Source organism: Paenibacillus sp. BIHB 4019, assembly GCF_002741035.1.
Lineage (GTDB): Bacteria > Bacillota > Bacilli > Paenibacillales > Paenibacillaceae > Pristimantibacillus.
On the sequence record NZ_CP016808.1, the window covers coordinates 5713618 to 5771288 of the forward strand.

The 57671-nt window shown below is 45.3% G+C and carries 48 protein-coding genes and 1 pseudogene (1 of these 49 running past the window's edge); 13 read left to right on the forward strand and 36 right to left on the reverse strand.

Translation table 11 applies throughout. The features are described from left to right. Window positions 1-232 precede the first annotated feature (232 nt). The 3 genes from BBD42_RS24915 (at window position 233) to BBD42_RS24925 (ending at window position 3501) form a co-directional block, all read left to right on the forward strand. Window positions 233-904, forward strand: a complete 672-nt coding sequence (locus BBD42_RS24915) for a response regulator transcription factor (RefSeq protein ID WP_099520344.1) — start codon at window positions 233-235, stop codon at window positions 902-904. Beyond that, on the forward strand, window positions 901-1968 hold the full coding sequence (locus tag BBD42_RS24920; protein WP_099520345.1) for a HAMP domain-containing sensor histidine kinase: 1068 nt from the start codon (window positions 901-903) through the stop codon (window positions 1966-1968). The genes BBD42_RS24915 and BBD42_RS24920 overlap by 4 nt, the downstream gene beginning before the upstream one ends. Window positions 1969-2124: 156 nt before the next feature. After that, window positions 2125-3501 carry a cytochrome P450 family protein gene (locus BBD42_RS24925; protein WP_237163223.1) on the forward strand — a complete coding sequence of 459 codons (1377 nt, stop codon included), beginning with the start codon at window positions 2125-2127 and terminating at the stop codon, window positions 3499-3501. A gap of 112 nt (window positions 3502-3613) precedes the next feature. Here the strand turns inward: BBD42_RS24925 and BBD42_RS24930 are convergent, their stop codons facing one another. After that, complete coding sequence (locus BBD42_RS24930; RefSeq protein ID WP_099520346.1) at window positions 3614-4210, reverse strand: TetR/AcrR family transcriptional regulator; 597 nt, start codon at window positions 4208-4210, stop codon at window positions 3614-3616. Window positions 4211-4823: 613 nt separating this feature from the next. Here BBD42_RS24930 and BBD42_RS24935 point away from each other — a divergent pair. The 6 genes from BBD42_RS24935 to xerS all read left to right on the forward strand — a co-directional run bounded on the left by BBD42_RS24935 (window position 4824) and on the right by xerS (window position 16861). Beyond that, the gene (locus BBD42_RS24935; RefSeq protein WP_099520347.1) at window positions 4824-6689 is read left to right on the forward strand and encodes a non-ribosomal peptide synthetase; all 1866 of its coding nucleotides are present in this window, start codon (window positions 4824-4826) and stop codon (window positions 6687-6689) included. Window positions 6690-6720: 31 nt separating this feature from the next. Then, window positions 6721-8130 carry a glycosyltransferase gene (locus BBD42_RS24940; protein WP_172455616.1) on the forward strand — a complete coding sequence of 470 codons (1410 nt, stop codon included), beginning with the start codon at window positions 6721-6723 and terminating at the stop codon, window positions 8128-8130. Continuing rightward, the gene (locus BBD42_RS24945; RefSeq protein ID WP_099520349.1) at window positions 8123-13708 is read left to right on the forward strand and encodes a non-ribosomal peptide synthetase/MFS transporter; all 5586 of its coding nucleotides are present in this window, start codon (window positions 8123-8125) and stop codon (window positions 13706-13708) included. The genes BBD42_RS24940 and BBD42_RS24945 overlap by 8 nt, the downstream gene beginning before the upstream one ends. Before the next feature lie 26 nt (window positions 13709-13734). Continuing rightward, window positions 13735-13929: an MbtH family protein gene (locus BBD42_RS24950; protein ID WP_099520350.1), complete on the forward strand. Its 195-nt coding sequence runs from the start codon at window positions 13735-13737 to the stop codon at window positions 13927-13929. Window positions 13930-14422: 493 nt separating this feature from the next. Continuing rightward, window positions 14423-15556: a serine hydrolase domain-containing protein gene (locus BBD42_RS24955; protein ID WP_099520351.1), complete on the forward strand. Its 1134-nt coding sequence runs from the start codon at window positions 14423-14425 to the stop codon at window positions 15554-15556. Window positions 15557-15790: 234 nt separating this feature from the next. Beyond that, window positions 15791-16861 (forward strand): tyrosine recombinase XerS, encoded by a 1071-nt coding sequence (xerS, locus tag BBD42_RS24960; RefSeq protein ID WP_099520352.1) that lies wholly within the window; start codon window positions 15791-15793, stop codon window positions 16859-16861. 154 nt (window positions 16862-17015) lie between these two features. On the opposite strand, the gene BBD42_RS24965 is transcribed toward xerS, so the two are convergent. From BBD42_RS24965 to BBD42_RS25020, 13 genes and pseudogenes are all read right to left on the reverse strand, one after another. Beyond that, complete coding sequence (locus tag BBD42_RS24965) at window positions 17016-17600, reverse strand: O-methyltransferase (protein ID WP_099520353.1); 585 nt, start codon at window positions 17598-17600, stop codon at window positions 17016-17018. Window positions 17601-17667: 67 nt separating this feature from the next. Beyond that, the gene (locus BBD42_RS24970; RefSeq protein ID WP_099520354.1) at window positions 17668-18303 is read right to left on the reverse strand and encodes an HAD family hydrolase; all 636 of its coding nucleotides are present in this window, start codon (window positions 18301-18303) and stop codon (window positions 17668-17670) included. 125 nt (window positions 18304-18428) lie between these two features. Next, window positions 18429-19067: a DeoR/GlpR family DNA-binding transcription regulator gene (locus BBD42_RS24975; protein ID WP_237163224.1), complete on the reverse strand. Its 639-nt coding sequence runs from the start codon at window positions 19065-19067 to the stop codon at window positions 18429-18431. Then, window positions 19068-19196, reverse strand: a pseudogene (locus BBD42_RS32915) (DeoR family transcriptional regulator); the annotation flags it as partial. It lies immediately after the preceding gene. A 268-nt stretch (window positions 19197-19464) separates the two neighbouring features. Continuing rightward, entirely contained in the window at window positions 19465-20001 is a 537-nt protein-coding gene (locus BBD42_RS24980) for a hypothetical protein (RefSeq protein WP_099520355.1), read from the reverse strand. A 293-nt stretch (window positions 20002-20294) separates the two neighbouring features. Beyond that, window positions 20295-21191, reverse strand: coding sequence for a D-alanyl-D-alanine carboxypeptidase family protein (locus BBD42_RS32505; protein ID WP_099520356.1), 897 nt, complete (start codon window positions 21189-21191; stop codon window positions 20295-20297). Next, the gene (locus tag BBD42_RS32510; protein ID WP_099520357.1) at window positions 21169-21585 is read right to left on the reverse strand and encodes a serine hydrolase; all 417 of its coding nucleotides are present in this window, start codon (window positions 21583-21585) and stop codon (window positions 21169-21171) included. Before BBD42_RS32510 ends, BBD42_RS32505 begins: the two co-directional genes overlap by 23 nt. A gap of 532 nt (window positions 21586-22117) precedes the next feature. After that, complete coding sequence (locus tag BBD42_RS24995) at window positions 22118-23188, reverse strand: efflux RND transporter periplasmic adaptor subunit (protein WP_099520358.1); 1071 nt, start codon at window positions 23186-23188, stop codon at window positions 22118-22120. 29 nt (window positions 23189-23217) lie between these two features. After that, a complete protein-coding gene (locus BBD42_RS25000) occupies window positions 23218-24585 on the reverse strand; it encodes an ABC transporter permease (RefSeq protein WP_099520359.1) in 1368 nt (455 codons plus the stop codon). A gap of 12 nt (window positions 24586-24597) precedes the next feature. Then, window positions 24598-25287: an ABC transporter ATP-binding protein gene (locus BBD42_RS25005; protein WP_099521794.1), complete on the reverse strand. Its 690-nt coding sequence runs from the start codon at window positions 25285-25287 to the stop codon at window positions 24598-24600. A gap of 212 nt (window positions 25288-25499) precedes the next feature. After that, window positions 25500-26666: a hypothetical protein gene (locus BBD42_RS25010; protein WP_099520360.1), complete on the reverse strand. Its 1167-nt coding sequence runs from the start codon at window positions 26664-26666 to the stop codon at window positions 25500-25502. After that, window positions 26663-28114 carry a sensor histidine kinase gene (locus BBD42_RS25015; RefSeq protein ID WP_099520361.1) on the reverse strand — a complete coding sequence of 484 codons (1452 nt, stop codon included), beginning with the start codon at window positions 28112-28114 and terminating at the stop codon, window positions 26663-26665. The genes BBD42_RS25010 and BBD42_RS25015 overlap by 4 nt, the downstream gene beginning before the upstream one ends. Next, entirely contained in the window at window positions 28111-28821 is a 711-nt protein-coding gene (locus tag BBD42_RS25020) for a response regulator transcription factor (RefSeq protein ID WP_099520362.1), read from the reverse strand. Before BBD42_RS25020 ends, BBD42_RS25015 begins: the two co-directional genes overlap by 4 nt. 199 nt (window positions 28822-29020) lie before the next feature. On the opposite strand from BBD42_RS25020, the gene BBD42_RS25025 reads away from it, so the two are divergent. Then, window positions 29021-29566: an RNA polymerase sigma factor gene (locus BBD42_RS25025; RefSeq protein ID WP_099520363.1), complete on the forward strand. Its 546-nt coding sequence runs from the start codon at window positions 29021-29023 to the stop codon at window positions 29564-29566. Between the two features lie 459 nt (window positions 29567-30025). Here the strand turns inward: BBD42_RS25025 and BBD42_RS25030 are convergent, their stop codons facing one another. The 4 genes from BBD42_RS25030 to BBD42_RS25045 form a co-directional block, all read right to left on the reverse strand. Beyond that, entirely contained in the window at window positions 30026-30490 is a 465-nt protein-coding gene (locus BBD42_RS25030; protein ID WP_216364878.1) for an SDR family oxidoreductase, read from the reverse strand. 367 nt (window positions 30491-30857) lie between these two features. Continuing rightward, window positions 30858-31835, reverse strand: a complete 978-nt coding sequence (locus BBD42_RS25035) for an aldo/keto reductase (protein ID WP_099520364.1) — start codon at window positions 31833-31835, stop codon at window positions 30858-30860. 350 nt (window positions 31836-32185) lie between these two features. Continuing rightward, the gene (locus tag BBD42_RS25040) at window positions 32186-33268 is read right to left on the reverse strand and encodes an HD-GYP domain-containing protein (RefSeq protein WP_172455617.1); all 1083 of its coding nucleotides are present in this window, start codon (window positions 33266-33268) and stop codon (window positions 32186-32188) included. A gap of 317 nt (window positions 33269-33585) precedes the next feature. Then, on the reverse strand, window positions 33586-34368 hold the full coding sequence (locus tag BBD42_RS25045) for an alpha/beta fold hydrolase (RefSeq protein WP_099520366.1): 783 nt from the start codon (window positions 34366-34368) through the stop codon (window positions 33586-33588). Window positions 34369-34580: 212 nt separating this feature from the next. Between BBD42_RS25045 and BBD42_RS25050 the strand changes: the two genes are divergently transcribed. Next, entirely contained in the window at window positions 34581-36122 is a 1542-nt protein-coding gene (locus BBD42_RS25050) for an FAD-dependent oxidoreductase (protein WP_099520367.1), read from the forward strand. Between the two features lie 106 nt (window positions 36123-36228). Here BBD42_RS25050 and BBD42_RS25055 read toward each other — a convergent pair whose 3' ends face one another. Further along, window positions 36229-38532, reverse strand: a complete 2304-nt coding sequence (locus BBD42_RS25055) for a glycoside hydrolase family 2 TIM barrel-domain containing protein (protein WP_099520368.1) — start codon at window positions 38530-38532, stop codon at window positions 36229-36231. A gap of 139 nt (window positions 38533-38671) precedes the next feature. On the opposite strand from BBD42_RS25055, the gene BBD42_RS25060 reads away from it, so the two are divergent. Beyond that, on the forward strand, window positions 38672-39496 hold the full coding sequence (locus BBD42_RS25060; RefSeq protein WP_099520369.1) for an AraC family transcriptional regulator: 825 nt from the start codon (window positions 38672-38674) through the stop codon (window positions 39494-39496). Window positions 39497-39635: 139 nt separating this feature from the next. Here the strand turns inward: BBD42_RS25060 and BBD42_RS32695 are convergent, their stop codons facing one another. After that, on the reverse strand, window positions 39636-40232 hold the full coding sequence (locus BBD42_RS32695) for a sugar O-acetyltransferase (protein WP_172455618.1): 597 nt from the start codon (window positions 40230-40232) through the stop codon (window positions 39636-39638). Between the two features lie 123 nt (window positions 40233-40355). Here BBD42_RS32695 and BBD42_RS25070 point away from each other — a divergent pair, with 123 nt between their 5' ends. Next, window positions 40356-41327, forward strand: a complete 972-nt coding sequence (locus BBD42_RS25070) for an AraC family transcriptional regulator (protein WP_099520370.1) — start codon at window positions 40356-40358, stop codon at window positions 41325-41327. Between the two features lie 93 nt (window positions 41328-41420). Here the strand turns inward: BBD42_RS25070 and BBD42_RS25075 are convergent, their stop codons facing one another. From BBD42_RS25075 to BBD42_RS32920, 16 genes are all read right to left on the reverse strand, one after another. Then, window positions 41421-42002: a GNAT family N-acetyltransferase gene (locus tag BBD42_RS25075; protein WP_099520371.1), complete on the reverse strand. Its 582-nt coding sequence runs from the start codon at window positions 42000-42002 to the stop codon at window positions 41421-41423. Between the two features lie 172 nt (window positions 42003-42174). Beyond that, window positions 42175-42444 carry a CD3324 family protein gene (locus tag BBD42_RS25080; protein WP_099520372.1) on the reverse strand — a complete coding sequence of 90 codons (270 nt, stop codon included), beginning with the start codon at window positions 42442-42444 and terminating at the stop codon, window positions 42175-42177. 338 nt (window positions 42445-42782) lie between these two features. Then, entirely contained in the window at window positions 42783-44294 is a 1512-nt protein-coding gene (locus tag BBD42_RS25085) for a DUF5060 domain-containing protein (protein WP_099520373.1), read from the reverse strand. Between the two features lie 51 nt (window positions 44295-44345). Further along, window positions 44346-44663, reverse strand: coding sequence for a cupin domain-containing protein (locus tag BBD42_RS25090; RefSeq protein WP_099520374.1), 318 nt, complete (start codon window positions 44661-44663; stop codon window positions 44346-44348). 19 nt (window positions 44664-44682) lie between these two features. Beyond that, on the reverse strand, window positions 44683-46698 hold the full coding sequence (locus BBD42_RS25095) for a heparinase II/III domain-containing protein (RefSeq protein ID WP_099520375.1): 2016 nt from the start codon (window positions 46696-46698) through the stop codon (window positions 44683-44685). 314 nt (window positions 46699-47012) lie between these two features. Beyond that, the gene (locus tag BBD42_RS25100) at window positions 47013-47897 is read right to left on the reverse strand and encodes a carbohydrate ABC transporter permease (protein ID WP_099520376.1); all 885 of its coding nucleotides are present in this window, start codon (window positions 47895-47897) and stop codon (window positions 47013-47015) included. Window positions 47898-47912: 15 nt separating this feature from the next. Beyond that, window positions 47913-48809 carry a carbohydrate ABC transporter permease gene (locus tag BBD42_RS25105; protein ID WP_099520377.1) on the reverse strand — a complete coding sequence of 299 codons (897 nt, stop codon included), beginning with the start codon at window positions 48807-48809 and terminating at the stop codon, window positions 47913-47915. 93 nt (window positions 48810-48902) lie between these two features. Then, window positions 48903-50696: a sensor histidine kinase gene (locus tag BBD42_RS25110; protein WP_099520378.1), complete on the reverse strand. Its 1794-nt coding sequence runs from the start codon at window positions 50694-50696 to the stop codon at window positions 48903-48905. Beyond that, window positions 50693-52081 (reverse strand): helix-turn-helix domain-containing protein, encoded by a 1389-nt coding sequence (locus tag BBD42_RS25115; protein ID WP_172455619.1) that lies wholly within the window; start codon window positions 52079-52081, stop codon window positions 50693-50695. The genes BBD42_RS25110 and BBD42_RS25115 overlap by 4 nt, the downstream gene beginning before the upstream one ends. After that, window positions 52059-52346, reverse strand: coding sequence for a response regulator (locus BBD42_RS25120; RefSeq protein ID WP_099520380.1), 288 nt, complete (start codon window positions 52344-52346; stop codon window positions 52059-52061). The genes BBD42_RS25115 and BBD42_RS25120 overlap by 23 nt, the downstream gene beginning before the upstream one ends. 89 nt (window positions 52347-52435) lie before the next feature. Further along, entirely contained in the window at window positions 52436-53842 is a 1407-nt protein-coding gene (locus BBD42_RS25125; RefSeq protein ID WP_237163225.1) for an ABC transporter substrate-binding protein, read from the reverse strand. 694 nt (window positions 53843-54536) lie between these two features. Continuing rightward, window positions 54537-55025 (reverse strand): imm68 putative immunity domain-containing protein, encoded by a 489-nt coding sequence (locus tag BBD42_RS25135; RefSeq protein ID WP_099520382.1) that lies wholly within the window; start codon window positions 55023-55025, stop codon window positions 54537-54539. 137 nt (window positions 55026-55162) lie between these two features. Next, on the reverse strand, window positions 55163-55912 hold the full coding sequence (locus tag BBD42_RS25140; protein WP_099520383.1) for an Imm51 family immunity protein: 750 nt from the start codon (window positions 55910-55912) through the stop codon (window positions 55163-55165). 26 nt (window positions 55913-55938) lie between these two features. Further along, on the reverse strand, window positions 55939-56412 hold the full coding sequence (locus BBD42_RS25145) for a hypothetical protein (RefSeq protein ID WP_099520384.1): 474 nt from the start codon (window positions 56410-56412) through the stop codon (window positions 55939-55941). Next, the gene (locus BBD42_RS25150) at window positions 56409-56912 is read right to left on the reverse strand and encodes a hypothetical protein (protein WP_150131605.1); all 504 of its coding nucleotides are present in this window, start codon (window positions 56910-56912) and stop codon (window positions 56409-56411) included. The genes BBD42_RS25145 and BBD42_RS25150 overlap by 4 nt, the downstream gene beginning before the upstream one ends. Window positions 56913-57062: 150 nt before the next feature. Beyond that, window positions 57063-57671, reverse strand: the 3' portion of a protein-coding gene (locus BBD42_RS32920) for a DUF5713 family protein (protein ID WP_481855900.1). It continues 108 nt past the right edge of the window; only the last 609 of its 717 coding nucleotides appear in the window; its start codon lies off the right edge, out of view; it ends in the stop codon at window positions 57063-57065.

The window sequence follows — 57671 nt, forward strand, 5'->3', positions numbered from 1 at the left end:
GGATAAACTAAATCCTTTCAACAGATTCCAATAACAGATTCCAATGATCGATTGGATGGCCTAATCATGCAATAATAATGTTTCAAAGTTGTTAAAATAATGTTTATGAGATATTAATCATGCGTATAAGGACGATTCAAACCAAATGTTGCTTCGCATTAAGGCTTAGCTTAAACAATTTTTTAACAACTATTTATTATGATGATACTAATGCGTCAGAAAGGATGTTTTTATGATCAATATACTTGTAGTGGAGGACGATACAAAGCTTAACCAAATTTTTTGCGCTTATTTGTCCAAAAATGGTTACAATGCTAAAGGTTGTCTGAACCCGCGTGAAGCTTATGATTTAATGTATAACCATATCTATGACCTTCTCATTTCCGATGTGATGATGCCGGAGATCGACGGTTTTGAATTTGCAGAGACAATAAGGGGGATCAATAAGACCATCCCGATTCTTTTTGTGACTGCCCGTGATGATATATCCTCCAAACAAAAAGGTTTTTTTGCCGGCATTGACGATTACATGGTTAAACCGATTGATTTGGATGAACTGGTTTTGCGAGTGGGTGCCCTGCTTCGAAGGGCGAATATCGCCCATGAAAAAAAACTGAGGGTAGGAAGCCTGTTGATGGACGCAGACGACATGACCGCTGCAGTAGACGGCAAGGAAGTACCTGTGACGGTTCGAGAATTCAACATTCTGTACAAAATGCTTTCCTATCCCAAACATACCTTTTCGCGTGCCCAGCTTATGGACGAGTTCTGGGGCATTGAAAGTCAAACTAGCCTGCGCGCTGTGGACGTATATATTGTCAAGCTTCGGGACAAGTTTTCCTGCTGTGAAGGCTTCAAAATTATGACCGTGCATGGGCTAGGCTACAAGGCAGTGCTGCAATGAATAAGAAACAGAAACCAGATGCGAGAATGAAGTCACCGCTTTTTTCATGGAAAGAGTTTGTGGTCACTTATTTATTGTTGTCTACGCTGACTGCGGGACAAGCGCTAATCTATGATGCTTATCAGCCAATCGAACATGTGCCGTGGCCGTACATTTTCGGAATCTCGGGCTATTGGATTATCGTCAGCCTTATTTTTTGCCTCGTTACTGCAAGGCAGAAGTACAAATCCTTTGACAAGCCCATGCGAAAACTCAGCGAGGCGGCCAAGCAGGTATCAGAAGGAGACTTTTCGGTCTATCTCGAACCGATTCACAGAGCGGATAAGAAGGACTACGTAGATGTAATGTTCGAGGATTTCAACAAGATGGTCGAGGAACTGAACAGCATTGAAACGCTGAAAAACGACTTCATTTCCAATGTATCCCATGAAATCAAGACACCGTTGTCCGTCATTCACGGTTACGCTACGGCACTGCAGCAGGATGATTTGCCGCCTGAGCTGCGGAAGGATTATACGGCTACCATCATTTCTTCTACCAATAAGCTAGCAACACTTGTCGTCAACATCCTTAAGCTGAACAAATTGGAAAATCAGGAGATCGTGCCTGTTGCCGAGCCCTACGATCTGTGCAGGCAGCTATGCGATTGCGCGCTATACTTTGAAAATGCTTGGGAAGAAAAAAAGATCGCATTTATGGTGGATATAGAGGATCGTGCCATCATTCGCGCTGAAGAGAGCATGCTGGAGATCGTGTGGCATAACCTTTTTTCCAATGCTTTAAAATTCACCGCTCCCGGGGGAACGATTACCCTAAAGCAAATTTCGGATGAGCATGCGATCACGGTCATGGTATCAGACACAGGCTGCGGGATGGACGAGGAAACGATGAAGCATATTTTTGATAAATTTTATCAAGGCGATCCTTCCCATCATGCGGAGGGGAATGGCCTCGGTCTTGCTCTTTCGCTCCGCGTAATTGAATTGGTAGGCGGTGTCATTTCGGTTAAGAGCGAGCCTGGAGAGGGTACAACCTTTACAGTCCAATTAAAAATTGATAAGTAATAGGTACGCAGCAGGGCAGCCTGGGTTCGAACAATCGAATTCAGGCTGCTTATTTGGTTTAACCGTATGGAAGCTGCAAGGGGGAGGGAGAAACGCTTGTTTTTGGCTAAAGTTGACAAGAGGAGAGTTCTCCGTTTAATCTAAAGAAGAGATTAAGTGGAAAACTATCCACTTAATCTCAATAAAAGAGAGGAGCAGGATAACGTACGTCTGCATTTTATATATTCCATTTTCAATAAAATAAAAGGCAGTAGCGAAAGGATGTTTAAGATGAATTATTCCGATAATAGTGTAAGTGAAAAAGCAGCGCTTAGTCTGTTTAGTAGTGACAGTCCTGAAAACCCGTTTCCGATTTTCGCCCAGCTGCGTGAAACGGGAGCTGTCATTCCTATTACTGTACCCATGGGTGGCACAGATCGCCAACAATGGTTGGTCACGCGAATGGAAGAAGTGTCACAGGTACTTAAGGATCATGCCCGCTTCACTGTAGACCCAGAAACGATCGGTGGCAGCAACGAATTTAAAAAAGCCTTTATGGAAAACACAGATGCATCCGCTCCAGATACCTTTTTCACCGGAAAATCGATGCTTTCTGTCGATGATCCTGATCATCGGCGGTTACGCAGGCTAGTTTCCAAAGCCTTCACGCCCAAATACATGGAAAGCCTTCGGCCGCGTGTGCAGAAGATTGCGGATGAATTGCTGGATAAGGTGCAGGATCGCGGTGAGATGGACCTAGTCAGAGATTATGCTTATCCTTTACCGATTCACGTAATATCCGATATGCTTGGGGTACCTGAAGCAGACCGCTCGCAGATCCATGACTGGTCTAAAGCGATTTCACATGGTCTAGGTCTTGGTGTGCGCGCACCAGGAGTAGAGGAACATTTGCGCGCTTTCGGTGAATACACGGCGGAGCTTGTTGCTGACAAACGCAAGCATCCGGCTGATGACTTGATCAGCCAGTTAATCGCCATCGAAGAAGAGGGGGACAAGCTGAGTCAGCCAGAGTTGATCTCCATGATTACCCTATTGATCTTTGCTGGCCATGAGACGACCTCAAATCTTATTGCCACAGGAACATTGATGCTGTTAGATCATCCGGAGCAGTTGGAGAAGCTCAAAGCTGATCTTAGTCTGGCTCCGTCCGCCTTCGAAGAGCTGCTTCGTTTCAATGGGCCAGCTACCATGTCGGGACCTCGCTTTGCAACGCAAGATATTGTACTTGCTGGTCAGCCGATTAAAAAGGGAGATATGCTGATTCCTTTATTGAAATCTGCAAACCGGGATGAATGCCCGTTCGCACAAGCAGAAGAACTGGATATAACTCGTACGATTAATCGCCATCTTGCCTTCGGTCATGGCATCCATTCCTGCTTGGGCGCGCCACTAGCTCGCGTAGAGGGAGACATTGCATTTCAAACGCTGCTGAGACGGATGCCCAACCTGCGACTCAGCATTCCTCGGGAAGACATCTCCTGGCATTTCGCGCTGAGCTCACAGAGTTTAGCTGCCCTGCCAGTCGCTTTTTAAGGAAAAGACGACAAAACATGGTTCATTTTTAAAAAAAGCCTAATTCAGGCGGCAGACTGCCGTCGATGAATTAGGCTTGTTCGTATTAATGTGATGCATTTAATGTGATGCATTAAAGAAAGGTCTGGCATAGCTGCTCCAAAATACGGTCGGGCGAGTTGCCGCGCACATTTTTTTGAAACAGATACGAATCGCTGCTGAGGGCGTTCAACAGCATGTCTGTTTTGAATAAGCTGAGGGTCTGTGGTTGGTTGGTTTCTGCTATCCATTCTTCAATCAGTCCAAGTAGCAGCTTATGAAATTTGTCATAGATGGGACTTTTCGTTTTGGGGTCCGGCACATTATTAGCTGAATTCTCGACACCGGCAAGCAGTTGCGCATTTTTCTCTCTGAACTGAATAAACACAGCAAGCAGCCCGCGCAATCGGTCAGAAGCCGGGCGGTAGGCATTCTCCTGCAAGTATTTCTCAATATCCTCGAACAACATCGTCACGTTGTCTTTGATTAAATGCATGCATAGATCACTTTTGTTGCGGTAACGCCGGTACAGGGTTCCCGCTCCGATTTGCGCTTCGACGGCAATCTGGTTCATGCTGACCTGTTCGACGCCGTGCAGCTGAAACAACTTGTTAGCCGCTTCCAGAATACGCTGGCGGTTCTCGGCAGCATCACGTCGCTCTGAACGGTAGGTTGCATTTGTTTCATTCACTGTTTATCACTTCCCATCCTTCATCTGAACCCCTATTTACAAGTGGAGAATTATCCGCTTAATCCTAGTAAAAAAAGAGAGGAATGTGCTGACTGAGGAAGTCTGCATTGAAACAGTAGCAGTATTTTTTCTATGAGTCAACATCTAATGTAATGAGGAGTAAATATTTATTTATACAAATAAGATCGAAAAAAATAAATAGAAAATAAGAATAAAATGAAGGGAAACCTAATAGATATAAAACGGCTGCTTGATATGAATTTTTTTCTTTAACTTAAATCAATAAGAATAAGAACACAACAAGCCAACGGATGACCTCTTAAATCTGGAGATCATCTGTTTTTGTGAGGATGTGGAATGATTTGGATGTTAATTAAATGAAAAATTTACAAATAAAACAAACGTACTAAAGGCTTCCCATCCACGGAGGCTTCTTGTTGTGTGGCTGGAATTTGCTAATGTCTGAGAGATTGCCGGAAAGGGTCATTCTAGCGTTAAAGCAGAGTTAAAGAAGTCATTCCAGCATTAGCGCTTTATACCATATTCAAGTAGGATATTTTATGCACATGTTTTAGCATTATCGTGATGGTCACTACATATGAGGAGTGATTGAATGCAAGCAAAAGGCTTGGTTCACCAGTTATTCGAGCAGCAGGCGAAACGTACGCCTAGCCGTGAAGCTGTTAGATTTGAGGAGAAGTCAGTAACGTACGCCGAGTTGAACCGCCGCGCGAATCGGCTAGCGTATCGCTTGCGTGCGATCGGTATCGGGCCTGACGTGCTGGCAGGCATTTGCATGGAGCGTTCGATTGAACTGGTCGTCGCGCTGTATGGCGTCCTAAAGGCAGGGGGCGCTTACGTGCCGCTGGATCCAGATTATCCAAAGGATCGGCTAACCTACATGATCAAGGACAGCAAGGTGAGACGAATCATTACGCAGCGTCAATTCGCGGAGCAGTTCGCTGGGTTCGACGGTGATGTACTGATTTTAGACGAGTCAGAGCCATTAGATGAATATGGAGAGGTGGAGGGAAACCCGAATATTGCCTTGCATGAGAGCCATCTGGCTTACATGTTCTACACCTCCGGATCGACAGGAAGGCCAAAGGGGGCGATGAATACGCATGCAGCCATTCGCAATCGGGTTCTCTGGCTGCAGCACACTTTCGAAATGGAGGAAAAGGATAAGCTTCTTCAGAAATCTCCTTACAGCTTCGACGTATCGGTATGGGAGTTTTTCTGGCCGCACATATGCGGTGCATGCCTTGTCATGGCCAAGCCCAAAGGCCATCTTGACAACGAATATATGTGGGAAGTCATCAAGCGCGAAGGTATCACGTTCGTGCAGTTCGTACCGACGATGCTCCAGACGTTTCTGAGTGCGGAGCAGGCTCAGGACCTCCCCTTCCTGAAGCATGTTTTCTTATGCGGGGAGCCATTGTCTGCAGCGCTGAACGAACGGTTCTGCCGCACGATGTCCGCGCAGCTTCACAACTTGTATGGTCCGACCGAGGCAGCAGTATTCATTACCAATTGGACCAGCGATCGCAGCTTGAACCGTTCGGTCATTCCAATTGGAAAGGCTATCCCTGAGAATGCCATGTACGTATTAAACGACCGCTATGAACCGGTCGCACCTGGTGAGATTGGCGAGCTATTCATCAGCGGCATTGGGCTCGCGCGCGGTTATTATGGCAGACCGGATCTGACGGCTGAGCGATTCGTGCCCAATCCATACAGCAAGGAACCGGGAGCACGGATGTATCATACCGGAGATCTTGGACGCTGGCTTACGGACGGTAACCTGGAATGTCTGGGCCGCAACGACGATCAGGTGAAGGTACGGGGCTTTCGGATCGAGCTGGGCGAAATTAGCACGGTGCTTGAACAGCATCCAGGCATCAATCAAGCTGTGACGGTTGTCTGCGAGGATCAGCCTGGCGACCAGCGTATTACTGCATATTTCATACCAAATGCTGAGTTTGCTCCTTCGATCAGCGAGCTGAGAAGCCATCTACAGCAGCATTTGCCAGACTATATGGTCCCTTCTTATTTTGTCGAGATGGAGGCCTTCCCCCTTACCCCTAGCGGCAAGACAGACCGCAAGCTTCTGCCAAGTCCAACGCTGTCCCGCCTGATGATTGGCCAGGCGTATGTTCCGCCGGAAACCTACATCCAGAAGGAGCTTGCCGCGATCTGGTCAGGCTTTTTCAGTTTCGATCAGCTCGGGCTTGATGACGATTTCATCGACTTGGGCGGCCATTCGCTCGTCGCAACTCAAATTCTTGTCCGGTGTGGGCATATATTCGGCGTGAAGGTATCGCTAAAGGATATGCTCACACAAGGAACGACGATTCGCGCCCTCGCGTCAATTATTGAAGCCAACCTGCTTGCGGAGACTGACGATGCCGAGATCGAAGCGTTGCTGAACGAGATGGAGCACCTGTCGGAAGAGGAAATTGAGGCGCTGCTGAAGTAACAGTCAGTAGATGATCAGGAGGAGACGATTCGTGGCAAATTTCGTTCTAAGCACGCATATGACGAACGGAGATGTACTGCCGTTTCTGCGCTTAGCGTCTGCACTTCGCCGGCGTGGTCACCAGGCAACCCTGGTGACGCACGGCGTATTTGCGCCGCTGGCCGAGAAGTCCGGCATTTCTTTTCGCGGCATCGATAAACCAGAGGAATATACCTCCATCATGAAGGATCTCTACATGATGGAGGATCCGCTGAACAAGCCCGACCTCTATGAAGCCTACCAACGAAAATATTATTCGAAAGAGAAATTCCAGCAGGAGTATGACATCCTGACGGAGCTGTGCCAAGCAGAGGATTCCGTCCTGATCTGCAAGGAGCGTGACGGATTCGTTGCCATGATCGTATCTGAGATGATGCATGTGCCAATCGTCACGGGCGTTCTCGCGCCCAGCTATGTGACGCAGCTGCATATTTGGGAAGAGCTTGGACTGGACTTTGCGATATCCCTTATTAACACATTTCGCAGCGATCTTGGGCTTACGCCAGTCTCAAGCTGGACGTCATGGATGGGCGCCGTGAAAAAAAACATCGGCTTCTGGCATGAGAGCTTTGATGCTGCTGTGGAAGCACCAGAATGGGCGCTGAAGGTAGATACTGTCGGATTCCCGCTGGCAGATGCAATCGAATACGAGCCTTTGCCAAACGATCTGCTAGATTTTATTCGCGCCGGCGAACCGCCCCTCTTGATTACGGGCGGGACGGGGAAAATGATTAAGCCGAATTTCTACCAAGCGGCCATCGAGGGCATCAAGCTGCTAGGGCAGCGAACCATACTGGTTACGAGGCATGAAGAATTCATTCAAGGCGAGCTGCCGGATCATATTCGCTGGTACAAAATTTTGCCGCTTGCCAGTGTCTATCCGCTAATCGGCAGCGTCATCCATCACGGCGGAATCGGTACGATCACGGGAGCCATGACCGCCGCTGTGCCGCAGCTGGCGCTCGCGGCCGATACGGATCGGCCGGATAACGGAATGCGGATCAAGCATCTGGGTATCGGTGATTATTTGCCGCCGCTGCAGTGGGAGCCCGCGTTGATTGCAAATGCCATAAAAGGCATTCAGACAAGCACAGTGAAAGAGCGCTGCCGCCAATTAGCAAAGGTCATGGCGGAGCATGATACGATGGCTGCGGCCTGCACGGCCATGGAATCGGTAATCGGCAAGCCCGACTACGCCATTGCCTCGGATCAGCTTATTGTTGATTACGTTGCAGCGCAGCGCCAGCGGTCCTTGCCAAGCGCAATGACCGCGCCTGATCATCGCCTGGGCGAGATCAATCAGTCACTATCAGCAGGCAAGCGTTCACTGTTATCGCAGTGGCTGGTGCAGCGCCAGCTCGGAAGTCATCCCCTGCCTTTGAAGGAGGCGCGCTATGAGTAAAACGATTGATCGCATCGAGCAGCTTTCGCCCGAACGACGGGCGCTCCTTGCCCTGAAAGCCAAACAGAATAAGGCAAAGGCTGCCGCAGCTTCGTCCGTAATCCCAAAGCAGCCTAGGCAAGAAGGAGCTAACAAGTTCCCGCTATCCTTTCCGCAACAGCGAATTATGTTTTTCGAGGAATATATGCCGGGGACGGAGCGGTACAATTTTGCCAACGGCTACAAGCTTATCGGGAAGCTGAATGTCTCTGCCCTGCTTCGCACGCTGAACGAGATGATCAAGCGTCATGAAATCATGCGCGCTGTTGTTGCTTATGAGAACGACGATTACGTGCAGGTCATTCGCCCCGAGCTGACGATCGACCTCCCAATGATCGAGTTGGCCGATGAAAACAAGGTCTATGAGCTGATGGAGAAGGAAGCCACGGCACCGTATGATTTCCTGAACGGGCCGCTTGTGAAGGCAATGCTCTTCCGCTTGGATCCCGAAAAGCATGTTCTCGTCTGGATGACGCATCACTTAATCTATGATGGCTGGTCAGCCGACGTGTTCGACGAAGAGCTCGCCGCGATCTATCGTTCCTTTGCACTGGAAGAGCCGCTTTCGCTTCCGGAGCTGCCGATTCAATACCCGGACTTTGCCGTCTGGCAGAGGCAGTGGATGACAGGATCGGAATACGAAGAACAGCTGCGCTACTGGAAAAAGAAACTGATGCCAGCGCCGGCGACGCTGGATTTGCCGACGGATTACCCGCGCCCCTCGATTCAAGTTGAGCGCAAAGTCGGTTTCTTCAGCCTGACGCTTGATCCAGCATTCTCGCAGCGTATCCGCGAAGCGAGCAAGCAGCTTGGCTGCACGTCTTTTGTCCTGCTGCTAGCCGCTTACAAGGTACTACTCGCAAGCTACAACGGCAAGCAAGAAATCGTTGTCGGGACGCCTATGGCGAATCGAGGCAAGCAGGAAATCGAGAAGCTTGCTGGCTTCTTCGCGAATACGGTCGCGCTTCGCTCCGCGATTGACATGGGCAGCAGCTTCAGCGACTTTATCTCGGCAGTCCGCGAGACGGTGCTGGAGGCGAATGATCATCAGGATTTGCCGTTTGACAGAATTGTCGAAGAGATGAATCCGGATCGTGTTATAGGCCATGCGCTATTTTTTGATACCATGTTCCTGTTCGAACGGCATGGGCAGGCGCTGAGAGAACTGCCTGACCTTGAGATTGTGCCGTTCGTGGGTGATCGTACGCGAGGCGGGATGCTGGATCTGACGATGACGGTATTCGAGAATCAAAAGTTAGGCATGGAAGTTACTTTGACGTATCGCCTAGATCTATTTCGCGAGTCGACAATCCAGCAAATGGCGGAGCATTACTGCATGATTTTAGAACGCGTAATAGACAATTCCGCGCTGCCGCTATATGCAGTTGCGGCTCTCTCGGGCGAACAGCTGCAGAAGGTGCTGGTCGACTGGAATGCCGGCGAGTCTACTGGGACAGAGCTCCAATTGCCGCATCTTCTCGTGGAGCGTCAATCGGCTCTTACGCCTACGGCCACAGCTGTATGCTCAGAGGGGCGTACACTTACCTATTTAGAGCTGAATGAACGGGCTAACCGCTTGGCGCACCATCTGCGCGGTATGCAGGTGGGGCCTAATACAACCGTCGGCCTTTACATGGAGCGCACTGTCGATATCATCGTCGGCTTGGTCGGAATTTTGAAGGCAGGCGGTGCCTATGTGCCGCTTGATCCTAAGCTGCCGGCAGAGCGCTTGCGAATGATTGCGCAGGAGGCTGAGGTATCGGTCATCGTGACCGAGGAAGCCTTTGCCGATCTGCTGCCGCAAAATGAGGAGGCAGCGTCGGCGCCCATACGAATGGTTTCGCTCGACCGGGATTGGGATAAGATAGCGCAAGAAGATGCGAGTAATCCTGAAGTAATCTCAAAGCTGGACGATCTTATGTATGTGTTGTTCACGTCCGGATCGACGGGGAAACCGAAGGGCGTGGCAGTGGAGCACCAAAGTTATGTTAACTATTTGGAAGGCATTATGCAGCGTTTGGCGCTGCGGGAAGGCCTCCATTTCGCCATCGTCAGCACGCTTGCTGCCGATCTTGGAACGCCGATGATCTGGGGGGCGTTCGGAACAGGAGGCACTCTGCACGTCATCCCGTATGAGCGTGCAGCTGATCCCGATGCTTTCGCGGCTTATTGCGAAGCGCATCCGATCGATGTGATGAAGATCGTTCCAAGCCACATGGAGGTGCTGCTCGGCGTAGCAAATCCCAGCGTCATCATACCGCGCGAATGCTTGATTCTTGCTGGCGAGGCCTCGCATTGGGGTTCAATTGCAGACATTCGGCGCCTTCGTCCGGGCTGTCGGATTCAAAATCATTATGGTCCTACGGAGACAACCGTTTCCGTGCTCACCTATGAGGTGCCAGTAAGTGGTAGCGAGCAAGATCATCTTGCAGTGCTACCGCTTGGACGTCCGATACCGAACGCGCCGGTCTATGTGCTTAACGCTAATTTGCAACCGGTTCCAGCTGGCGTCATCGGCGAGTTGTACATCGGCGGGAGCGCCGTGACGCGCGGCTACTATGGCAGGCCGGATCTGACGGCCGAGCGATTCGTGCCGAATCCGTTCACAGATCGGCCGGGTGAACGGATGTATCGCACGGGCGATCTCGTTCGCCATTTGCCTAACGGCAACATTGCGTTTATTGGACGGATGGACCAACAGGTCAAAATCCGCGGCTATCGGATCGAGACTGGCGAGATCGAGCATGTTCTGCTGCAAATGGGAGGATTGCGCGATGCGGTCGTGACTATTCGCGAAGATGAACCAGGAGACAAGCGGCTGGTTGCCTATCTGGTACCGGAGCAGCGCTCGTTATCCGACCCTCAGGAGCAAGCAATGCGTGGAGCGCAGCTTGATGTAAGCGCGATTCGAAAACACATAAAAAGCATTTTGCCCGACTATATGCTGCCATCGGCCTTTGTCGAGATCGAGCGGCTGCCGCTTAACGCGAACGGCAAGCTGGACCGTGCAATGCTGCCTGCGCCAAGCGCTGTAAATCGGGCGGGAGACAATGGCTTTGCTGCGCCAGAGACCAAGGAAGAACATGAAATCGCCGCTGTCTGGCAGGAAGTATTGGGACTCGATCAGATCGGTATCAACGATGAATTTTTCGACCTTGGTGGGGATTCATTCAAGGCGATTAAGGTCGTACGCAAGATGGGCAATTCCTTTAGCGTAATGGACCTCTTCCAGTATCCGACGGTGCGTGAGCTGGCCGAGCATCTCGCATCCGGCGCTACACGGAGCGACGATCTTCTGATTGAATTCAAAAAGGCATCGAATATCGGGGGCAAAGCGATTACGCTAGTCTGCGTGCCGTATGGCGGAGGCAGCGCGATCACGTTCCAGCCAATGGCGAAGGGATTGCCTCCCAACTACGCCCTGTATGCGGTCGAACTGCCCGGGCATGATTACAGCCGACCTAGCCAGTTGCTAGCCTCGCATGAGGAAACGGCGGCTCGGATTGCTCAAGAAATCAAAAGCAAGGTCAAGGGTGAAGTTTATCTCTACGGCCATTGCTTAGGCGGGGCAATGGTACTCCGCACCGGGTTGCTGCTGCAGCAAGCAGATGTGGAGGTAAGCGGGATTTTTATGGCGGGCACCTTCCCGGGAGCCAGACTGCCATTCAAGCTGACGGAATGGTGGCATCGCTTGTTTCCACGGGAGAAGTGGACGTCCGATAAGTTCGCACGCGACATGCTGCGCGCCTTTGGCGGCTTTGATGACGAGATCTCTCCGGAGGAGCAGAAGTTCGTTCTGCGCAACCTGCGGCATGATGCACGGGAGGCGGAGGATTATTACACGGCGCTCTACGCACTGCCGAATAAGCCGAAGCTGAAGGCACCTGTAGCTTGCATTGTGGGTGGCGCCGATCGAATGACCGAGTTCTACGAGGAGCGTTATATGGAGTGGTATGATTTCAGCGAGGATGTGCGATTACATGTTGTTGAACATGCCGGGCATTATTTTCACAAGCATCAATCGGACCATGCCGCGAAAATTATGTCGCAGCAGATTCGTGCATGGGAGGAAGAGCGTGACGACGGGCAAATCCGGTCGACAATGAGCACTATTTCTCAGACTGCTTCTGCACCTCAGCAAGTACCAACACTTGCGAAGGAGCAGAAGCAAAAGCAGAAGCAGAAGGATATTCAGCCGAGCGTGAAATCTTTTCTCACGGTAACGCTGTGCTTAATCATCGCTACAATTGGCACGTCACTGACCGGATTTGCGCTTGGCATCTGGGTATTTCAGCATACCGGGTCGATTTCGGATTATGCGACGATCTCGCTTTATGCGATTTTGCCCACGCTGCTGCTGCTTCCGGTGGCTGGTGCGGTTGTAGACCGTTATGATAGACGAAAGGTAATGCTGGCGGGACAAATGTTAGCGTTAGGCTCGGTGATTTTCCTCGCGACTATGCTCTATCTGGATGCGTTGTCGTTATGGGCGATTTATGTGGCTGCCGGCATCGGATCAATCTCAGGCGCTTTCACGATGCCTGCTTATCAGGCAGCAACAGCGCAACTCGTGCCGAAAAGGTACTTAGGACATGCAAACGGATTAGGACAGCTTGTCATGTCCTTGAACGGAATTATGGCACCAGCGCTAGGAGGAGCTTTGGTTGTACTAATCGGTCTGCAAACCATTGTTGTAATCGATCTTGTGCTTCTAAGCTTATCTATAGTCATACTTTCACTGATCCGATTCCCTAACCTGATGTTCAAGAAACGTGAGGAACCGATGAGCAGGGAAATCGTCGGAGGGTGGAAGTACATTATTCAAAGGAAGAGCATGGTCGCGATGGTCGTGTTTTTTATCGTTGTCAATTTTTTCATGAGCTTATATAACGTGCTGACAACGCCGTTTCTGCTGCAGTTCATGACGGCTGACAAAGTAGGCATCGTCATCGCGTTTGAGGGTGCAGGACTATTTATCGGCTCGATCCTTATGACGATATGGGGCGGCTTCGACCGCCGGGCGGACGGAATGGTCGGTTTCGTTATGCTGACCGGTTTATCGATAGCGGTTGCCGGAATCTATCCTTCGCTTGTAACGGCAGCCATCGGCTTATTCGGCTTTGGCTTTGCGCTGGCGCTTATTAATACGCACTGGCTGGCCCTCATACAGACGAAGGTAGGGCTTGAGCTGCAAGGCCGCGTATTGGCAACGAACCAAGTTATGGCCTTCAGCATGCGTCCGCTTAGCTTCCTGCTTGCAGGACCGCTTGTTGCATCTGTTTTCGTGCCGCTTGCATCGGCACTGCCAGCTGGTACGGAAGCTGCAGGGCTGTTTGGAGCGGGAGGCGGAATGGGTATCGGGCTGTTGATCACTTCAATTGGCGCCATCTTGTTCATCTGGGGATTGCTTGGCATGCGTTATCGGCAGCTGCGTCATATGGAGACCATTTTGCCGGATGCCGTGCCGGATGCCGTTATTATTCGAGATAAAGATCAGTTGCAGCAAATAGCAGACCGCCAGATGGGTGTTGGAATTTAATTGTGGAATAGAGGAGGTTACTTTTGATGGAAAACGAAATACTAGAATTCAGCTACAAAGTAGTCGTCAATGTCGAAGAGCAATATGCGATATGGCCATTGCATCTGAACAATCCAGAAGGCTGGAGCAATGCCGGCAAGAGCGGAACGAAGGAAGAATGCCTGGCTTATGTGAAGGAAGTTTGGAGCGACCTGACGCCCTTAAGCCTGCGTCAAGGATGAACGTTGTTCCAGCCATCTGTGCGTTGCGCATGGATTGGTGTTCGGTCCAAGAAGAGCTGGAGCGTATTGCACGCCTGCTATTGAAGTAGTAGAGCGAAGTATTCCAAATTACACAGTTTTGCCGGGCGTTGTTCGTAAACAGGGAGCATCATGCATTGCGCAGCCAACCTGTTAATGAGCATGCCCGGATGTTCTATGTGATTTGGATGGGCAAAAAGGTTAGGGTTAGCCATTTCGAATGGTTAACCCTTTTTAATGCAATTGTCGACTCTGGATTTGGGCAACTATGATTCATTAACAATTATTATGTTAACAAAGGAATGCTAATCAGATAAATGATAGAGAACCATCTCCTAGGTTGCCTATGAGATGTGCGATTGATGGTGGTCATTACATGCGAATGGTCGTATATTATTAGTATGTGGATTATGAGTAAGAACATGGACCACATTACGCAATGATAAACGATTCTACATAGAAGGAAGGGGAAAAAATGGATTTTCAACCGCTTGTTTCATTTGTTGACCGTATCACTTCCTGGCGAGTTCCGTGGGCAGAGGTACTGGTGATGTATCAAAATGATACCGTTTTCCGTTACCGTAGCGGCTATGCTAACCTGGAGGAACAGACGCCAATCGAGGATAGAGCGATCTTCAATCTCTACTCCATGACGAAAATAATGACCTGCGTCGCGGCGCTTCAACTGGTGGAGAGAGGCGATATGCTGCTAAGTGATCCGGTTTCCGACTATCTGCCGGAGTATGCCGAGATGACGGTGAAGAAAACTTTGCCGAACGGGGAATTTAGGCTTGAAAAAGCAACCCGTCTCATTACGGTACGCGACTTGTTTACGATGACTGCGGGGTTCTCCTATGATATAGGTACTCCAACTTTTAAGGAAGCTGTGCATAGCACGAACGGAACATTACCAACACGTGCTTTTGCGAAAGCGCTTGCCAAGGAACCCCTTTTGTTTGAGCCAGGTACTCATTGGAACTACAGCATGTGCCACGATGTGCTCGGGGCATTGGTGGAGGTTGTCAGTGGAAGACGCTTTGGTACGTATCTGCGAGAAGAAATAACAGGACCACTTGGCATGAACGATACAGCGTTCGATCTGAACGATGAACAGCGGACCCGGCTAATTCCGCAGTATATGTACAATGACGAGCTTGAAAAAGCCGTACGTATGGATGGAAACGGGTACCGGATTGGTAGCGAATTTGAGAGTGGTGGCGCCGGATTGTTGTCCACAGTTAGTGATTATTCGCTGTTTCTGAACGCACTGACCGGGTACGGCACCAGTCCAGAAGGCGTGCGGATACTGTCAAAAGCCTCGGTGGAACTGATGCGCAAGGACCATCTGAACGAGCAGACCCGCGGCGATTATTCATGGGATCACATGAGCGGGTACGGGTATGGCCTCGGTGTCCGTACTCATGTCTCCCAGTCATTAAGCGGCTCACTGAGCCCGCTCGGCGAATTCGGATGGAGCGGCGCCGCCGGGTGCATGGCTATCATTGACCCGGATTCCAAGCTTACCGTTATGTATGCTCAGCACCTTCTGAACAATCAGGAGCCTTACGTTCAGCGACGCTTGCGAAATGTCGTATACTCCTGCTTGTAATGTTGAAGGTGAAGTCTTGGCTAGGCAGTTGGTTGCTCTAAAAACTTGATCGAGATATGCAAGCTCCTGCAATAAACTGATGACCCGGTCGATTGACTGGGTCTTTTTTTATAACGGCCTTAAGAATGAAAGGCAGGTAGGTAGAGAAATACCATAATTCATATTATTACGTAAAATAATAATTTGACGAATAAATAGGTGAGGGTTATATTTAACTACAGGAGGTTCTTACATATGGACAAACAAATGAAGCTTCATTATATGAACCGTATTGATGAAAAGCTAAATCAATTGCCGTGGTTCGTGACTGAATTTATTGATAGCCGAAAGCGCAAGCTTTCTCCAACAACGCTTCTTAATTATTGCCATGATTACATTATATTTTTTGATTGGCTGGTTGCAGAAAACTTAACAATGGCCAGCCGCACAGAGATTAGCCTAGCTTCATTAGAAACACTGACAATTCGTGAAGTAGAGAATTTTTTATCTTTTTTGGAATATCAGCTGGGTAATACTAATCTCACGATTAATCGCAAATTATCATCACTGAAGTCCTTATTTGATTATCTGCAGAACAAGGCTGAAACCACTGAGCTGAAGCCATATATTCAGCGTAATGTTATGGCCAAGATGGATTTAAATGTGGTCAAGGAAAGCCAGGAAACCATTGCAAACCGTATCGAAGGAAAAATTCTTAGAGAAGACGAATTTGAGGCGTTTAGACAATTTGTAGCCCATGATTTCGGAGAAGTAAATAAAGAGAATAAGCGGATATATCATTTCCATCAAATGAATCGTGAACGGGACACAGCGATTGTATCGCTTATTTTAGGCTCGGGACTTAGGCTTTCTGAGGTTGCCGGCATTAACCTTGAAGATCTGGATTTAAGTAAAGCTATTGTACGAGTGATACGCAAAGGCAATAAAGAACAATACGTTTACTTCAGCAAGCAAGCATTATTAGATGTGGACAGTTATCTGCAAATTCGAGAATCAAGATACAAACCAGAAAAACTTGAATCCTTTTTGTTTATTGCAGCTCCTATCGGCCGTAAAGGAAAAAACCGGCGCTTAACGCAAAGATCCATTGAAAAGCTAATCGAAAAATATGCAACCGCTTTTGGGAAACCAGCTTTAACCGTACATTCACTAAGACATTCTTTCGCAACACGATACCATCTAGAGAACAATGATGTACCGAGATTGAAAAATCAATTAGGACATTCATCGATACAAACAACAATGATATATACACATCTAACAGATGAAGAGATGAGGAAAGCTGTAGACAACATGGACCGATAAACCCGCGTGGTTACTCGGATCTTTATAGACATTTTCACAAAACCCGTATTTTATACATATGTCTATAGTTAGTGAATTCAAGCAAAAAACAATCCCGCTGCCAATATTAAGCGGGATTGTTTCATTTCCCAATTTTGATACATAGTGATTAACATTACTTTTTAAAAATCATTAGTTGCCCCTTGCCAACATCAACTATTAATGAATTATGAGCCTCAGAATTTTTAACAATCTCGATAAACTTATCGACTTCTTGACGATGTGAATTTACGTTATCGACAATCATTAAAGAATTTGGTTTAAGAATCCTATTTAAGTCTTCCCACCAAATTAAATATTGCTTTCGGTCAGAATCTAAAAAAATGAAATCAAATATCTGGTCATCTTGGTTCTTTATGAATTCTCCGGCATCTCCGTGGTGCAATGAAATAATACTTTCTAACTCTGCCCTTTTAAAATTATCTAAGGCCATCGTTATTTTATTATCATCAAATTCTAAAGTGGTTACATGCCCTTCTGAATCTAAGAAGTTTTGAGCTAACCAAATAGTTGAGTATCCATTTGAAGTACCTACTTCTAAAACATTCTTAGCTTTATTACTTTTGATTAATATTGAAAGGAATTCCCCAGTGTCTTTTGTAATATTTTTCATTTTCAATCTGCCCTCTTGCTTGTTTGAATCGTTATTTAGTCCAAAAGACTCAAGTTCATTTAAGAGCAGCTCAATATTTTTTTTCATTGTTTCATCCTCCAATGTTATCAACTAAAATATAAAGACGAATCTCATGGGCCATTTTGTGACTAAATTAATTCATTAGGTCAAGCGGATGCAGTGATATATAATCTGGATTAGTATAAAATTTATTATCTAGAAACCAGCTTACACCAACACTTGCTACGTTGGCATTTCTTGCTGCCTCAATATCGGCATTAGAATCTCCAAAGTATACAGCCTTTATATTAGGAGTATTGTAATAGCTTAATATTTTTTGAATACCCTCTTTGTCTGGTTTAGGATGACTTACATCGTCACCTGTTATGCAAAATGAAAAATACTTGGCAAGCTCTAATTTATTAAGTGAGATATCAAATGATCTTCTACCCTTTCCAGTAACGATACCCACATCTTTTTTATGATCAAGCAAAGTATTTAACATAGCATTAACAGAAAGGCTCTTATTCACTAAACGTTCATGCTCTTTTTCATATACTTGATAATAAAGCTCTATGGCACTCCCTAAATTTTCTTGTTGAGTTAGGTTGTTTTTTATTATTCCAACTTCACTTGGGCCAAACCAACTTTCTATTTCTTTATCAGATAAAAGAACACCATTATATTTCCCAAAAACTTGTCTAAAACTTTCAAAGCAAAGGGGTAAAGTATCGGCTATCGTACCATCAAAATCAAAAATAAAAATATCATATTGGTCTAGAAGTTTCATATAGAAATCTCCATTCATTAAATGCGTCATAATTGTATTTCGATTTTATAATTCATCGTGCTCAATTCAATTAAGAGCTTTTTAACATCAAATAAAATTGTTGTGATCATTTGTAGTTATTCCTCCTATGCATAAATAATCATGACGCGATGATTGTCTAATAAGTTGGATAACTCTACAGGAAGAATCTTATTGGTAATAATGATGTCTATGTCCTCCATATTGAAAACTTTAAAATTATGAGAGACATTGATTTTAGTCTCATCAACTAGTAATACAAGTAGACCTGTTTGCTTCTTTATCATTCTTTTTAACTCAATATCCTCTTCGTATGCATAATAAATTCCATCTGCATCTATACCTGCAATGCTCAAAAATGAAATATCAAAATTGTAGTTACTCAATTCCGAGAGGACTTTCGTTCCTATTACACATCTTTTCTCCTTATCAAGGTTTCCACCTAAAATCCTTGTTTTACTATCCGTGTGTTGGAGAAGTTGATCTGCAATATCTAACGAATTTGTAATGAAAAAATTATTATCTTGGGACTTTATACATTGTGGTATAAAGCTAACAGTTGTAGAAACATCCAAATAAACCATCTTATCTGAAGTGATTAACTTACTTGCTGCTATGGCAAGTTGTTTCTTTTCAGTAATTAAGTCTTCAGCCCGTTCCAAGTAATTATCCAATCGATTAAATCGATCTGGAAGACTAACACCACCATATGTCCGTTTCACCAAGTTATTTTCTGTTAGTTTCAAAATGTCTCTTCGTGCTGTATCTCTGGATGTACCCGTTATTTGAATAATATCTTTTAAACTTAAGGAATGTTCCGTTTCTAATTTAGATAGAATTAAGTCCAATCGTTCTTTTTGAAGAATAAAAATCACCTCAACATAAAATTAAGCTACTTTAAGTCACAATAAATTATAACTTAAAGTAGCTTACGGGTAAATAGAATGAAAATAAAAAAACGTCATGGAAAATGCTCCACCGCATTTTCCTGACGCACTACTTCATAGCTTACCTTCTAAATTATAGAGTCTTCTATACACTCTCACTACATCTGGAAATAAAATGAATAAATAATATTTCTGTAAGTGGCATTTTTATGCCGTTTTATAAGCATTCTGATACAATTAATACGGCTAAGGTCTTTCAGCCATTTTTGTACATCTCTAATTTCAATACATACATGCTCGATTCGAGGTTATAAATGCCGAGTATTTCAGGCGTAACTTCAAATGAATTCATGTCATCCACGATATCTTTCCGTCCACCAGACGCCAGGAGAACACCCCAATTTGCATGAGGCTTTCCATCCGCAGAGAAATGACTATCACTCATATCGGCGGTTAATACCGTAACCCTTGCACCGGGATAACAGACAAAAACACTGTATTCCCTTGGATTACCTCCGTCATCGTTCATGCTTTCGGTTCGAGCTTCGTAGACATTTGTTACCTCAAGTTTAAGTCCGCCATGATTAAAAGTTTTAGTTTCTCCGTTTTGTGTCGGATTTGGTGAATGAGAAGGTGTTTCAAGTGACGTGGAAGTCGGTGTTGAACTAGAATCAGTGTTGTAGGGCATCGTTTCAGTAGGTACATTGTTGTTATTGCAGCCAGCTAACAGCATCAACAAAGTAGTTACCGTGAGTATTACCACAGCACCTAGCATTTGATTAAAGTAGTTCATCCACGATCACCTTCCTTATCAGCATAATTTCTTTCACCACTTAGACGTAAATATTTGGAAATTGTTGCATTCTTGTTAACATGATAAAGCTGCCGATAATGCCAGCAGCTTCTTCGTAGGTGTATATGGAGTTATCGTTTTCAGTTAGAGCTTAGCACCACTGTGCCAGTATAGATCTTTACTAGTGGATTATGATGGACATATAGCAAAGTAGAACAACCGATGAAATATCAGGAGTAGATACCTGTATTCCATCGGTTGTTAAAATACTCTTTCAAAGCATCTTGACACTGCTAATCAGCACTAAAGAAACCGCCAATTGACCGAAGAAGTAACATAAACCAGTTTCCTTTCTCCACTGTTCGCTCAGTGATTAAATCAACAGTTCTTAATTGTACGACGCTTACCCCTTGGACTACGTAAGTAAATGTCGCCGTTCCAGCTTTAGTACCAGCTACGACAGGAGCAGCGAGCCCACCTGGAACTAAATGGACTGCAGCAATAGGTTGTGCAGATACATCTGATTTCGGAATAATAAAATAAACATCATCTTTTGTTACGATCTGAACATTTTTTTCTTTCCCGCCCTTGACAGGAGATGTTTCCATCCCAGTGACTAAACTCCCAGCAGGAATTACTTGATTCATTGTAAAGTGATTGAATCCATAGTCTAATACCTTTGCCGTCTCCTCGAAGCGGCTCTCCATCGATGGAGTCCCCATGACAACACTGATTAAACGCATACCATTGCGCTCTGCAGTTCCGGTAAAGCAATAGCCTGCGCTTTTGGTATATCCTGTCTTGAGCCCATCCAAGCCCTCATAAGCAAAACTCGGAATCGCTTTGTTCGTCTCTAGCATTCGATTTGAATTGATAATTGGATCTTTATCAGACTTACGCATCTTGTAAAATGGAAGGGATGTGACATCAGCATAATCTGGTTCATCTTGAATAAGGTTTTTCGCCAATGTAGCCACGTCTTTTGCTGACATCAGCGTTTCCCCCATTTCATCAGGGCGAAAGCCTTCTGGCATGTCGGCGCGGCTCAGTCCGGTAGCATTGATAAAATGGGTTTTAGTCAGTTCCATGCGTTTGGCTTCCTCATTCATAAGGGCTACAAAGTTCTGTTCTGTGCCCGATACATGCTCAGAAAGAGCAATCGCAGCATCATTCGCGGATCCCACTGCCATTGCGATGTACAGTTCTTTTACCGTATGCTGATCTCCTTCTGCAGGTACCTATGCTTTTAGATGCATGTTCGCTGACTGTAACGATGTCATCCCAGGATAGTTCTCCTGTTCTAACTTTTTTGGCGACAATGTACTCTGTCATCATTTTGACCATGCTTGCCGGCGCAAAGCGCTGATCGGCATTGATGGACAATAGAACATCTCCTGTAGTTTGTTCAATGAGAATGGCGGATTTAACATTAAGATGCAAGGATTCCACAGTCGGTATGTCAGAAATCCCCGATGAGTTAAGTGTTCCTTGGTTCGTGGCTGCAACTGAGAGCGGTAATACATATATTCCCATTATACAAACGGCGATTACTGTGATTAATGGTTTGAATATTCTAAAAATCAATGTTCTCTATCCTCATTTCTGATCATTGGACGTTCCAAATCGGTATTTTGCGATATATGAAAATTATAGAATTGAATGATTTAATGTCAATCTTAATTTTTTTTCTAGTCTTAAGAAATCCTTTAGAAATTACTTACCTCGTTCTTTAGGAATTGTTTTTTTATGATGGATTTAAGTGAAGCAATGAAACTTGCTTTACTGTGTTTGCATGACCGTTGGAAAACGTTGGAGGGATTTCAATCCATGTTGGCATCGGTTTATTCCTTGCCTTTTTCCTAACAGTAGGCTTCTCATATGATCTTGCGTATTGTCGCGGAAGCGGATAATCACCATAAACAAATTGGTCCCACTTTCTCTCGGCTGCAGGCCCTTTCTCCATGGCCCTAAAATTCAGCGCGAGACAGACTCCATAAATTAAGTTTTAAACTGTCCCTAGAAATTGAAGCAGCGATAGCCGTGGACCTGAAAATAAAGTCCTAGACTGTCGCTGTTTCATTGAACTAAAGTGTTATACTGCTGTATTAGATCAGTGCTAAGGAATCACAACGATGTCGCCGGCCTTTAATCCTTTCAGTATCTCGGTGTTGTCGCCCACTTCCATGCCAGTCTTAATATCACGACGCACAGGCTGTCCGTTACCCGGATCTAGCATCACGTATACGGCACCCTGATCGCGCATAATTGCCAGCGTCGGGACGACAATGGCGTTCTCCTTGCGTTGCGTCTCGATTTCCCCCTCCAGCGTTAGCCCTCCTAGCAATTGCTTATCCTGCTTCAAATCAATGACTACATCAAATTCAGAAGGCTGTGAGGAATCGTTAGCCAGCTTAGGGAACTGAGAAACGCTGTTTATTACTCCTGCAAAAATTTTGTCTTTTTGACCAACAAGCTGTACTTCTACGGACATGCCAGGTTTAATCCGGAATACATCCAGCTCTGACACAGTTGCCTTAAATTTCACCAGCGCGGTGTTGACTATTTTCCCAATAAGCTGACCCTCTGATAGCATTCGGCTTTTGACATCTGCCTCATTATACAAAAATACACCAGAGGTTGGCGCATAAACAACTGCTGTCGCCAAAGCAGACTTTTTCGCTGAAAGCTCTTGCTCCTTTATTGCCAGTGTTTCCTGGCCAAGCTCGTTCGTCAATCGCTTGCCCTCCCTATCTAGAAACGCTTTTTTGCGTTCCTCTCCCGTTGCACCGATTACCTCAGTTTCCGCATCTTGCTGTTGGCTAATCTCCTGAATCTTGGCATCCAGCTTCATTTTTTTAATATCGAACTCCAGGCTTTTCAATTCCGCCTGCAACGTTTTGATATCGAGCGCCATCAGCACTTCGCCTTTCTTGACCTGCTCGCCGTTCTTCCTGTTCCAGCTATGAATTTTGGCGGATAGCGGTGCATATACTTCTATTTCTTCCGCATACACGGATTTGCCTTTGACTTTAAGCGTTTGGCTGATCGCCTCCTGCGTCACCTCGAACGTAATCATCGGCTGTGGCTCAGGCTGCGGCTCAGGCTCAGGTTTATACTGCAAATAAAGGAAAAAGCCTACGCCAAGCAGCACAGCAACGGTTGCTATTCGTTTTACCCATTTCATCATTTCATTTACCCCTTTTATTCGCTAATCTATTACCCGTTCTTAATGACTTCAAGCGCATTCGTACGGGAAGCGCTGATCGCAGGATAAATGCCCGACAGAATGCCAGTCATCACGGCAAACGCTACCCCCACGGGAAGGGCATTCAGCGGAATATCTACGACCAGCGGACCAAGCCCGAGTGTACCGGAAGCAATGAATTTATTGACTCCCCATACGACAAGATAGGAAATCGTCATTCCAGCCGCTCCTCCCATCAGACCGAGTGCAGCCGCTTCAGTCAGGAAAATTTGACGTATTTGCCATAAATTTGCCCCTAAAATTTTCATAACGCCGATTTGTCTACGCCGCTGGTGCGTGGACATCGTCATCGCTACAAAGATAGATAGCGAAGCCAACAGCAGTATGAATACACCAATACCAAGTGCTATCTTCTTATAGGTAGCAAACTTTTGCTGGATCATCTCCTCCTGAAAAAGATTGCTTTGCGTGTTCAAATACAGCTTCTTGAGTTGCTCCTCTACCTGTGCCACATACGCCTTGCTCTCTACTTTGACCATAACTGTGTCGAGCTTCGTACGTGATTTCGCGGTATCTCCGATGCCAAGCTGCTCCTGTAGCATTCTCGCTGTCTCTATCGAGACATACACCGCCTTGTCATACACCGCATATTCTTCACTCTCCCCGTCCTTTACTTGCAGAACACCGCTGACTCGCAACGGCGTGCTTACCTTCTGCTTGACGGGGCTCGCTGTAGCCTCTCCAGATCGAAAGTGAATTTGCTGCTGGTACAGCTCGGTTTGCTGATTGCCTAGTGTTTCAAATAGAGCATAAAGCTGCTCATTGTACGGGTCCTTCTGCAACTTCTCATTCATTTCCTTCAATGTTTTCTGGTCAGCCAATCCGAACATAGCGCCATGGTTTACGACAACTGATCCTGGTGTGCCGAAAACTCCACCTTTCGCAAATTTATAGCCGAATGGTGCAAGCGATTCGATATCTGTTCCAATTACCTCTACAGACACACTTTTACCGTCAAGGGTAAGCATCTCCATGTAGCTTAACTTGAGCAACGGGGAAACGGCCGTCACATGCGCCATACGCCTTATGACATCCAGCTTCTGCATCGTAAGCGCGCCTCGTTCAAAGCCTTGGCCGCTCTGAGCTGAGCCTTGGCCAGCCCCTCTACCGCCTGTGGAATCAGATGTTACTGTAATTTCGTCCATTTTATAATTACGATTCATTTCGGCCTCGCTGTAGGCTTGTGTCGATTGACCGATGCTAATCGCCATAATGATTGCCGCGCAACCTACCGAAAGGCCAATCATGCACAGCAGCGTAACAACCTTCCGCCTAACAATTTGTCCCCATGACATCCGCACCAAATCTGATAAATTCAACGTGCAACCTCCCTATCTCACCGTTTGAAGCTTCTGTTCATCCATTAAATATCCATCCTTTAAAGTAATGATTCTCCCCATCTGGTCAGCCACCTCTGCCTCATGTGTGACAATAACAAAGGTTGTGTGCAGCTCCTTGTTAAGCCTGCTCAGGATAGAGAGAATTTCCTCTTCGGTCTGTGTATCCAGATTTCCAGTAGGCTCGTCCGCAAAAATAATGGAGGGCTCGGGAATAAGTGAACGCGCTATACTGACTCGCTGCTGCTGACCTCCTGAGAGCTGTGATGGAAACAGCTCCGTCTTGTCCGTCAGACCAACTTGCTCCAGAAGCAGAAGAGCCCTCTTCTTTCGTTGTGAAGCAGAAATCCTCTGGAATGCAAGTGGCAGCTCCACATTTTCCCGGATTGTCAAGTTTGGAATCAATTCATAGGATTGAAAAATAAAGCCGATATGCTTGCGGCGAAACTCCGCCAATCGATTCTCATTCATCCGGACAATATCTTGCTCTCCGATATAAATGTTGCCCGACTCCGGCTTCATAAAGCCAGCCATTAAGTGCAGCAGCGTCGATTTGCCTGAACCTGAGCTACCGAGCAGAGCCGCCATTTCACCCTTGGCGATTTCAAACTGAATGTTGTGCAGTACTGGAATCCTTCCTTGCGCATTACGGAAGGAGTGTGATAATTGTTCAACACGTAGCATAGCAATCTCCTTTTCTGAACGGTCCGGTGTGACCAACGTCATACTTCTGTTCTATCCTTTAACTATTGTATAGAGCAGTTGTATCTTCGCTAAGCACAGTTGTATCCGATTTGTAACAAAAAGGCACCTATACTTGTTTGCATACAAAAATCCCTATCAGGGCCTGGAGACTAGAGCTCCGTTGCTTGATAGGGATAATGATGAAGCTTATATCACCATATGCTTAGAGTAAAGCGATACAGCTCGCTTTTGTCTATGCTGCTGCTGCTCACGAACAGATCATTCCCATTCCATTGTAGCATTTGCAGATTTTCAATATTTTGATAAATGACCGTATCCGATAAAAGCTTATCGTCCTCCAGATAGGCTGTATGCAGTTCGCTGTTCTGACCTTCCTTCATCGTGAAGTAAGCCATTCGTGATTCTTCCTGATCGATGGAGAAATTCCAAATTTCTCCTGTCTTCAACAATTTATAAGTTCCTTTGCCCAAATCGTATATAAAGAGCCCTACCGTTTTGTCAACCGTTCCTAGGAAGAGGAGGCTGTTGTCGCCAATCAATTTAAATTGCCTAATATCCGGTCCTTTGACCATTTCTTCAACTTGACCCGGACGATTAAGCTGCAACCGGTAAATGCCGTACTGATCCCCCACCAGCGCAAGCATATAGACCGATTGGCTATCGTTTCCAAGCTGATAACTGTCCAGCATAATTAATACTTCTTCCGCCTGCTTTATCTTACTCTTATCTGCGATTAGATCGGTTAGCTCTTCATAGTTGTACAATACTCTCGTCTTTGAGCCGTCGTTATGACCAAGCGTAATGCTGTAGCCGTCAAAGCCGATATACGTGTTTTTATCTACATTCAGCAATGAATAGGTAGCATTTTGGGTGACAGAAGTACGATTTCCAGTCACCCAGTCATAAGAATAGGTGTCCCTTTTTCTCCAGTCACTTCCATATTGGGTATAGATGAGCTGCTTGCGATCAAATGTAAACGAAATGCCCAGGTCTGTATTCGTCGCAATATCCTCGATCTCATTCTCATTCAAATGCAGCCTTGATAACTTGGCTCCTGTTAGCGATTGATCAGGGCGATTCACAATGATTGTATTGTGATCAACAGCATCAAACAAATAAATGGGATAAGTAAAGGATTGCCTAATAACGGATTCAATTTTGAACGAGCTGGTTCGTTGCGCAATAAGACCAGTGGCAAACTGTTCATTTGCTATGGAAGCAGTACGTATCTCAGGTTTGCCTATCGCGTATAAGCCGCCTACCCCATAGATGCCGCCAATGAACACCAGCAACATAGCGGCCATCAGCAGCCCTTCCCGCTTGTTTTTCCACAACGTGCCCTTCTGCTGCTTGTTCATGCTCCAGCCTCCGGTAGACTGATTGTCACTAGGGTACCTTCCTGCAGCCTACTGCTCATTCCAATCGTTCCTCCATGATACTCAATTGTCGCTTTAACAATGGACAAGCCAAGTCCCGCACTGCCTTTCTCTACTTTAATGGTACCGCTGTCCCTATAGAACGGCTCCAGGACGCGCTTCAACGCTTCAGGCCGAATTCCCTCACCTTGATCTCGAATCAATACCTTAATAGAAGCCTGGCTCTTATATGCCTGTACCCTGATAATAGAATTAACATGGCCATACTTAATGGAGTTATCCAGCACATTGATGAACGCTTCCTTCAGCCGTTCCCTGTCGCCCTGCAGAACAAGCCGTCCCTCAATGGAACTGTCGATGCCAATATTGTATTTGCGCGCCTTAATCAGCATATCTTCGCAAGCCTCCCGAATAAGCGCGGACAAATCAACATGGGCCATACGGTAAACCTTGTCCGGCGATTCAGCGACAGCCAGCTCCAGAATATCCACAACCATGCCATTCAGTCGTTGGCTTTCCTTAATAATATAGTTGAGCCCCTTGTCAAAAAATATTTGATCTGCAAAGCCGTTTTCTTTCAAAATTTGAGCATAGCCCAGTATCGTGGTTAGCGGAGTTTTCAGTTCGTGAGTCACATTGTCGAAAAATATCTTGCTGCGTGCCTGCACCTGCTTCACCTCGTCACGCTCTCGCTCAATGACACCGATTTGCTCCCTAATCCGATTAATCATAACCGTGAAGCTTGCCGCAAGCTCGCCAATTTCATCCTGCGTCCTAATTTGAATATTTCCATTCAGATTGCCTTGAGCCACCTCTGCTGAACGCACTGTCAGCTCCCGAATCGGCTTTGTAATCGTTCTGGAGATGAAGACAGAGGCAATGAAAATAAAAACAAAAACGACTGCCGCAAAGCTCTGCAGCGTCTTTTGAAACCGTAAATTCCGCTGATAAAGCTCACTGTAATCACGCTGGTAACGCAAAATACCGATTGCGGAATGATTCACCTTAAGCGGGAAAGAGAGACTTGCTATAGCCTGTTCGTTCCCCATATAAGTAGCGTAAGCAACCTCCTGCTTCACCGCACTTGCTAGATCGGGAAGCAAAGGATCGAGCGAATCGGCTGCGTTGCCAAACGACTTGCCGTCGGGCCTGTACAAAATGACGCTCCCGCCTATGACCGAGCCAACTTCTTTAGCCAGCGCGAATCTTTCCGCTGCAAGAGAGGTAGCACTCATCCGTTTGCGATGAATCAGGAAATATTGATCGACTGCAATATCCAGATTCGTCTTCACATCGATCATATCATCCTGAATCATCTGATACATATTGTCCTCGGTGACACGATAAGAAATGATCAACAGTGCCGAGAAACCGATAAACACAATGATGGAGAACAAAGCAACCATTTTGAGCTGAATCGTCCAATTCATGTTCGTACCTGCATGCCTAGTTTATAGCCAACCCCAAACACCGTTTCAATGATAGAGTTGCCATCACCTGAGTCCACCTTCTTGCGTATACGTTGAACATGAATATCGACCGTACGAGTATCGCCTGGAAAATCAAAGCCCCACAACTTATCCAGTAGCTCGGAGCGTGTAAACACTTTGCGGTTATTAGTAACCAGAAACAACAATAAATCATATTCCTTGATGGTCAGGTTGATTTTTTCCCCATTGCTCCATACTTCACACTCATCCTTGCGAATTTCTATCCGTCTGCCCAATCGGATGATGCTATAAATTTCGTTCCCCAAACTTTCGCTAATTAGCTCGATTCTGCGAAAAATAGCGCGAATGCGGGCAATAACCTCTCTGATATCAAAGGGTTTAGTAATATAATCATCGGCGCCAAGCTCCATGCCGAGCACCTTGTCAACCATATCCGCTTTGGCCGTAATCATAATAACCGGGACTTTCAAGCTTACCGACAGCTTGCGGCATAAATCGAAGCCGCTCATATCTGGTAGCATAAGGTCAAGCAGCACCAGATCTGGCCGCTGCAGTTCCATCTGTCTAAGACCTTCCAGCCCGCTTGCCGCCTCATCTACGATAAAGCCTTCCTTGCGCAAGGAATAGCCCAGTATATCACGAATAGATTCCTCATCCTCAATCATTAAAATATGCTTTTGTCTCATATACCCGCAGACTCTCCTTATGTTTTTCTTCTATTGTGTATGAAAAAAATCCGTCTGAACAGGGATTAGAAGCAAATGTTACAAATCGGATACAAGCTTGACCGTAACGGATACATTCATCAGCTATGCTAATTTTAAAACCTTAAATGGAATACCCCCACAATCTTTATCCGCTAACAGAGAGGAGTCATCATGCTACATGATGAATGAAACCAGGTTCCAAACTGTGTACATTAAATATAAATCAGAAATAACTTACTATTTAGTCGGGATGCTTCATAATGCCCAGGATGCCGAGGACTTGGTGCAAGAATGCTTCATCAGGCTTATGAACGTTTCATCTGAAATTTCTGAGGAGAAGCTCCGTCCATATTTGTACAAAATAGCTTATAATCTAGCGATTGATTGCTTCCGCAAACGACACCGACTCAAGAAGCAGTTCAATAAAGCATATTTCTCCGCTTTTCATTACGATATTTCCGAGCTGGAAATTCAAGAAAATGTTGATGAAATCACATCACTAGTAAAAAATCAAGGGCATCGAGAAATACTTGAGCTGCGTCTTATTCATGGCTATTCTGTCAAAGAAACGGCGGTACTCGTCGACAAAAGCGAACGGTTAATTCGCATGTCCTTGTTCCATGCCAAGATGCACATACGCAATCGCACCGGATTAAATACCGAAAACAGGAAAATGGCTCACAGTCACCAATGTTATCAGTTTAATTTACCTAGAACCAACTGATCAAATGTGTCCCTGTCGCTGAACTCGACTTATCATCAATCACCAAATCATTATGATCATAGCTCATGCAACCATTCATGTCGTTAAACATCTAAACCGGTGTGGCCAAGTTTTACATACTAATGAGCTTCAGCTTCACTAACACTATCTCAAATAAAAAGCTGCCCCCAAAAAAGCGGGGCAGCTTCATTAAATAAGTTTTCTTTATTGCGCTCTTGGATTGTAGGATGAATAATGGCTACATCAGTTAGCAAATAGTTCTAGCTAGATAATTGTTGACACATTCTTCGTTGCATTTATGATGGATCGCTCACGCGTTGGCTAGTAGTGATCTTCGGATCATACAGCAGTAATGGGCGCAAATCTTCCATAACTCTTGGCACATTCGGATGCTGAACATGCTCAGCAACAGCTTTTTCATTAACCCAACCGTCTAGAATGTAGAAAGTGTTGGGATCTTCAATCTTTTGATTTTACTCTGATTCCACAATGCTTAAGGTCTGTGGTCCAGCTGCGTGCAAGCGAACGTACAGCTGCCTTAGTCGCAGCATAAACTGCAAAACCAGGTAGGCCCATATCTGCTGTTATCGAAGCGTTCAAAATAATTGAAGCGCCGTCCTTGAGAATCGGAAGCATAGTTTGAATAGTAAAGATTACGTCCTTGATATTGACGCCAAGCAAGTGGTCGATAACTCCCTCGGTGAGATCTTCGAACGCGATGGGTTTGCCTCCACCAGCATTTGCAAAGATGATGTCAAGGCCACCGTGCTCTTTCTTGATTTTCTCTACAAGACGCTCCAAATGGTCCTTCCTTGTAACATCAACTGCGATACCACGCACCGATGTCCCGAGCCGCGCTGCCGCATGCTCAATCTGATCTTGCCGCCGCGAGATTATGTAGACAAATGCTCCCGCCTCGGACAAGCGCTTAGCAGCGCCGTAGCCAATCCCAGCGCTGCCCCCTGATTAGACTGTGTCCAACATTTGAGGTGCAGTTCAAAGGGCATGCTCCTCAGAAAATTATGGTCTACTCGATCTCAATCCACAGAGCAACAAACGCTTCTAAGGCTTCGGCTTCATTTGGCCATCTGCTCTTAGTTCAAGTACAGTAACCCTTTATTACGTCAAGATTCATGATGCCAAGGATATTTTTGCGTAGGAAATCACAATTATTTCCGGTCAAACTAGAAAATTGATACCCAGTTCGAGTGGTCCTTTAATTCCCTCACGACTGGTCAGCTACGTTACAGGGGAAATTTAACCTTCCTACTGGTCCTGCTTATACCCGACCTTAAAGTTCTTTTAGCTTTGCAATGTCTTCATCTGTCCGGTTCCCATGAATCGTAATCTTTTCAAGCTCTGCCTCAACTTGAATGAACTCTTCCTCCGAAAGCTTCACTTCGGCTGCTCCCAGATTTTCCTGAATGCGATCTAGCTTTCGCGAACCAGGAATGGGTACAATAAACTCTTTTTTATGCAGCATCCACGCGAGGGATATTTGTGCTGGTGTAGCTTGCTTTGATTCTGCAATCCGGTTAATTAACTCTAGCAACGGCTGATTTGAGATTATGTTGTCCCGATCAAAGCGAGTGATGACCCTCCTCACATCGTCCCCCTCATATGTGGTATCCTTGCTGATTTTCCCAGATAAAAATCCGCTGGCTAAAGGCGAAAACGGGACAAAACCGATTCCCAGTTCTTCACAAGCGGGGATAACCTCTTTTTCAAACATACGCTCCATAATGGAGTACTCACTCTGAATGGCTGTAAGCGGGGTCACAGCATGTGCACGCCTAATTTCTTCCTCAGTGGCTTGGGATTGCCCCCAGGCAAGAATTTTCCCTTCCTTAATCAGTTCTCCTATGCTAAAAGCTATTTCTTCCACGGGAATATCCTTATTCACTCTATGCTGATAATACAAATCGATATGGTCTGTCTTGAGTCTTTTCAAGGAGGCTTCCACGTGAGTCCGTATCTGTTGCAACGTCGTCTCTTTTGAATTGATAGCGCTATCTTTTGCAATTCTAAACTTGGTGGCAAGGGTAATTTGGTTGCGGATAGGTTTTAGAGCTTCCCCCACTAGTTCTTCATTGGCACCATTCGCATAGCCTTCGGCTGTATCAAAGAAGGTGCAGCCCAGGTCATACGACTGGCGGATTAGCCGGATTGACTCGTTTCTGTCGGGTCCACTGCCGTATCCGTGACTGAACCCCATGCAACCTAACCCAATCGATGAAACTTCTAAATCTCCTATCAAACGTTTCTTCATATTATTCACCCTTCCTATTGCTATAGATAAGCGTTTCGTTATTTGCGAGAAATTTTACATCAATGCATTAAGTAACCCTCGTGTATAATTATAAAAAGAAAATAGAATATCCTGCAATTCTTAAAAAGACACAATTCGTGTATTAATGCACAAAACAATTGAAATTGTGCAACTAAAATTTAGAAAGATTGGTGACGCTCATCTTCTGCTTTAAGATTCCCACTGACAGGAAATACTTGAGACGGAACTTGGATAAGAACTTGGTTCCTAAAAATAAAAAAAGCCGCTAAATTAGCGGCTTGAACGGTATCATTCAAAATTGATATTCGTTTTATATGCCTCATATCCCGTCAACCGATAACCTCCTTGATTGAAAGGTCTGGATGTTGACTTAGATCAATGAAGGTATTGTCTGGGAGTGCAACAAACGGCCTTGCTGGATAGTTGACGTTGGTAAGGACGATTCTTCCTATGCTATCATTTGACAGCCTAACCTCGCAACCGACTTGAACGGCCAGCAGGGAATCCAGAAACGTCATTCCAATAACCGAATCGAAACGTTTCTCAATAATTTGACGATGTATGACCTCCATTACTTCAAAGAAAGCAGCAGCTGGCCGATACGGACGGTCAGATATCATCGCCACATAAACGTCTGCCAATGCGACGATTTTGCTTAATCGGTCTATTTGATCTCCTCGAAGTCCGTTCGGGTAACCGCTTCCATCCTCTCGTTCATGATGCTGAAGGGCTACCAATGCAATTCTTTCGTCGACGCCGGATTGCTTGAGCAGCTCATAGCCGAGATAAGTATGCTGCTTCATGATCGCTCTCTCATGGATGTCAAGCTGCGACGTCTTGTTCACTAAATAAGACGGAAGCTGCAACGACCCGATATCGTATAAGCTTGCAGCGACAATCAGCATGTCCAGCTCCGCATCGTCAAGCTGAAGGCGTTTGCCCAGCGCTGTGGCAATGACCGAGGTTCCGATCGTTTGTTTGTAACGATAATCGCCATGCTCTTTCAAATCATTGAGCAGCTGGAATAGATTATGGCGCTTCGTAACTTCCTTGATCAAGGGCAGCATTTTATCTTCAATGCTCTCTACTGAAATCTTGCTGTTCTCGATGACGGATCTATCGATCTCATGCATGAGCAGTTCAGTTCGCTTTACCATGTCTTGGAGATTCATACTATGGTGCTCGGGAGTTAGAGAAGGAGCAACTTCACGCTCTGCCACTTCTGGAATAAAATCTTCCTGGGCAATATTCTCCGTTCGTATATCCTCGATTTGGACGCGGAACCTCTCCAGTTTCTCGAGGTGGAATTCGTCAAGAACAGCTCCTTTTGTTATGAGAAGCGTCCCTCCTGCATCAAAAATGTGATGTAACAGCCTTCTCCCGAGTAATCTTCCAACATTTGTATCGCTCATTATCATTTATCCTCTCATGCGTTCTATAATCTCTCTACTATACATTTTTTTTATTATTTTAAGAGGGTATTCTAATGTTCATCGGTATTTATCAGGCTATATTTTAGCTTTAATTTAAAATTGTTTCAAGAACAACCTGATGTGGTAGCCTCTCCCTCCTCAAGCCTCTCTTTCTGTCAGAAGAAATCCATGAAATCGCCGAATTCGGTGATAGACACTGCGGGCTGAAAGTCGATTCAGATTCCGCACGACAATAGTATCTTAACGTACAAAAAGGCTGCCATTCCCTCTGGAACGACAGCCTTTATACGCCCATCTCAACCAACGAATTGCATCAACAGCCGGTTAAACCGCTCGCGTTCTTCCCAGAACAGGCCATGGCCGCTGTATTGGAATGGGACGAACTGCGAGCCCTTGATCAATTTGTGCGTTTCCTGTCCTTTGGCGAAAGGGACGATTTTGTCGTGTATGCCGTGAACAATCAGTGTAGGTACGTCTATTTTCTGAAGATCCGAATACACGTTTTCGTCCCGCAGCGTGGCCATGATTGCCGCAGTGGCATAGCCGGCTGCCTGCAGGCCCATCTGCATAAACCAATTGGCGAACGGCCCTGTGATATGCTGGAAGAAGAACAAGTTTGTCACGCTCTGCAGCATGTTGGGGCGGTCGTTCAAGGTGGCGGTAATAAAATCGTTCGCCGTCTGTTTGTCCACGCTGGTCGGTGCCGCCGCATCGATCAACACGAGTTTGTTTACGCCATAGCCTTGGTGCCGCGCCATGTACCGGATCGCAATCGCCCCACCGGTCGAGTGCCCTGCCAATGTAAAGTCCTTCAGTTGCAGCGCGCCCGCAACGATACGTACATCGTCCGCCAAACGGTCAAAGCTATAGCCCGTGAACGGCTTATCCGAGTTGCCATAGCCCCGCCAGTCGATGCTGACGCAGCGGTAGCCCATCGCTGGAAGTACATCATACTGATATTCGAACTGATTGTGGTTAAGCGGCCAGCCATGAATGAAAAAGATCGTTTTCCTGCCTGCCGGATTAATATCCTCCACGAATATGTTAATGCCAGGTTCCACCGTTACAAAGCTTCCCACGCCGATCCCTCCGAATCCGTTATCGTACTTCTATTAATATACTCACAGATGAGGCATAGGTGATTGCCCATGGTCGATTTTTTTGTCAAACGTCTTGAAACCGTTAATATACGATGGGCTGCCTCAAGGTCTTGGAGCGATGTGTTTAGAATAGTTTCCCTTCTATAGGGAATAAGAAGATGAAAGGATTTTATTTTTGGAGGGAACATACGATGGCAAATATCCCAGCACTACCTACATACCCAGAGCCTTTATGGATGAAATCGGCAGAGAGTCTTCCTTCCTACCCTAAGCTGGAGGAGAATATCGAATCCGATGTTGTTGTGGTTGGAGGGGGCATTTCAGGAATAACGACAGGATACTTGCTCGCGAAAGCAGGGTTGCGAGTCGTTCTATTGGAGGCCAGCACTCTCTTCAGTGGGACAACCGGTCATACAACTGCTAAAATAACCGCTCAGCATGACATTATTTACGATGCGCTTATTAAACAAGAGGGTTATGAGAAAGCAGAACTCTATTACAAAGCCAATGCAGACGCGCTTCAATTTATTCGAGATACGGTCAATGAACATGGGATTGAATGCGGCTTCACCGAGCAGGATGCCTACGTGTATTCAAAGACAGATTCTTACCTGTCGAAGCTTCAAGACGAAATGGCCGCTTATGAAAGGCTCGGTATAACCGGATACTATGTTGACCACATTCCTTTGACGAATATTCCGGCAATAGCAGCCGTCGTCATGAAGAAGCAGGCACAATTCCATCCTTTGCAATATTTGAGCGCGCTTGCCGGCAAGTTCGTCGAGGCTGGTGGCCGGATCTACGAACATTCAACGGCAACAGATATTCAACAGGATAAACACCCCGTCGTCGCAACAGCTAATGGCTGCCAAATCACTTGTGATCGCGTCGTCATCTGCTCCCACTTTCCCTTCTTTGACGGATATGGCTTCTTTTTCGCCAGAATGCATGCGGAGCGTTCCTATGCCCTTGCCGTAAAAAGTAAGGTTAACTATCCAGGCGGCATGTATCTTAGCGCGGAGGAGCCAAAACGTTCCATCCGCAGCGCTACGGACCTGGACGGCTCTCCGCTCTTGATTATTGGCGGTCAGAACCATAAAACAGGACAAGGGATTTGTACGATCAACCATTATGAAACGCTGCAGCGGTTTGCAGCAGAGAGCTTCGGAACGGAAAGCATTTCATATCGCTGGTCAGCGCAAGATTTAGTGACTGGAGACAAATTGCCTTATATAGGCCGTATTACGGAGAATAATCCGAATATCTTCATCGCCTCCGGCTTCAAAAAATGGGGAATGACAACAGGCACCGCAGCGGCTCTTCTCATACGTGACCTTGTTCAGGAGCACGACAATCCGTATACCCAGCTTTTCGCGCCATCCCGTTCCCTGTCTCTCAGCACGCTGAAAAATCTCGTCGTGGACAATTTGGACGTAGCCAAACATCTAGTCAGCGGTAAAGTAGAAATGGTGCATCGAAAGCCTCATGAGCTGAATTCGGACGAAGGTGCCGTAGTCAGCGTGCATGGCCGCCGAGCAGGCGCTTACCGCGATTCGGAAGGAAAACTGCATGTCGTAGATACGACATGCACGCATATGGGCTGCGAAGTGGAGTGGAATGACGGGGAGCGAACATGGGACTGTCCTTGCCATGGATCCCGCTTTTCGATAACAGGCACAGTACTTGAAGGTCCGGCAGAAAGGCCGCTTAAGACGATTGAAGTTAGCGGTTAAATTCACTATAGACACCGATAAACCCGCCGGAGCAGATTTTACTACCCAGCGGGTTATTTCTCTTGTTTATTTTCATGTGGCATTATTCATTAAGGAATGTTGGAACTTAAATGACTAGAACGACAACCTCGGCAGAATACAACCCGTCTGCGTAAGCCGTTAATACAATACGGCCCTTTTCTCCCGATAATCGAATAATTGTGCTGACGCAGCCTCGGTACATATGCATCCAATTTCGGTCATAGGGCTCGCTGGAACACAAGTCTCCGTTATCTACTCGCACAATCTCGGCAGGTCCATTAACTTGGAAGGTGACCTTGGCGCTTTCACGAAATACGGGCGTCCCCTCTTGGTCGATTGCCCGGACAGTTAACAAACGATGGTAACCATCCTTGGCTGGCAATTTGACTGTTTCTTCATCGAAGCTCAGTTTCACCGTAGGGCCGGCTGTTTGCAGCGTATAGCTACAGGCCTCTTGTCCGCCGTTGAACCCTCTAACTATCACGGTGCCGGGCAAATAGGGAAGGTAACCCGTAATCATACGGCTAGGGTAAGAGGAAGGTTGCTTTACATGGTACTGCTTGCCATTAAGCTCTAGCTGCACTTCCTCGCAGTTAGACGCGATCATATACGGAATGACCGTTTTGTTGAATTGCTGGAAATTCCAATGGCTCGCGTATCGGGGAGCATCCCAATGCTGCTTGACGCCCTCGTCCTGCAAGGAGTAATCCTGTACAGCAAAATATACCATTGGCTTTTCCGACCAGTAGCTTTCGTATAGATAGGACAACGGCTTGCGTTCATTGTTCGTCCAAAATAATGAACCGGCCCATCCTTTCGCAGGATATCCCATGGATTCGCCCAAATAGTCGATGCCCGTCCAGAGCATTCCGCCGATGACGTAATCGTGCTTCTCCACGTCCATCCATGGCACCTCGTCACTGAAATTTTGCATTTGCTCGGGATGTCCCCTGAAAAATTGATACGTCTCCGTACCCAGAATCAGCTTGTCAGGAACAACTTTATGGATGCCGGGATACCATTGCTCCTGATAGTTGCAGCTGATGACATCGACAATTTCGGCGATCCGCCGGATTCGTTCAATTCTCTCGTCCTGATCGTAAATTTCCGTATCACTCTCCGTATCCACGAACTGCTGAATATCCTCTACTTTGGAGAGATCGACGTTGTCCTCATATTTGAAGTGCGGGTTCATCGCGTAGGAGACAGGCCTTGTATCGTCAAGCGTTAGAAGATGATCCTTAAGCATTTTCAAGATGCTCAGCATGGAAGCCTGTCCTTGGTTCTCCACTTCGTTGCCGACGCCCCACATGAAAATACAGGGATGATTCCTGTCTCTTCGCACCATACATTCCAAATCGCGCTGCCACTCCGTCTCGAAGTATCTCCGATAAGACCCGCCCGTCCACTTGTCGAATGGCTCCTCATAGACTAGCAGCCCCAGCTCATCGCAAAGATCCAGCAGCTCCGAAGCCGGGATGTGATGAGAGACGCGTACAGCGTTGCATCCCATTTCCTTGAACTTAAGGAATCGCTCTCTCCAAATTTCGGGCGTGACAGCTATACCGAGAGATCCGGCATCTTGATGCACGCAGAAACCTTTGATTTTTGTCAATTGACCGTTCAAATACATCCCTTTGCCTGCAACCATTTCAATCGTCCGAATGCCGATACGCAGCTTGTATATGTCTGAAATCTGTTTGTCCTCGTGCAGAGTCAATTCCACGTTGTAGAGTTGCGGCTGCTCGGGACTCCACAGCTTCGGAGACGGAATATCAATCGTAATGCTGCCGTTGTCAGACTCTCCCGTATACGACAGTCTTCCGTTTGTCATATTTGCACTCACTAAGGCAGCGGCCCCGGTATGAATCTTCACCACTGCGCTGTTGCCTTCAATCTTCGTGACTACTTGTATATGCTCCGGATTCAAATGTTTTTCTGGCAAGGTCAACAGCTTGACCGTCCGGTATATACCTGCTCCCGAATACCATCTGTCCGCTGGCATAGATGTATTATCCACTTTGACCTGAATCAGATTATCGCCCGCATGGACGGCATCCGTAATATTAAGGGTGAATCTGGAATAACCATATTTCCTGCCTCCTACAGCAATGCCATTCACCCATACCGTACTGTTCTCGTATATGCCGTCGAATTGCAGCTGATAGACATGACCTTCCTTTTTCTCCTCTAAAACTAAAGTTTTTCTGTACCAGCCGATCCCCCATCTATCCCTGAACCCTTGTGGTTCGCCCTGCTTCATATGCCTAACGATCGGAGCGGTTATCGCCCAGTCGTGGGGCAAATGAACGGGCTCAAAGTTATCGTCTACTGGCTCATTTAATGTAAATTCCCAACCATTCATCAATAGTGTTTCGGTTCTGTACATTCTAATGTCATCCTTTCGCTATTTCGTTTGGCGCAGTTGTAACAAGTGGTACTCTGTTATATTATTTAGTGTAATAGCCCGATAATAAGGAAACAATCTAATGATTTTACGAATAACATTAAAATATTAAGGTGATCTGATGACGAAAAGATATATTCCAGTGCTGACTGAATTAGACAGAGAACTGCCTTATTATGTTGTACAGGCCGGTCAGCATTGGCTGCAGGAGAATGTCATACGCCCCCAAGGCTATTTATATCAGTGGATTCAATGCGTTGAAGGAGAAGGGGAATTAATAGTCGAAGGCAAGGTCTACCGGGTAAAGGAAGGAATGGCTATGCTTCTATTTCAGGGAGTTCCCCATGAGTATTATGCAGTAAGCTCCTCCTGGATCGTCGACTGGATCGTCTTTGACGGCCATCAAGTGCAATCGTTTTTGAACCGCATTGCTGGCATCTCAGCATCCGGCGTATATTATGTCTCCAGGCCTGAGGCGCTGTTGGCCAGAATAAGGAATGTCCTTGATATTGGGCAGTCGAACGCCGGATTAAAGGGTATCCAATGCTCTGGAGTGATGTACTCCCTGCTTACAGATATTGTGCAATATGCATCGGTCCTCCCCAACCATAGCGCCACCAGCCTCAATTTCAAGCTTAAGCCGCTGTTCGATTACATGGAGCAGAACTTCCGCCAGCCGCTCACGCTGGAAATCTTGGCCGAGGTCATCGACGTTACGCCGCAGCATTTATGTACCGTTTTCAAAAAAACAACCGGTATACGTATTTTTCAATATATTCATTCCGTAAGGATTAAAAAAAGCAAGGAGCTTCTCCTGCAGCATTCTCAAATGCAAGTGAAGGAAATTGCTTATCTTAGCGGCTTTGAAGATGCCAACTATTTCTGCTCTGTCTTTAAAAAGCTGGAACAAATTACACCGAGCCAGTACAGGAACATACATTTTTGATCCATTGAATAGAAAAACAAAAAACCACGTCTTAGCAGGCACATTGTACCCCTTAAGACGTGGTGCTTCGCTGACTTCGTTCCCATTCACCGTCGGTTTGCCATCTTCAAATTGGATTTTGCTTACCTTTTCCAAAAATTCATTCAGCGGGTCTTCTCCATGGATTGTCAGAGAATTTAACCGGTCTAATGACTTTACACGGAACTCCGGCAGCGATCGAATTCGGCGGAATATCTTTAGTCACTACACTCCCCGCTCCGATAATGCTATTTTTACCGATGGTCACGCCTTGAGTAATCTTTACGTCTCCGCCAAGCCATACGTTATCTTCCAGAATGATTGGCGCCGAATACACCCCTTTTTCTGACCGTTCAAAAGGGTCCTCCGCATGATTGGCTGCATACAGTCCCGCTCTCGGTCCAATATATACATCGTTGCCTATTTTCACTTCATTGCAATCGAGGATAATCATGTCATGATTAATGTATACATCATTTCCGATGGAAATATTAAAGCCAAACTCGCAGCGGAAATTAGACTCAATGTACACATTTTCCCCCACTTCGGCAAACAACTCTTTAAAAATGGACATGTCGTAGTCATCATTAGTATTGACTTTATGATTGTACTTCCGACATTCCGAAATAGCATGCGTTCGAAGTGCGGCTACGTCTTTTCCGGCATCATCATACATGTCACCAGAATTAACCATCCTTTTAATTTCTTCGATATTCATAAGCCCTCCTGTATTTGACCTATCCTTTTTCTTTTGTACAAGATAAAATTATATCAGCGCGCCATCTAAGAAACGTGCACTTTATTCTCCAATTATATAACGATATTCCCAATCGGGAGGTAAATGAATTTGATTTTAGACAACCAGCATCTAGACCATACGCTTTATGAAAAAATTCAACATGGCCAAAAGGATTTCCCCATTCAATTTTATATAGATGAGCTTTACACATTTGAAAATAAAAAATTTCCGCTGCATTGGCATTTTGAATTGGAATTTTTCATCGTACAAGATGGTCCCCTGCGAGCTCAAATCGGTAATCAATTCATAGAGCTAAGTCCAGGGGATGGCATTTTTGTTAATGGAAATACGTTACATTCTTTTGAACAGGTTCATAAAGAAGATAGGTGCAAATGTCCTAACATTGTGTTCTCTGCAGAGATGATTGCACCCCATTCAAGTATCATCTTTCAAAAATATGTCCTGCCTATCCTCATAAATTCGGATTTGCCTTATTTTGTTCTGTATGCTGGTATTCCTTGGCACAAAGAAATTTTAAATAAGCTTTCGTCTATTTTTTCCTTATTGCATCAATATGGCCTGAAGAGTCCTTTTGGCGACTTTCCCTATCTCCCTTTAAATACTGAGCATCGGGAAGAAGCGTGTTTTGAAATGCAGGTGCAATGCGTTTTGAATCAAATTTGGCAATCCATCTACAGGCACTTGGATCAAATTCCTAAAATCGCTCAAACTCAAAAAGCTATCCAATACCAGGTACGATTGCAAAAAATGCTGGCGTTTATTCATCAGAATTATAGGTTTGAGGTTTCGCTTCAGCATATTTCGCTTGCAGCCAATATAAGTAAAAGTGAAGCGTCCCGCTGCTTCCATTCCTTTCTGAACTGTTCGCCCATCGAATATTTGCTGCAGCATCGTGTTGAGTCATCCAAACATTTGTTAAGCTATACCGCCTATAATATCCAAGAAATCTCCTTAGAATGCGGCTTTAATTCGCCTAGTTATTTTATTAAAATATTCAAAAGGAACACAGGGATGACACCAAGAGAATATAGAGCAAACAGCAATAGCACCTAGTGTGTTACTTTTTTTGGAAAACACATCATTAATAATAAGAACAGCGTACCCAGTAGTGTGGGCACGCTGTTCTTATTATGTCCCTCCTGATTACTAACCTTGGTTAGAACTCGTGCTGAAGCGAAAGACTAACATTTCTCCAACTTCAGGATGATGGCCAAGCTCTTCGGAGTATTTTCCGTTGGTGCATGTGTTAAGTGTCCTGCGCCAGAAACGTTTCGCACGTTCGTTTCGTTCGGTGGGATTGGTTTGCACTTCCCATTGACCTGGCATCTTTTCAATAATCTGACGCACCGCTTCTTCTCCAACGCCCTTTCCTCGATAATATCGTAATAGGAAGAATTCATTCATGTAATAATCGATATAGGGAGGACATGGTGTGAAAGGCGGAGTCGCCACAAAAGCAAGACCGGCTGGTATATCATCCACTATGATAAGATACGGGAATAGAACGTTCGGGTGTTCCCACCAAATATCAAACACGCGATTCTGTTCAATCAAGGTTCGGGTATCATCATTCTCAAACACCCCATAACGATTGATCTTGTGTTCCCACACCTCGGACAAATCATGCAGATAAAGAGGATAAATATTATTGATAATAAACTTTTCCTCTATACCGCATAGTCGAACGGTAACCTTTAACTTATTTGCTTCATGATTAACGCTATCCATTTTGCAACCCCTCCAGATTCGCTACTTTCAATCTTCGATTTTACTGATACCATAATTCTTTCCTAGCATCAGTATAAAGTGAATATTGCATCCTTTATAGGCAGAGTATTCGTCTATTCATTTCTTACATAACAAAAGGCTCGCGTTGGATAAAACCAACACGAGCCTTTTGTTATGCCTTCGTATTATAAACAATCTTCTTAATGCTGTCATGGGATAGACAGTAGGAACTCGCGAGTTGATCCACATTCATTCCCTGCCGGAAATGCTTCCGTATCTCTTCGTTTCGGTTCAAAAGAAATTCACGTTGCCCTGAATGATGCCCCCACTTTTTTCTACATCCTTTGGGTGCGGGGATATATATGGTCTTGCCTTGTATATACTTTTGTATTTCATGAAGTAATTTTTCCGGTAAAATCTCACTTGCTGAAACATATTTCATTGGCTTCGCCCCTTCATCTAATAGCGATGGAAAGTTGCAAAGCCTACATGACAAACGGTTTCTTGCCGTTCATTCCTTGTTATATGGTTAGAATAATAGGCTCCATGCAAACAACCGCGTTAATATCATATAGACTTTGCATGGAGCGAGTCTCGTAACTTCGCATCGGTAAAATTTCACGAAGCATCGTTTTACTAACACCCTTCATAACGACATCCCTCTTTTCTGATGATATTTAATTTGTTATAGTTATTTCTTCGTTACGATGATGAATTCCTTCTGAAGAGTTGATTTTGATTCGCAATGTATTGCTCCATTTCTATTAGCAATTACACTAACTATTGTCCTACATATTTTAAGTGATAAACTGTCCATGCCTTAATTGGTAAGCTACGGGTATTAGTAACATTTTCTCTCCCCATTTCCTTGCAGTTCCAAGCATCATATGTGATTGCCTCATACTCTAATTCAGTGCCATCAAATGGTCCGCACCACAAACCTTTACCAGGTAGATCATAACGGCAAAATATTAAATATTCCTTCATATCCCGGTGTAAAGTGAAATAGTGATGCCCCTCCGTGTTTAATGGATCCCGTTCCATGTATTGGAACTGGCAAGTTTCTAGTATTTGCTTCATGAACTTGAGTCTAGGTGCGCTCTTGCCTATCAATGTACCGCCATATGCCCAAAAAAGATCTTGTTCATTGTCGTTAAGCTGAATAACTTCGCCATGAGTTGCATAAGAACCGGCCATTACTGAAAGCCAATGACGAAATACAGTCGTTTCGCTGTCATTATTGCCCCATTCTTCTTTAATATTTCCTTCGTACTGATATTCATCATTCACGATCGGTTTCTTATATCTGTTTTTTAATTCAAGAGCAAGCGTATAAGTATCTGGATGCTGATAACTGACATGGGTCATCCAGTCACGGTTAGGATAAATAAAACCAAACGGAATATTATGAATGGAAATTAGGTGACTGTGCGGGTCATTAGCCTTAATTGTCGCACCGAACAAATCCCAGTCTTTACGATCCATCCGAACGCAAGTTTTACCCTCGGGCGTCTTATCCACATCAAACTCATTAGCCAAAGACCACCATACGTTCCTATATGCAGACAATCGCGCAATTAAATAATTAATATATAGCAGCTGATCATCCTGCTGCATTCCAGCGTCAATTCCCCAACAATCGTATGGATGGAACAATATCACATCCGCTTCAATTCCCAATTTTAATAAATCCATAATCCGATCTTCTAAATTTTGAAAATACCCAGGGCAAAACCGCTGAAAATCGAAAGAATTAGGTTCTCCTTCAAATGGGAATACAGACGGCTCGTACGAAATTTCAAATTCTTTGTTCTCGCCTCTACCGCGCATGTATTTTGGAAATACGAGCATACGAATTTTATTAAAGCCATACTTTTGGAATGAATCCAACGTCCGCAGTCTATTTTCTTCTGGTAGGTACGTCCATGCGTAGGCGGTAGTACCCATGACAAAAAACGGATTGCCGTCCGCATAACTAAAGTGCGTGCCCGTTACTTGGATAGGCCCGTGATTCCCAGGGGAAGGGGCTGCAACTACGAATGAACCCTCTAATCCTTCAAAGTTGCCATAATCCGAATATAGTCTGAAACGATATTCACCCTGCGATTCGGGCATAAATCGGAGCTTCCAAGTAGAGCCCCCATCATGAAACCCTCTCATTTGCTTTGATTCTTTTCCATTCCAAAACTCCCCGTAAAGATTAACGTCTTTGAAAGGATTATTGAACGTATGAGAGGCCTGCAGCTCGATTTCGAAAATATTCCATTGCTCAACGCTTTCTATAAATTTCATTTTTGTTCACCTCAACCTTTACTATTTATTTATTGGCTAATTAAATCAGGATTATCGTAGAAGATCTTCCCGAATTGGCGTGAAGATGTCCAGAAGAGCGGAAGATTCCAGGGCGGTCACGCCATGCTTTACCCCGCTTGGCACATAGATAACATCTCCCGGCAGCAGCAGCCGAGTCTCGTCCCCAAGATGATATTCAATCTGGCCCCATAAGCAATAACTGATTTGTTCGTGAACGTGATTATGGTCACGCCCGACCGCTCCCGCTTCAAAGTGCACTTCCATCGTCATTAATTGTCCCGAAGCCGTCAAAATCTTGCGCTTTACTCCGGGCTCTGCCGATTCCCATACGTCAATATTCGTCCCCATTTTCGCTCCTCCAACAAATCTAGTTTGCCAATCCGATCTCAAACTGGTGTTCCTTACGTCCATCCTCCGTCTCCAGTATGACGGATACATGTCGCCGGTCCACTGACTTAATAGATGCATTCAGAATATACGGCCTATCATCTTCGTACGCCTCAAACACATTCACATATAAAACGTCATTGCCCCCTTCAACCCGGCTTAACATATAGGAAATTTCGCTGGTCGAGGGATTATCTGGCCCCATAGCATAAATGACGAGATGAGGCTCCGTGCAGAAGCTGAAGAGACTCGTTGTGCAGTTGCGATACTTCCAGCTCGTATGCATCGTTCCTTCCGGCTTGTGGCGCTGTACCTCACGGACATATTTGAGCGGTTTGTTCGCATCCAGTGCCGGATACTCCTTGAGCGCTGTCTCATTGTGCACGCCGCCCAGCTCTCCTCTGCTATGCACAATCCAATCAACGCTTCTTCCTGCGGCGTTCTCCACTAGAAATGCCTCAACAAAATAGCGATCCCGCCATAAGATCAGCCGTCGCATCTTTATATTGGAATAGTCCGCTTCGCTCCATTCGACGCGCGTCAAAGAATCGATACCGGGGAACGAGCCATCCCAAACCGCTTCGGCTTCAAGCAGAATCTGTGAGCCGTGCCGCTCGTATTTAATTGTTCGCCCATTGGCTGGAGGCTGGTTTGCTCCATTGATCGCAACGGTATTGTGGGTTGCCGTATTTTTGTAATAGTCGTAATGAAGCTGCGCGCCATATCCGGTTGTTCCCAGATCGGGGATGATATCTTCGCCAAAGGCCGAGAATTGAATGCCCAGCTTGTCGTAATGATCGTGTTCTCCGCCATATTTGCCATGCTTTATCAACAAATACCGCTGGCCTTTGCCTCTGAAGACGGTAAAACCAGAATGCTCGTTGTCATGATAGTCCTGCAGGTTAAATTCCGAAGTTGCTGGCAGTTCATCCACGCCATATAGGAAGGCCTCGAGGTTATTTCTATCGTGAGTTCTATAATGCTGATTCAACATCCAGGCGAATTCCCAGTCCCCATAGACGGTATAAGCAAACTCATAAAAAGCAGGCAAGTGTTCCCGCAAAATATCACCGACTCCATCGCCTATCGTGGGCAATTTGAACTCTGGCTGTAAAAGGCGAATTGGCATTTTCAGCATGTTGCGATATTCGGGTCGCTGCAACAGCCCATAAGGCGTACGCCTCACGAACTTCTCATAAACCATGAATGCTTCCAAAGCGAAATAATGATAATGAAACGTTCCTTCAAACCAGAAGTCGTCCTGCAGCACAGCATGTTCCAGTTGATACACCAGGCCGTATTTGGTATGAATTGCAAATTCCATAATATCTGGCCTCTCAAGCAGTACTCCCAGCATGCCCATTGCCCCGCCGACAAGCACTTCATGATTATGGATTTGATCCATTCGGTATTCCATCAGTAATTCTGCGCATAGGGTGAAAAGATTATCATCGATCAGCTGCCTGTTCTGCATGGTTAACGTTTCCTTAATGATGTCGTATCCCATCGCCAAGCTGCGTATCCAGACGGCTTCGCACAAGGTTTGGGCATTGGCCTTCCCTGGATTATTGTATGGAATTCCTCCATGAATCTCATAGCTCGGATAATAGGTCGCATACCGCAACAATATCGCTTCGGCAATTGATCGGTAATTCTCTTCGCCAGTTAGCAGCCAAAGCAACGCCAGATCGTAGCAGGAATCCGCATTGATTCCGTTGACGAATCTCCACCACGCCCCATCGTACGGCTCGCCCTCATAATCCTTATCGCAGACCGGACACCTGTGCCGCGAACCGTCTTCATATCGAAGCTCAAGTCCGACCGAGTGTACCGGACAATAATAATAGAGCGTCCAAGTCGCGACCGCCTTTTCCGGAATGTTAACCCCGTGCTTCAGCACAGGCTCCACCCGGGCCAACAGTTTCTTAATGATACGATCGTTCCCAGCCGCTCTCTGACGCAACGAGTCGACTTCTTGCTCGCTGAACTGAATCATCCTGCACCTCCCCCTTGTGCTTCTCTGTGTTCCCCATCTGTGCGTTCCTTGGCAGCTACGCGCAATTTGTTGTGAATAGGCAGGTGTTTTTTAGTCATGTGCTTGCTCGCTCTCCCATCTGATTACCTTGCTATTTTATATTCATAATAATTGTTTCTGGGCCAACAGCGTGTGATGCTACCCGATGCTAGAGGGGGTGAGAATCAACTGTTAAATGGCGATATGAACACTCTGTATTGCACTAGGCACCACCAAAAAAATAAAACACATGCCCGGATCATTATCGATCCGACGTGTGTTTTATCATTTCTAACTTATCCTTTAACCGAGCCGGCCGACATCTGCATAAATGACCGATTGGTAAAAATATAAACGATCAAAATCGGCAAGATAGACAAACATGCTCCTGCCATCATAAGATTCGTCTGTTGAGCCGCTCCCGCAAACCCATATCTCAAATTGGCAAGGCCTACTGTAAGGGGCTGGAGACTTGGCGTGCTCATCGTAAATACAAGCGGCATAATATACTCATTCCAGGCGGCACGAAAGACAAATAACCCGGCAACGCCAATTCCTGGCGAGAGAAGCGGCAAAATGATTCGGAAAAAGACTCGGAAATACCCGCAGCCGTCAATCAATGCTGCCTCATCGAGATCCTTCGGTATAGAGCGAAAGAATCCAATGAGAATAAAAAATGTCTGCGCATGCCCAGCGACGAGGATGAGAATGATTGCCAACAGCGACTTATTCAATCCGATTGCCATCATAAGATCGAATTGGGGACGGAGAACTACAGCTCCGATTGAAATAAAAAGCGTAGCAGATTGAAGCAATACATACAGCCTCTTCCCCGGGAAACGAAAACGATCGACGGCATATCCGGCAAATGAAGCAACCAGTAACGTGCCAATCGTAGTTGTCACTGAGATCAAAAGACTGTTCCAGGTAAATCGGCTAAAATTCGCCCCCTCCCATGCATCCTTATAATTGGACCATTGCAAGGATTTCGGCAACAGTCCTCCTCCAAGATTAATTTCGGCATTGGTCTTCAAAGAGCCAAGAACGGCCATGACGATAGGATAGACCATTAGGAGCGCCATTAACAGCAGAAAAGCCCCGAGAAGGATAAAGCCGAATGATTTCTTGAATCGTGATGATACGACGCGTTGCCGCGTTAATGGCAGATGTTTTGTCGACATCGTTGCACCCCTGTTCTAGTAAATCTTGCTTATTTTGCGGGACATGAAAAAATATAGTCCCGTTATGATTCCGACGATAACAGCCGTTGTAAACCCAACCGCACTTCCGTAACCAAAATCTTGATTGACTGACGAACCAGTCGATACCGGGAAGAATAGCCGGTAAACATACAGATACATGACATCCGTTTTGCCGATCGGCCCGCCTTCCGTAAGCACCATAATACTCTCATAGCCTTTCAGGGATACCGTAATGGCGAGCATGATAATCATCTGCATAACTGGACCGAGCATCGGAACGGTAATAAAACGAAATTTCTGTACCTCGCCCGCCCCGTCGAGTGAAGCGCTCTCATACAAGTCATTGGAGATTCCTTGCAGACCTGCGAGAAACATAAGCATGTAATTTCCTATTGCACCCCAAGATGCAATGATAATGACCGTCAGCATCGCATATTTGGTTCCCAGCCATTCAACAGGTGAAGAGATCAAGTGAAGACTTAATAACAGCTCATTCAATGAACCATTATAGGAGTTGAAGATGACATAGAATACAACCGCCATTACCGAAGCACTGAATATAGTGGGAAGAAAAAAGACAGCTCGCAGAATCTGTCTTCCTCTGATCGCACGGTTCAAAATGACGGCGAGTACCAGCGACAATGGAATCGTAATCAGCAGCTTCCCACCCGCATAGACAAATGTATTGAGAACAGCCTCCCAATATAAATGATCATGAACCAGCCTGGTGAAATTATCCAAACCGGCGAAAACAGGCTTGCCAAATCCCTTATAATCAAAAAACATATACCGCATCGCCCAAATAATCGGGTATACGGCAAAAACAACTGTCAGAAGAAAACTCGGAAGCGTAAAGAGATAGGCGACGCCGAGCTTGCTCTTGAGACTCATGGTGCAGTTCCTCCCTTGTGAATTAATGTGTGCACATCTGTTTTGCTTGCTCCTGTTCATCATAAGCTAAACGAATGAAGGAGCGTGTGCGGCTCATTGATTTACAAAGGGGTGCAACTCAACTTTACTGTCATTAAAGTTATACGGAATTCGCAGGATGACAGACGTCTCCCCGTCAGCAGCAGCAAGCACCATCTCGATGGAATCTCCGAAATACAATTTCAGCCTTTGGTACACATTTCGTAAAGCAAACGACCCCGATGAGTTGTCTAGCTGGAGATCGCGCATAATCTGCTGCGTGTCCATTCCGCTACCATTGTCCCTGACTTCCATTACTAAGTAATGATTTTGATCATTGTACACCCTAATCAGAATGCGGCCGCCGGTATCCCAATTTTTAAATCCATGAATAATCGAATTTTCCACAAGCGGTTGAATGATGATTTTGGGAATCGAAAGCTGAAGCAGATCCGGATCTTCCACTCGAATTTCATATTGGAACAGATTCTGGTAACAGTTGGCCTGCAGCTTCAAATAATGCTCCGCATGCTGAAGCTCCTTGTCTACTGTAGTCCACTCCTGGCCGTTGTTTAAGCCAAGTTTAAACAGCTTTGAAAGCGACATCACCATTTGTTGGACTTCCGATACCCGTTGTTGAGATCCTGCTTTCCAATAAATCGCGTTTAAGGTGTTGTATAAGAAATGCGGATCAATTTGTGCTTGAAGTGATTTAATTTCAGTCTTTCGCTTGTCAGCCTCAACGGTTTTCACCTCTTGAATTAACGATGATATTTGGCTGAGCATCAAATTAAACTGCTCGCCGACCACACTCAGCTCATCCTGGTAAGGGCTAACAAACCTTACCGTTAAATCATTGTTATCACCAGCTGCGCGCATCAGCTTCTTGAGCTTGATGAGCGGTCCTGATAAGAAATGGGCAAGCAAGTTGGACAAGAGAAGTGCTAGCAGAACGCTGAATCCGGTAGCCCCCACGACAATCCATTGAACTTTCTTCAACTCCTGCAATACAACGCTTCTTTTCTTAATACTGACAAGAACCCAATCATCGATGACTTTGGAACGTTGATAAGTGACGAGGAGCCGATCTTGTTTCACGCGATGGTCGAATGAGCCAGAGGATACTTGGCTTATTTGTCCCAAAATGGACGGCTCGGATACCAAATCTTCATATTGAAAAAACGGCTGATCCATCAACGGTTGACCATTTGTCCCCAAGATAGCGATTCCATCGCGATATTCATTTGCATTTTCAAGTAAATAGTCCATTAATCCCTCCTCGCTGATATTGACAATGACATACACCTCAAGCTGCGGATTATCAGTAATCCCTCCTAAGATCAGGGAAATGACGCGATCATGGTCAGAGAAGAATGGGTCCGCGTGCCCTTCTATCCACATCGTTCGATGTTGAGCATCGAAGCGTTTATAATATTCGCTGTCGCGAAACGTATTCTGAGTTACACGAGCGTCCGGCGGGGGATAAAACTCCCCAATCGGTGTAACGAGCAAGACCGAGCGAATTAGTGGTTCATTCAAGCGCAGCTGCATGAATGGAACTTGAAGGGCAGAATAATGCTTGAAGTAGGACTCAGTTTCTCCGTATTCGGAAGAGCGGACCATTGCCTTAAAGGCATCGCTTATTAGAAGATTTGACAGCGATACGGCGAGATGCCTAAGCTTCTCATCGAACGCCTGAGCGGACTTGTAAAGCATATCTTGACTGGACTCAAGCGCCTTATCCGCCATAATTCTCGAAGTCATATAATACGTCATAATACTGGTCGTTGATACCGCTATCAAAATTAAGCAAGTAAAGGCCAGTCGAATACGATTTTTATAGGAAAGACGGTAGAAATACGATTTCATAGCCCTTCATCTCCTCCGCTTCCGGGAGCATAGCCCAGGGTGGCCCGATACTCGGACGGTGTCATGCCGGTCATCTTTTTGAACATGTCGCTAAAATTTCTCCGTTCCTCATACCCTAGTGCTGAAGCGATATCTTGAATCGTATTTCCACCGACCAGCATTTGTTTGGCTTTATTAATTTTCAATTCGGTTACGTATTGGCTGAATCTCTTGCCCGTCACCTTCTTGAACAAGCTAGCAAAATAGCTCCCGCTCAAATAGACGTGTGAAGCGCATTGATTTACCGTTAATTCTGCATGCAAATGTTCTTCAATGTAACGCAGAGCCCGTTCAATCAATTGATACGTCTCGGTGGACAGTCGGCTGTTGATCAATCGGCATCCTTCCTGGCATATGAGCCGAATTAGATGGTACGCCTCTTCAATGACACTAATTCCTCTTCCCTGCAGCTCGCGCACCCTGCTCTCCAGTTCCGAGACTTCCTCATAAGCGACTTTCTCCAGCAGAGAGCGAATCAGCACATTGGCGATGCCAAACAATACAAATGATTGATACAGGGGGTGGGACAGAGGCTTATCGGACCGGATCTGCTTATATAAGCGATCGAGAATAGCTAGCGCTAGTTCTTCATTACCTAGGAGGATCGCAGCCGCCATATCCTTCTCTTCCTCAGCCGGATATCTTGCGTTACTCTGCTGATAATTGGCGATATCGCTGTAGCGTATGACTCCTCCGTCACCTGTGTAGAAGTGATAAGTGAGCGCCGTATTTGCCTCCTGATAAGAATCAGGCAAAGTTTGTACAGTGTCTGCCACGTTGCCAACACCGATGGATATGGACTTTCTGGCATACCGAAGGCAATTTTTATAGCACGACTCGGCCAGACTCTCCATTAAGTCATTGTCATTCGTATTGTAAATAAGCAGAATTCGGTCGACCGACTCTCGAATGACATATCCCTTGGTGAAGCTCCGGATCGTCTCTTCGAGGATATTGTGTATTGCAAAATAAGTCAGTTCTACCTCGCCAATTGCAAGCGATTCACGGTTGGCGCGAAATTGGTCGACCTCCGCTACCATGACGGCAAGATTGTTTTTACTCAAATCCATCTCCAAAAAATCCCACCTGCGGCTCACTTCCTGCTCATTGGCGCGATGATGAACCAGCAGTCTAAAATATTCTTGCCGCAACACCGGCATGCTTTCGTTCACTTTTGCTTGCAGCTTGCTGTGCTGCACTTTCAGACTCTTTTCGACAAGTACCTGATCTCGAGCATTCCATACGACCTCAAGCACATCCTCCATTGAGAATGGTTTTGTAATAAAGTCGAAGGCGCCGAGCCGAACTGCTTGCTGGGCATATTCAAAATCGGCATAACCTGTCATGAATATCAAATTTGCAAGCCGAATGATATTGAAACATGCGACGGGCCATGTCGATACCATCGAGCCTCGGCATGCGAATATCGGTTAGCACAATATCCGGCAATGCTTGTCTTAACAATTCCAATCCTTGCTCTCCATTATTTGCTGTACCGACAACCTTGATACCATACTCTGTCCAAGGGATTTGCTGTGCCAATCCTTCCACCACACTTGGAATATCGTCGATGATCAATAAGGTTATCGGATTCATTTGCGCATCTGCCATCTCATTTCCCTCATTCCTGATGACCTATATAGTAAAGCGGCCATCCCCCATGGGGAATGACCGTATTCTTGCCCTATAGCAGATAGACTTTATTTCGCCAATGACCCTTGCAATTTGCTCGCATCGAATTCAGGATCCTTCGGGTCCTTGATCTCACCGCCGCTAATTGCCTTCTCCAAAGCAGTATTGTATCGATCGTTCAAATCCTTCACGACTTCTTCCCATTTGCCGCCTACCAGAATATACTTCCAGAAGGTGTCGGCATATGGTACTCCGTCTAGCGTCAAAAAGCCGGTTGGAGCGACAGGCCACATCGCGTCGTACTTGGTTGGAAGGAAATAGTCCAGACCATAGATATCGCCGCTCAACTGCACCTTCTCCGAAACACCGGGTGCTAGTGGAATTCCAAGCCCCTTTTCCGCATATGGAACCATCGTTTCATCGCTTTGCAGAAACTCGAAGAGCTTCCAGGCCTGTTCCTTCTTCTCAGAAGAGCTGCTGATCTCCATCCAACTGGTTCCACCGTTCGTACCGACCGCTCCCGCCATCGTACCGTCAACAGTTGGAACCGGAGCAGCTGCCCACTTAATAGTGGTCGGGAATTGCGATTGATATACACCCACCTCAGCCGCATAAGAAATGTACATGCCGATCTTGCCTGCCGCAAATTGGGCGCGAAGCGGATCAATATCCAGCGACTCCACTCCGGGCAGCATACTGCCATCATCCCTAATTTGCTTGAAGGCTTGAACAATATCCTTGTACATATTGAAATCGAATTTGCCTTGCTTAAAGTCATAGCCGTGACTTCCCAGCCCCATGGCTTGAGCAATTCTGACGCCTGAGCGTTCAAAGGCGCTGTTCGGGTTCTTGAAATTCAAAGCAAAGCCGTAGATGCCGTCTTTCTTTCCGAACTCCGTAATTTTCTGAGCATCCTCTACCATCTCCTTCAGCGTTGCAGGAGGATTGGCAATGCCAACTTTGTCAAAAATATCTTTATTGTACACCAAGCGTATGGTGAAGCCAGCATTCGGCAGAGAATAGATTTTCCCTTCGTAGGCATTGAGACCTTCAATTTTGGTAGGCTCGTACCGCTGCTTCATCTCCGGGCTCATGTATTCGTCCAACGGTTCGAAATATCCCTTTTTGGCAAAATCAATGAAATTCGCAGTGTCTGGCATAAAAATGTCTGGGGCTTGCTTGCTTGCAACCGCCATTTCAAATGATTGCTTGAAATTTTCCGACATAGAAACAAGTTCAACATCAATATTGTCTTTGTTCGTTTTATTGAATTCTTCGATGCGGCTTTTCACAAAGTCCAGATCTGCCCGGCCGAATGTCCAGAACAGCAATTTGGTTTTTGAAGCGACGGCTCCTCCCCCTGAACTGCCAGGCTTACTCGAGCTGTTGTTCTCATTTGAATGGTTAGAGCTGCATGCGGCAACCAAGAAAACCAAAATAGCTGTCATTAATGCGAGTCCTGTTTTTTTAAACAACTGAATAACCTCCCTTGTATTGTATATCCTTACGTTATGATCATAATCGGATTGGACACATCAGCGTGTGATGCAAGCCGATGGTGAGAGTGGTGAGAACCAACTATTTGTTCAGCTTCGTCGAATTTTTCAATAGAAATTAGCGATGCGGAACTGCCCCCAGAAAAAAAGCAAAACCCATCATTTTCGAAAAATGTGGGTTTCTCTGCAATAAGCAGGCTATAGGTAACCATTTACTTATAGCCTTTTAAATCATGAAAATAAATATACCTATTATTTAAATTTTGATTAACAAAATTTCAGTTTTAACCAACACGCCGTTTAAAAAGCTCGTTTCTCCAGATGCCAGATATACCCTCAACGTGCCGGAGTTGATATTCTGTAGGGACGAATGTCGCGCCGGTTCCCGTTTCGAACCTTGGCGGCCCTGCTAATAGCGCCAGTGTCCACCACGAAATGCAGGGGCGAAATGTAGCTGATGGTGAAGGCCGTTTTTTTAGTTCAATGGTTCGCAGCAACTAGGTTAATCAGATTGGATCTCCCTGTACAACGAAAACTAAAACTCCGTGCCAAGCACGGAGTTTTAGTTGATTTCATTGATTTTCTTAAGTCAATGCTTATCGCTTTCGAACCGATTATATTTGTCAGTTACTGTTGACGGTACATTACCCCCAACTGCCTTGAATAAATTACCTTATAACAGTTCGTCTGCAATCATTTTTGCCTTTTCCGCAAGCGCCCTCATATCATCGGTCGGAACAAGCTCGGCTAAATCGTAGGACAGCGGATTACGGGAAAACTTGTTCAATTCATCCCGAAGCAGGTTTCTATTTTCTTCAGAGGCATCAATATAAAGTTTGCGCGGCTGCCTAGCTTCATCCAAATCATGCAAATCGACATAGCCTGATTTAAGACTTTCCAACACAATGGCTGAAAGATCGATCAGAGCACCGCAAGCTATATCAAGCTCTACCCGAAAGTTGCCGTTAGCACTTCTCCTATCAAATCCAATATTTCCGCCGTTTTTCAAGTCCCCCTCAGAAAGCAGAATATCGAAGCCCAAGTCCTTTAAAATCTGATTGAGCGTCACATCCGTTAAGTCCAAATGCTCCAAATAGTCTATTAATGCCAGCGAATCATCGGAACCGCCAATTAAATCTCCCCACCATTTGCTTATGTACATATGATCATCTCTGCTTTCTTTTTAGGCATTCTAATTTTCCAAATCAAATGGGATATCTATCGTAATCGAGCTTGTGGCGTTGGGAAATGGCACAAACTTGATCCGATAATAAAAAATGTTGTACCTTTATATTCGAATTAATCTAATTCGGCTCGTGAAAATAGGTCTTTTATGAATGAGTCATCTTCACATGCTTCCTTAAACGCGATTGCAAAACTAAGTATGGCTTCTCTATTGTCTGAATAAGCAGCGAACATATCGGCTTCAGGGTCAAATCGCACAATATCAACTAAATGAGGCATTTTTTCTTCAAGAAAAACGGCTGCTAATGAACCCCAATCATAGCCATTGCCCTCAAATCCTTCTTCGGCTCGCGTTTGAAAAATATCAGGCTTATATTTGCCAACACTTAAAATCATAGATGTGCTTCCATTATTATGAGCAACTAGCCCAAATGGGTCTATTTTTTCATTAACTTCTAACAAACCTTCATCCTGTTCAACTTTAACGATATGGATAGTTTCATTTCCTGCTCTATCAGCAGCGTTGCGGCTCATTTCTAAAAACCTTCTGCCATGTGCATCTTCAGGGTCTAGTGCTACAGCTTGTTCAAACGCAGCTATCGCTTCCTTATACTGTTCAAGGTAATAATAAGCATAGCCTAATCGGTAATGCCAAAGAGGGTCGTGCTCGCCTTGCTTTTGCACAGATAAAAAATATTGGATCGCTTCATGATAATTTTCTTGATTATTTAATGCTCTTGCCAAATGGCAAACTAAGTCATAGTCCCTGTCTGCTTCGGGTATTTCCATAATTTTGTTAATGATTTTCTCGTACTGGTCCTTGTTATGCCAAAGAGTGAGCTGCTTTAATAGATCCTTATCCATCTTTGTATTCTCTCCTCTAACTTTAATTAATTGGATTTTAAGCAAGTCATTTTAATTTGGGTGAGGTTTTCTAAGTTGATTTCAATTTGCAATTCGGTATGCTCATTAATAGCGATTAGGGTTTTATCTTTCATTTCTAAGCTTTTTATAGGATTTGAATTTTCAAAAAATATTCCCCATACCAGACGGTCTTCAGCATCCGTACAAGCAATAAATCCTTCATTGCCCATTTGACCATCACCGCCATAGATTTTCCCGTCTTGATAATCAATGCTGACCCATTCATCAACGATCGTCCAATAATCATCATTATACTTTGCTATGCTTTCAATGGTGGTGTCACACAAGGGCGAGCAAAAAAATGCACTTTCTTTTGTGTTAGGGTTATATGTGCTGTAACAATTCAAAATGGTTACAGTCCCATTTGGAAAGATGATGCAATTCATGCCGGGCAGCTCATGCTTTTCAAGATTCCAATGTTCCGCAACAAAAAAATTCATAATAAATCCCCCCTTATTTCAACACTCTCACTTTTTGAAAGATAAAAGTCTTCCCAATGATCTCTTGTGTTCTGTGATTGTGGATTAGCAGGAATTATAATTTTTTCCGCTGGCAAGAAAAAATAGTTCTTTTGGGTATGCTTTTGCAATCCTGAAATTTTCTTCAAGTCTCTTTGTAATGCTCGATAAAAGGATTGAATTTGTTTGTTAGGATTTTTTGATATCATACGCATTTGTATAAGTTCTCGACTTTTATAGGTTTCTCTGCCGCCTTTAACTTCAATAGAATAAGAGCTTGGTTCATCGTAAAAATATCCAAATTCGTTTATTTGGGTTATATCTTGTAAAGGGTAGCAGGAAAAGAAGAAAGAGTTATACGCAGAATCATTAAAATAACTGGAGAACAAATCGTTTTTTTCACTTTCTAAAGATGAATATTGACGGTCACCCTGTACGTTAACAAATATTTCGGCATATAGTTTAACACCATGGCTCAGCATTATCTGATGGCTCACAGCAAGAAAATCCATAACAGGCATTGAAATATTAAAATAGATGGATATGCTATTTCCCTCCTTGTCCAAAATCTAAATGAATAGGGCGTTATTCAAGTTGAAATTCAACCGCCACCCTCGAATCCCTCGTCTTCCCTACCAATCACGTTCTTGAATGGCTGCTTCTGTATCTATGTCGATACCAAAAAAGGCTAAAATATCTTCAACAGTTTGTGCAATTGATTCTCTCGCAACCGTTTCAATTTCGCTGTCATTTTCGTCAAACTCTTCTGCAATAACATTGATTGCTTGGATGGCGAAATCAAGCTGTGCTTGAATTTCTTCGATATCTTGATTTCCTTGTTCCAAAAATTCAACAACTTTAACAAGTTCAGCTTTGACTTTATCCACAAGAAAATCAGGGAAATATCCATCAATATACATATCTTTTAAATAGTCAATTGACTTACTGCTATTATTTTGCACAGTTAGCACCGATGGTTTCATTTTGTCTGACTTTCGTTCGATTTTACCTCGGCTCCAATCTAATAATGTTAAAGTCGGTTTATCTCCTGGATCTAGCTTATCTGTAATTTCAAATTCTCTTAAGGCTTCCTCATATTGTTCAAGATAATAGTAGGAGTAGCCCACGCGAAAATGCCAAAGAGGGTCAGCCTCGCCTAGTTTTGCAATCGTCAAAAGCTGTTGAAGCGCTTCATCGTAACGTTCCAGATTATTCATAGCTCTTGCCAATAAACTGATCGT

Bases quoted from the DNA above. Each gene is read 5' to 3' on its own strand.
- BBD42_RS24915 (WP_099520344.1), top strand. From the start codon at position 233: ATGATCAATATACTTGTAGTGGAGGACGATACAAAGCTTAACCAAATT.
- BBD42_RS24920 (WP_099520345.1), top strand. From the start codon at position 901: ATGAATAAGAAACAGAAACCAGATGCGAGAATGAAGTCACCGCTTTTT.
- BBD42_RS24935 (WP_099520347.1), top strand. From the start codon at position 4,824: ATGCAAGCAAAAGGCTTGGTTCACCAGTTATTCGAGCAGCAGGCGAAA.
- BBD42_RS24945 (WP_099520349.1), top strand. From the start codon at position 8,123: ATGAGTAAAACGATTGATCGCATCGAGCAGCTTTCGCCCGAACGACGG.
- BBD42_RS24950 (WP_099520350.1), top strand. From the start codon at position 13,735: ATGGAAAACGAAATACTAGAATTCAGCTACAAAGTAGTCGTCAATGTC.
- BBD42_RS24955 (WP_099520351.1), top strand. From the start codon at position 14,423: ATGGATTTTCAACCGCTTGTTTCATTTGTTGACCGTATCACTTCCTGG.
- xerS (WP_099520352.1), top strand. From the start codon at position 15,791: ATGGACAAACAAATGAAGCTTCATTATATGAACCGTATTGATGAAAAG.
- BBD42_RS24965 (WP_099520353.1), bottom strand. From the start codon at position 17,600: ATGAAAAAAAATATTGAGCTGCTCTTAAATGAACTTGAGTCTTTTGGA.
- BBD42_RS24970 (WP_099520354.1), bottom strand. From the start codon at position 18,303: ATGAAACTTCTAGACCAATATGATATTTTTATTTTTGATTTTGATGGT.
- BBD42_RS24980 (WP_099520355.1), bottom strand. From the start codon at position 20,001: ATGAACTACTTTAATCAAATGCTAGGTGCTGTGGTAATACTCACGGTA.
- BBD42_RS32505 (WP_099520356.1), bottom strand. From the start codon at position 21,191: ATGGCAGTGGGATCCGCGAATGATGCTGCGATTGCTCTTTCTGAGCAT.
- BBD42_RS24995 (WP_099520358.1), bottom strand. From the start codon at position 23,188: ATGATGAAATGGGTAAAACGAATAGCAACCGTTGCTGTGCTGCTTGGC.
- BBD42_RS25005 (WP_099521794.1), bottom strand. From the start codon at position 25,287: ATGCTACGTGTTGAACAATTATCACACTCCTTCCGTAATGCGCAAGGA.
- BBD42_RS25010 (WP_099520360.1), bottom strand. From the start codon at position 26,666: ATGAACAAGCAGCAGAAGGGCACGTTGTGGAAAAACAAGCGGGAAGGG.
- BBD42_RS25015 (WP_099520361.1), bottom strand. From the start codon at position 28,114: ATGAATTGGACGATTCAGCTCAAAATGGTTGCTTTGTTCTCCATCATT.
- BBD42_RS25020 (WP_099520362.1), bottom strand. From the start codon at position 28,821: ATGAGACAAAAGCATATTTTAATGATTGAGGATGAGGAATCTATTCGT.
- BBD42_RS25025 (WP_099520363.1), top strand. From the start codon at position 29,021: ATGATGAATGAAACCAGGTTCCAAACTGTGTACATTAAATATAAATCA.
- BBD42_RS25035 (WP_099520364.1), bottom strand. From the start codon at position 31,835: ATGAAGAAACGTTTGATAGGAGATTTAGAAGTTTCATCGATTGGGTTA.
- BBD42_RS25040 (WP_172455617.1), bottom strand. From the start codon at position 33,268: ATGAGCGATACAAATGTTGGAAGATTACTCGGGAGAAGGCTGTTACAT.
- BBD42_RS25050 (WP_099520367.1), top strand. From the start codon at position 34,581: ATGGCAAATATCCCAGCACTACCTACATACCCAGAGCCTTTATGGATG.
- BBD42_RS25055 (WP_099520368.1), bottom strand. From the start codon at position 38,532: ATGTACAGAACCGAAACACTATTGATGAATGGTTGGGAATTTACATTA.
- BBD42_RS25060 (WP_099520369.1), top strand. From the start codon at position 38,672: ATGACGAAAAGATATATTCCAGTGCTGACTGAATTAGACAGAGAACTG.
- BBD42_RS32695 (WP_172455618.1), bottom strand. From the start codon at position 40,232: ATGAATATCGAAGAAATTAAAAGGATGGTTAATTCTGGTGACATGTAT.
- BBD42_RS25070 (WP_099520370.1), top strand. From the start codon at position 40,356: ATGAATTTGATTTTAGACAACCAGCATCTAGACCATACGCTTTATGAA.
- BBD42_RS25075 (WP_099520371.1), bottom strand. From the start codon at position 42,002: ATGGATAGCGTTAATCATGAAGCAAATAAGTTAAAGGTTACCGTTCGA.
- BBD42_RS25080 (WP_099520372.1), bottom strand. From the start codon at position 42,444: ATGAAATATGTTTCAGCAAGTGAGATTTTACCGGAAAAATTACTTCAT.
- BBD42_RS25085 (WP_099520373.1), bottom strand. From the start codon at position 44,294: ATGAAATTTATAGAAAGCGTTGAGCAATGGAATATTTTCGAAATCGAG.
- BBD42_RS25090 (WP_099520374.1), bottom strand. From the start codon at position 44,663: ATGGGGACGAATATTGACGTATGGGAATCGGCAGAGCCCGGAGTAAAG.
- BBD42_RS25095 (WP_099520375.1), bottom strand. From the start codon at position 46,698: ATGATTCAGTTCAGCGAGCAAGAAGTCGACTCGTTGCGTCAGAGAGCG.
- BBD42_RS25100 (WP_099520376.1), bottom strand. From the start codon at position 47,897: ATGTCGACAAAACATCTGCCATTAACGCGGCAACGCGTCGTATCATCA.
- BBD42_RS25105 (WP_099520377.1), bottom strand. From the start codon at position 48,809: ATGAGTCTCAAGAGCAAGCTCGGCGTCGCCTATCTCTTTACGCTTCCG.
- BBD42_RS25110 (WP_099520378.1), bottom strand. From the start codon at position 50,696: ATGAAATCGTATTTCTACCGTCTTTCCTATAAAAATCGTATTCGACTG.
- BBD42_RS25115 (WP_172455619.1), bottom strand. From the start codon at position 52,081: ATGACAGGTTATGCCGATTTTGAATATGCCCAGCAAGCAGTTCGGCTC.
- BBD42_RS25120 (WP_099520380.1), bottom strand. From the start codon at position 52,346: ATGGCAGATGCGCAAATGAATCCGATAACCTTATTGATCATCGACGAT.
- BBD42_RS25135 (WP_099520382.1), bottom strand. From the start codon at position 55,025: ATGTACATAAGCAAATGGTGGGGAGATTTAATTGGCGGTTCCGATGAT.
- BBD42_RS25140 (WP_099520383.1), bottom strand. From the start codon at position 55,912: ATGGATAAGGATCTATTAAAGCAGCTCACTCTTTGGCATAACAAGGAC.
- BBD42_RS25145 (WP_099520384.1), bottom strand. From the start codon at position 56,412: ATGAATTTTTTTGTTGCGGAACATTGGAATCTTGAAAAGCATGAGCTG.
- BBD42_RS25150 (WP_150131605.1), bottom strand. From the start codon at position 56,912: ATGCTGAGCCATGGTGTTAAACTATATGCCGAAATATTTGTTAACGTA.